At 71.9% G+C, this 55960-nt stretch carries 57 protein-coding genes (1 of these 57 only partly in view); 45 read left to right on the top strand and 12 right to left on the bottom strand.

Annotated elements, in window-relative coordinates; all coding sequences use genetic code 11:
- From metH to ACGFWJ_RS01170, 3 genes are all read left to right on the top strand, one after another.
- Positions 1–2369, top strand: partial view of a methionine synthase gene (metH, locus tag ACGFWJ_RS01180; protein WP_392943993.1) — the 3' portion only. Its footprint begins 1135 nt before the window's first position; 2369 of the gene's 3504 nt are visible here — the last part of the coding sequence; the start codon falls outside the window, past its left edge; it ends in the stop codon at positions 2367–2369.
- A 169-nt stretch (positions 2370–2538) separates the two neighbouring features.
- Positions 2539–3237 (top strand): HAD family hydrolase, encoded by a 699-nt coding sequence (locus ACGFWJ_RS01175; RefSeq protein ID WP_392943991.1) that lies wholly within the window; start codon positions 2539–2541, stop codon positions 3235–3237.
- Positions 3238–3582: 345 nt separating this feature from the next.
- Positions 3583–5184, top strand: a complete 1602-nt coding sequence (locus ACGFWJ_RS01170) for an ABC transporter substrate-binding protein (protein ID WP_392943989.1) — start codon at positions 3583–3585, stop codon at positions 5182–5184.
- 81 nt (positions 5185–5265) lie between these two features.
- On the opposite strand, the gene ACGFWJ_RS01165 is transcribed toward ACGFWJ_RS01170, so the two are convergent.
- Positions 5266–5937, bottom strand: a complete 672-nt coding sequence (locus ACGFWJ_RS01165) for a response regulator transcription factor (protein ID WP_073808639.1) — start codon at positions 5935–5937, stop codon at positions 5266–5268.
- Positions 5938–6804 (bottom strand): RecB family exonuclease, encoded by an 867-nt coding sequence (locus ACGFWJ_RS01160; protein ID WP_387864738.1) that lies wholly within the window; start codon positions 6802–6804, stop codon positions 5938–5940.
- A 192-nt stretch (positions 6805–6996) separates the two neighbouring features.
- On the opposite strand from ACGFWJ_RS01160, the gene ACGFWJ_RS01155 reads away from it, so the two are divergent.
- The 3 genes from ACGFWJ_RS01155 to ACGFWJ_RS01145 all read left to right on the top strand — a co-directional run bounded on the left by ACGFWJ_RS01155 (position 6997) and on the right by ACGFWJ_RS01145 (position 9957).
- The gene (locus ACGFWJ_RS01155) at positions 6997–8196 is read left to right on the top strand and encodes a site-2 protease family protein (RefSeq protein WP_392943986.1); all 1200 of its coding nucleotides are present in this window, start codon (positions 6997–6999) and stop codon (positions 8194–8196) included.
- Between the two features lie 49 nt (positions 8197–8245).
- Positions 8246–9208, top strand: coding sequence for a tRNA (adenine-N1)-methyltransferase (locus tag ACGFWJ_RS01150; RefSeq protein ID WP_387634022.1), 963 nt, complete (start codon positions 8246–8248; stop codon positions 9206–9208).
- A 200-nt stretch (positions 9209–9408) separates the two neighbouring features.
- Entirely contained in the window at positions 9409–9957 is a 549-nt protein-coding gene (locus ACGFWJ_RS01145) for a hypothetical protein (RefSeq protein ID WP_392943984.1), read from the top strand.
- Between the two features lie 7 nt (positions 9958–9964).
- Here ACGFWJ_RS01145 and ACGFWJ_RS01140 read toward each other — a convergent pair whose 3' ends face one another.
- Positions 9965–10252: a ferredoxin gene (locus ACGFWJ_RS01140; RefSeq protein ID WP_285737743.1), complete on the bottom strand. Its 288-nt coding sequence runs from the start codon at positions 10250–10252 to the stop codon at positions 9965–9967.
- Positions 10253–10479: 227 nt separating this feature from the next.
- Here ACGFWJ_RS01140 and arc point away from each other — a divergent pair, with 227 nt between their 5' ends.
- The 24 genes from arc (at position 10480) to ACGFWJ_RS01020 (ending at position 33866) form a co-directional block, all read left to right on the top strand.
- Positions 10480–12246, top strand: a complete 1767-nt coding sequence (gene arc, locus ACGFWJ_RS01135; protein WP_387864733.1) for a proteasome ATPase — start codon at positions 10480–10482, stop codon at positions 12244–12246.
- A 94-nt stretch (positions 12247–12340) separates the two neighbouring features.
- On the top strand, positions 12341–13852 hold the full coding sequence (gene dop / locus ACGFWJ_RS01130; protein ID WP_392943981.1) for a depupylase/deamidase Dop: 1512 nt from the start codon (positions 12341–12343) through the stop codon (positions 13850–13852).
- A gap of 97 nt (positions 13853–13949) precedes the next feature.
- Positions 13950–14168: a ubiquitin-like protein Pup gene (locus ACGFWJ_RS01125; protein WP_035868822.1), complete on the top strand. Its 219-nt coding sequence runs from the start codon at positions 13950–13952 to the stop codon at positions 14166–14168.
- A gap of 179 nt (positions 14169–14347) precedes the next feature.
- Positions 14348–15193: a proteasome subunit beta gene (prcB, locus tag ACGFWJ_RS01120; RefSeq protein WP_392943978.1), complete on the top strand. Its 846-nt coding sequence runs from the start codon at positions 14348–14350 to the stop codon at positions 15191–15193.
- Positions 15194–15225: 32 nt separating this feature from the next.
- Entirely contained in the window at positions 15226–15972 is a 747-nt protein-coding gene (gene prcA / locus ACGFWJ_RS01115) for a proteasome subunit alpha (protein ID WP_387634011.1), read from the top strand.
- 98 nt (positions 15973–16070) lie between these two features.
- On the top strand, positions 16071–17432 hold the full coding sequence (pafA, locus tag ACGFWJ_RS01110) for a Pup--protein ligase (RefSeq protein WP_043911520.1): 1362 nt from the start codon (positions 16071–16073) through the stop codon (positions 17430–17432).
- Between the two features lie 78 nt (positions 17433–17510).
- Positions 17511–18497 (top strand): FKBP-type peptidyl-prolyl cis-trans isomerase, encoded by a 987-nt coding sequence (locus ACGFWJ_RS01105; protein ID WP_387634008.1) that lies wholly within the window; start codon positions 17511–17513, stop codon positions 18495–18497.
- A 114-nt stretch (positions 18498–18611) separates the two neighbouring features.
- Positions 18612–19880 (top strand): FKBP-type peptidyl-prolyl cis-trans isomerase, encoded by a 1269-nt coding sequence (locus ACGFWJ_RS01100; protein ID WP_392943975.1) that lies wholly within the window; start codon positions 18612–18614, stop codon positions 19878–19880.
- Positions 19881–19940: 60 nt separating this feature from the next.
- Positions 19941–20312: an FKBP-type peptidyl-prolyl cis-trans isomerase gene (locus tag ACGFWJ_RS01095; RefSeq protein ID WP_387634004.1), complete on the top strand. Its 372-nt coding sequence runs from the start codon at positions 19941–19943 to the stop codon at positions 20310–20312.
- A gap of 116 nt (positions 20313–20428) precedes the next feature.
- The gene (locus tag ACGFWJ_RS01090; RefSeq protein WP_387634002.1) at positions 20429–21403 is read left to right on the top strand and encodes a helix-turn-helix transcriptional regulator; all 975 of its coding nucleotides are present in this window, start codon (positions 20429–20431) and stop codon (positions 21401–21403) included.
- Positions 21400–22356 carry a helix-turn-helix transcriptional regulator gene (locus ACGFWJ_RS01085; RefSeq protein ID WP_392943972.1) on the top strand — a complete coding sequence of 319 codons (957 nt, stop codon included), beginning with the start codon at positions 21400–21402 and terminating at the stop codon, positions 22354–22356. The genes ACGFWJ_RS01090 and ACGFWJ_RS01085 overlap by 4 nt, the downstream gene beginning before the upstream one ends.
- A gap of 5 nt (positions 22357–22361) precedes the next feature.
- Positions 22362–22592, top strand: coding sequence for a hypothetical protein (locus ACGFWJ_RS01080; RefSeq protein WP_380485904.1), 231 nt, complete (start codon positions 22362–22364; stop codon positions 22590–22592).
- Between the two features lie 16 nt (positions 22593–22608).
- Positions 22609–22764, top strand: a complete 156-nt coding sequence (locus tag ACGFWJ_RS01075; protein ID WP_387633998.1) for a hypothetical protein — start codon at positions 22609–22611, stop codon at positions 22762–22764.
- 139 nt (positions 22765–22903) lie between these two features.
- Positions 22904–23170: a Sec-independent protein translocase subunit TatA gene (tatA, locus tag ACGFWJ_RS01070; RefSeq protein ID WP_387864722.1), complete on the top strand. Its 267-nt coding sequence runs from the start codon at positions 22904–22906 to the stop codon at positions 23168–23170.
- A gap of 104 nt (positions 23171–23274) precedes the next feature.
- On the top strand, positions 23275–24150 hold the full coding sequence (gene tatC / locus ACGFWJ_RS01065; RefSeq protein ID WP_392945440.1) for a twin-arginine translocase subunit TatC: 876 nt from the start codon (positions 23275–23277) through the stop codon (positions 24148–24150).
- 166 nt (positions 24151–24316) lie between these two features.
- A complete protein-coding gene (locus ACGFWJ_RS01060) occupies positions 24317–25471 on the top strand; it encodes an NAD(P)/FAD-dependent oxidoreductase (RefSeq protein ID WP_387633994.1) in 1155 nt (384 codons plus the stop codon).
- An 88-nt stretch (positions 25472–25559) separates the two neighbouring features.
- Positions 25560–25868 carry a (2Fe-2S)-binding protein gene (locus ACGFWJ_RS01055; RefSeq protein ID WP_387636770.1) on the top strand — a complete coding sequence of 103 codons (309 nt, stop codon included), beginning with the start codon at positions 25560–25562 and terminating at the stop codon, positions 25866–25868.
- A complete protein-coding gene (locus ACGFWJ_RS01050) occupies positions 25852–27264 on the top strand; it encodes an NAD(P)/FAD-dependent oxidoreductase (protein ID WP_392943969.1) in 1413 nt (470 codons plus the stop codon). The genes ACGFWJ_RS01055 and ACGFWJ_RS01050 overlap by 17 nt, the downstream gene beginning before the upstream one ends.
- A 116-nt stretch (positions 27265–27380) precedes the next feature.
- Positions 27381–28244: a dihydrodipicolinate synthase family protein gene (locus ACGFWJ_RS01045; protein WP_387636768.1), complete on the top strand. Its 864-nt coding sequence runs from the start codon at positions 27381–27383 to the stop codon at positions 28242–28244.
- A 92-nt stretch (positions 28245–28336) separates the two neighbouring features.
- A complete protein-coding gene (locus tag ACGFWJ_RS01040; RefSeq protein WP_392943967.1) occupies positions 28337–29344 on the top strand; it encodes a proline racemase family protein in 1008 nt (335 codons plus the stop codon).
- A 34-nt stretch (positions 29345–29378) separates the two neighbouring features.
- On the top strand, positions 29379–30767 hold the full coding sequence (locus ACGFWJ_RS01035; protein WP_392943965.1) for an aldehyde dehydrogenase family protein: 1389 nt from the start codon (positions 29379–29381) through the stop codon (positions 30765–30767).
- A gap of 414 nt (positions 30768–31181) precedes the next feature.
- Positions 31182–32189: a proline racemase family protein gene (locus ACGFWJ_RS01030; protein ID WP_392943963.1), complete on the top strand. Its 1008-nt coding sequence runs from the start codon at positions 31182–31184 to the stop codon at positions 32187–32189.
- Positions 32186–33139, top strand: coding sequence for an ornithine cyclodeaminase family protein (locus ACGFWJ_RS01025; RefSeq protein WP_392943961.1), 954 nt, complete (start codon positions 32186–32188; stop codon positions 33137–33139). Before ACGFWJ_RS01030 ends, ACGFWJ_RS01025 begins: the two co-directional genes overlap by 4 nt.
- Before the next feature lie 49 nt (positions 33140–33188).
- Positions 33189–33866: a GntR family transcriptional regulator gene (locus ACGFWJ_RS01020; RefSeq protein WP_387633982.1), complete on the top strand. Its 678-nt coding sequence runs from the start codon at positions 33189–33191 to the stop codon at positions 33864–33866.
- A 147-nt stretch (positions 33867–34013) separates the two neighbouring features.
- Here ACGFWJ_RS01020 and ACGFWJ_RS01015 read toward each other — a convergent pair whose 3' ends face one another.
- Positions 34014–34664 (bottom strand): flavin reductase family protein, encoded by a 651-nt coding sequence (locus tag ACGFWJ_RS01015; protein ID WP_392943959.1) that lies wholly within the window; start codon positions 34662–34664, stop codon positions 34014–34016.
- Between the two features lie 65 nt (positions 34665–34729).
- Between ACGFWJ_RS01015 and ACGFWJ_RS01010 the strand changes: the two genes are divergently transcribed.
- On the top strand, positions 34730–35428 hold the full coding sequence (locus ACGFWJ_RS01010) for an ArsR/SmtB family transcription factor (RefSeq protein WP_392943957.1): 699 nt from the start codon (positions 34730–34732) through the stop codon (positions 35426–35428).
- Positions 35429–35502: 74 nt separating this feature from the next.
- On the opposite strand, the gene ACGFWJ_RS01005 is transcribed toward ACGFWJ_RS01010, so the two are convergent.
- Positions 35503–36198, bottom strand: a complete 696-nt coding sequence (locus tag ACGFWJ_RS01005; protein WP_380485878.1) for an ABC transporter ATP-binding protein — start codon at positions 36196–36198, stop codon at positions 35503–35505.
- Positions 36199–36230: 32 nt separating this feature from the next.
- Positions 36231–37286, bottom strand: a complete 1056-nt coding sequence (locus ACGFWJ_RS01000; protein ID WP_392943955.1) for an ABC transporter permease — start codon at positions 37284–37286, stop codon at positions 36231–36233.
- A gap of 177 nt (positions 37287–37463) precedes the next feature.
- On the opposite strand from ACGFWJ_RS01000, the gene ACGFWJ_RS00995 reads away from it, so the two are divergent.
- Genes ACGFWJ_RS00995 through ACGFWJ_RS00980 form a run of 4 tightly spaced genes read left to right on the top strand, consistent with a single transcriptional unit; the run spans position 37464 to position 41083 of the window.
- Positions 37464–38837 (top strand): sensor histidine kinase, encoded by a 1374-nt coding sequence (locus ACGFWJ_RS00995; RefSeq protein ID WP_392943953.1) that lies wholly within the window; start codon positions 37464–37466, stop codon positions 38835–38837.
- Positions 38834–39478, top strand: a complete 645-nt coding sequence (locus ACGFWJ_RS00990; RefSeq protein ID WP_392943951.1) for a response regulator — start codon at positions 38834–38836, stop codon at positions 39476–39478. Before ACGFWJ_RS00995 ends, ACGFWJ_RS00990 begins: the two co-directional genes overlap by 4 nt.
- A 55-nt stretch (positions 39479–39533) precedes the next feature.
- Positions 39534–40136 (top strand): TetR family transcriptional regulator, encoded by a 603-nt coding sequence (locus ACGFWJ_RS00985; protein ID WP_392943949.1) that lies wholly within the window; start codon positions 39534–39536, stop codon positions 40134–40136.
- A 2-nt stretch (positions 40137–40138) separates the two neighbouring features.
- On the top strand, positions 40139–41083 hold the full coding sequence (locus ACGFWJ_RS00980) for a hypothetical protein (RefSeq protein ID WP_392943947.1): 945 nt from the start codon (positions 40139–40141) through the stop codon (positions 41081–41083).
- A 33-nt stretch (positions 41084–41116) separates the two neighbouring features.
- On the opposite strand, the gene ACGFWJ_RS00975 is transcribed toward ACGFWJ_RS00980, so the two are convergent.
- Entirely contained in the window at positions 41117–41554 is a 438-nt protein-coding gene (locus tag ACGFWJ_RS00975; RefSeq protein WP_392943945.1) for a hypothetical protein, read from the bottom strand.
- 84 nt (positions 41555–41638) lie between these two features.
- On the opposite strand from ACGFWJ_RS00975, the gene ACGFWJ_RS00970 reads away from it, so the two are divergent.
- The 3 genes from ACGFWJ_RS00970 to ACGFWJ_RS00960 all read left to right on the top strand — a co-directional run bounded on the left by ACGFWJ_RS00970 (position 41639) and on the right by ACGFWJ_RS00960 (position 43149).
- Positions 41639–42028: a VOC family protein gene (locus ACGFWJ_RS00970; RefSeq protein WP_392943943.1), complete on the top strand. Its 390-nt coding sequence runs from the start codon at positions 41639–41641 to the stop codon at positions 42026–42028.
- A 64-nt stretch (positions 42029–42092) separates the two neighbouring features.
- The gene (locus tag ACGFWJ_RS00965; protein WP_392943941.1) at positions 42093–42578 is read left to right on the top strand and encodes a hypothetical protein; all 486 of its coding nucleotides are present in this window, start codon (positions 42093–42095) and stop codon (positions 42576–42578) included.
- A gap of 97 nt (positions 42579–42675) precedes the next feature.
- Positions 42676–43149 (top strand): hypothetical protein, encoded by a 474-nt coding sequence (locus tag ACGFWJ_RS00960; RefSeq protein ID WP_392943939.1) that lies wholly within the window; start codon positions 42676–42678, stop codon positions 43147–43149.
- Between the two features lie 50 nt (positions 43150–43199).
- Here ACGFWJ_RS00960 and ACGFWJ_RS00955 read toward each other — a convergent pair whose 3' ends face one another.
- The 3 genes from ACGFWJ_RS00955 to ACGFWJ_RS00945 all read right to left on the bottom strand — a co-directional run bounded on the left by ACGFWJ_RS00955 (position 43200) and on the right by ACGFWJ_RS00945 (position 44677).
- The gene (locus ACGFWJ_RS00955) at positions 43200–43673 is read right to left on the bottom strand and encodes a carboxymuconolactone decarboxylase family protein (RefSeq protein ID WP_392943937.1); all 474 of its coding nucleotides are present in this window, start codon (positions 43671–43673) and stop codon (positions 43200–43202) included.
- Between the two features lie 90 nt (positions 43674–43763).
- Complete coding sequence (locus tag ACGFWJ_RS00950; RefSeq protein ID WP_392943935.1) at positions 43764–44261, bottom strand: hypothetical protein; 498 nt, start codon at positions 44259–44261, stop codon at positions 43764–43766.
- Between the two features lie 65 nt (positions 44262–44326).
- Positions 44327–44677, bottom strand: a complete 351-nt coding sequence (locus ACGFWJ_RS00945) for a hypothetical protein (protein ID WP_392943933.1) — start codon at positions 44675–44677, stop codon at positions 44327–44329.
- A 143-nt stretch (positions 44678–44820) separates the two neighbouring features.
- Between ACGFWJ_RS00945 and ACGFWJ_RS00940 the strand changes: the two genes are divergently transcribed.
- Together ACGFWJ_RS00940 and ACGFWJ_RS00935 are read left to right on the top strand one after the other, a co-directional pair.
- Complete coding sequence (locus ACGFWJ_RS00940; protein WP_392943931.1) at positions 44821–45840, top strand: nitronate monooxygenase; 1020 nt, start codon at positions 44821–44823, stop codon at positions 45838–45840.
- A gap of 578 nt (positions 45841–46418) precedes the next feature.
- Complete coding sequence (locus tag ACGFWJ_RS00935; RefSeq protein WP_392943929.1) at positions 46419–47087, top strand: RibD family protein; 669 nt, start codon at positions 46419–46421, stop codon at positions 47085–47087.
- Between the two features lie 9 nt (positions 47088–47096).
- On the opposite strand, the gene ACGFWJ_RS00930 is transcribed toward ACGFWJ_RS00935, so the two are convergent.
- Complete coding sequence (locus ACGFWJ_RS00930) at positions 47097–48218, bottom strand: DUF6183 family protein (RefSeq protein WP_392943927.1); 1122 nt, start codon at positions 48216–48218, stop codon at positions 47097–47099.
- A 210-nt stretch (positions 48219–48428) separates the two neighbouring features.
- Positions 48429–49874 carry an aminopeptidase P family protein gene (locus ACGFWJ_RS00925; RefSeq protein WP_392943925.1) on the bottom strand — a complete coding sequence of 482 codons (1446 nt, stop codon included), beginning with the start codon at positions 49872–49874 and terminating at the stop codon, positions 48429–48431.
- A 256-nt stretch (positions 49875–50130) separates the two neighbouring features.
- Between ACGFWJ_RS00925 and ACGFWJ_RS00920 the strand changes: the two genes are divergently transcribed.
- Genes ACGFWJ_RS00920 through ACGFWJ_RS00900 form a run of 5 tightly spaced genes read left to right on the top strand, consistent with a single transcriptional unit; the run spans position 50131 to position 55832 of the window.
- Entirely contained in the window at positions 50131–51870 is a 1740-nt protein-coding gene (locus tag ACGFWJ_RS00920) for an ABC transporter substrate-binding protein (RefSeq protein ID WP_392943923.1), read from the top strand.
- A 17-nt stretch (positions 51871–51887) separates the two neighbouring features.
- Positions 51888–52850: an ABC transporter permease gene (locus tag ACGFWJ_RS00915; protein WP_392943921.1), complete on the top strand. Its 963-nt coding sequence runs from the start codon at positions 51888–51890 to the stop codon at positions 52848–52850.
- Positions 52847–53836, top strand: a complete 990-nt coding sequence (locus ACGFWJ_RS00910; protein ID WP_392943919.1) for an ABC transporter permease — start codon at positions 52847–52849, stop codon at positions 53834–53836. The genes ACGFWJ_RS00915 and ACGFWJ_RS00910 overlap by 4 nt, the downstream gene beginning before the upstream one ends.
- Positions 53833–54819 carry an ABC transporter ATP-binding protein gene (locus ACGFWJ_RS00905; RefSeq protein ID WP_392943917.1) on the top strand — a complete coding sequence of 329 codons (987 nt, stop codon included), beginning with the start codon at positions 53833–53835 and terminating at the stop codon, positions 54817–54819. Before ACGFWJ_RS00910 ends, ACGFWJ_RS00905 begins: the two co-directional genes overlap by 4 nt.
- Positions 54816–55832 carry an ABC transporter ATP-binding protein gene (locus ACGFWJ_RS00900; protein WP_392943915.1) on the top strand — a complete coding sequence of 339 codons (1017 nt, stop codon included), beginning with the start codon at positions 54816–54818 and terminating at the stop codon, positions 55830–55832. Before ACGFWJ_RS00905 ends, ACGFWJ_RS00900 begins: the two co-directional genes overlap by 4 nt.
- Positions 55833–55960 lie beyond the last annotated feature (128 nt).

Below are 55960 nucleotides of genomic sequence, written 5' to 3'. Positions count from 1 at the left end.
CCCGCGAGCAGATCCGCGAGGGCGCGCACCTGCTCGACCTGTGCGTGGACTACGTGGGCCGCGACGGCGTCGCCGACATGAAGGAGATCGCCGGCCGCCTCGCCACCGCCTCCACCCTGCCGATCGTGCTCGACTCCACCGAGCCGCCGGTGCTCCGGGCCGGCCTGGAGATGCTCGGCGGCCGGGCGGTGCTGAACTCCGTCAACTACGAGGACGGCGACGGCCCCGACACCCGCTTCGGCAAGATCGCCGCACTCGCCCGCGAGCACGGCGCCGGCCTGATCGCCCTCACCATCGACGAGGACGGCCAGGCCCGCACCGCCGACAAGAAGGTCGCCATCGCCGAGCGGCTGATCGAGCAGCTGGGCCGCGAGTACGGCATCCACGAGAGCTCGATCCTGGTCGACTGCCTGGCCTTCACCCTGGCCACCGGCCAGGAGGAGTCCCGCCGCGACGGCATCGAGACCATCGAGGCGATCCGCGAACTCAAGCGCCGCCACCCGGACGTGCAGACCACCCTCGGCCTGTCCAACATCTCCTTCGGCCTCAACCCGGCCGCCCGGCAGGTCGTCAACTCGGTCTTCCTGCACGAGTGCGTGGAGGCCGGCCTGGACTCCGCGATCGTGCACGCCGCGAAGATCCTCCCGATGAACCGCATCCCCGAGGACCGCCGGCAGACCGCCCTCGACCTCGTCTACGACCGCCGCAGCGAGGGCTACGACCCGCTGCAGAAGCTGCTCCAGCTGTTCGAGGGCGTCTCCGCCGCCTCCAGCGCCGCCTCCAAGGCCGAGGAGCTGGCCGCCCTCCCGCTGGAGGAGCGCCTGCAGCGCCGCATCATCGACGGCGAACGCAACGGCCTGGAGGCCGACCTGGACGCCGCGCTGACCGAGCGCCCGGCGCTGGAGATCATCAACGACACGCTGCTGTCCGGCATGAAGGTGGTCGGCGAACTGTTCGGCTCCGGCGAGATGCAGCTGCCGTTCGTGCTGCAGTCGGCCGAGGTGATGAAGGCCGCGGTGGCCCACCTGGAGCCGCACATGGAGAAGTCCGACAGCGAGGGCAAGGGCACCATCGTGCTGGCCACCGTCAAGGGCGACGTCCACGACATCGGCAAGAACCTGGTCGACATCATCCTGTCCAACAACGGCTACAACGTGGTCAACATCGGCATCAAGCAGCCGGTGTCGGCGATCGTCGAGGCCGCCCAGGAGCACAAGGCCGACGTGATCGGCATGTCCGGCCTGCTGGTCAAGTCCACGGTGATCATGAAGGAGAACCTGGAGGAGCTCAACCAGCGCGGCCTGGCCGCCGACTTCCCGGTGATCCTCGGCGGCGCCGCCCTCACCCGCGCCTACGTCGAGCAGGACCTGCACGAGGTCTACGACGGCGAGGTCCGCTACGCCCGCGACGCCTTCGAGGGCCTGCGGCTGATGGACGCCCTGATCGGCGTCAAGCGCGGCGTCCCCGGCGTCGTCCTGCCGGAGCTGCGCAAGCGCCGGCACGCCCGGGTCGAGGTCGAGGAGCCGGAGGAGGTCAACCTCGGCCAGATCCGCTCCGACGTGGCCGTCGACAACCGCGTCCCCACCCCGCCGTTCTGGGGCGACCGGATCATCAAGGGCATCCCGTTCCAGGACTACGCCTCCTGGCTCGACGAGGACGCCCTGTTCAAGGGCCAGTGGGGCCTCAAGGGCGGCCGCTCCGGAGGGCCGTCGTACGAGGAGCTGGTGGAGACCGAGGGCCGCCCGCGCCTGCGCGGCTGGCTGGACCGCCTGCAGACCGAGGGCTGGCTGGAGCCCGCCGTCGTCTACGGCTACTTCCCGGCCAACTCCAAGGGCGACGACCTGATCCTCTACCGCGAGGACGGCTCCGAACTGACCCGGTTCACCTTCCCCCGCCAGCGCCGCGGCCGCCGCCTGTGCCTGGCCGACTTCTTCCGCCCGGAGGAGAGCGGCGAGCGCGACGTGGTCGGCCTCCAGGTGGTCACCATGGGCAACCGGATCTCCGAGGCCGCGGGCGAGCTGTTCGCCGGCAACTCCTACCGCGACTACCTCGAATTGCACGGCCTGTCCGTGCAGTTGGCCGAGGCACTGGCCGAGTTCTGGCACGCCCGGGTCCGCTACGAGCTCGGCTTCGGCGACGAGGACCCGCAGGACGTCAAGGACATGTTCGCGCTCAAGTACCGCGGCGCGCGCTTCTCGCTCGGCTACGGCGCCTGCCCGAACCTGGAGGACCGCGCCAAGATCGCCGAACTGCTCAGGCCCGAACGGGTCGGCGTGATCCTCTCCGAGGAGTACCAGCTGCACCCCGAGCAGTCCACCGACGCCATCGTCCTGCACCACCCCGAGGCCAAGTACTTCAACGCCCGGTAGAACACTTCCACCACAGATCATCCGTTCGCCCCGCAGGCGCCCGGTGCAATCCGCCCCGGCGGGCGTATTCTTGATGATCCTGAACGGGCCGGTCCGCTCACCAGCGGGCCGGCCTGTGCCATCCCCGGACGCAGTGCGCTCCGGACGACCACCCGGAAGGACGGCGCGCATGACGACGGTCTCGACCCCGATCCGTGTCGGCGGAGACGGCAGCGGCTTGCAGGCCGTCCTGCTGGACATGGACGGCACCCTGGTCGACACCGAGGACTTCTGGTGGCAGGCCGAGGTCGACCTGTTCGCCGAACTCGGCCACCACCTCACCGCCGAGGACCGCACCCACGTGGTCGGCGGCCCGATGACCCGCGTCATCGACTACCTGCTCACCCGCACCGGCGCGGCCATCCGCCCCGCCGACCTCGGCGCCCAGATCAACCAGCGCTTCGTCGACCTGCTGCACGGCGGCGTTCCGCTGATGCCCGGCGCCGAGCGCCTGCTCAACACCCTCGCCGCGCACGGCATCCCGGCCGCCCTGGTGTCCGCCTCGCACCGGCACATCATCGACATCGTGCTGCGCAGCCTGGGCGCGCAGAACTTCGCCTTCACGGTGGCCGGGGACGAGGTCCCGCGCACCAAGCCCTTCCCGGACCCGTACCTGACCGCCGCGGCCCGCCTGGGCGCCGACCCGGCCCGCTGCGTGGTCGTCGAGGACACCCCCACCGGCGTCGCCGCCGCCGAGGCGGCGGGCTGCCCCGTCATCGCGGTACCCTCCATCGCCACCATCGAGCCCGGCCCCGGCCGGCTGGTGCTGTCCTCGCTGGAGCAGGTCGACCTCGACCTGCTGCGCACCCTGGCCGGCGCCCGGGTGTGACCTTCGTCTCCTTCATGCGGTTTTCCGGTTCCCCTCCGCGTCCGTGGGTACGCGGACCGTATCCGGCAGCAGGTGCGAAATCGGGCATTGGCTGACAACTCGTCGGTTCCCGGAGAGTAGCTTTCCGGGTCTCGCCGACCCATTGTTCGAACAGTCGGTGACCGACCCGGTGCGATGTGGCACGCTACATCCGATCAGTAGCCATCCCGCGCCGCCGCCCACCGCCGTCAGACCCCGGCCGGGGGCGCCCGCGCGTCGTACCAGACCTGCGCCGGCCACCCCACCCCGCGGCCGGCCGGTTCTCCGGCGTCGGCCGGCCGCACGCAGTAAGGAAGACCACCCCGCATGACTACGCCCAACCGCCTGGCCGTGCTCAGCTGCGCCGCGCTCGTCGCCACCACGGCGGCCGGCTGCGCGTCCGTGGAGAAGGCTGCCACCGGCGGCGACAACGGTGCTGCGATCACCCTGGGCACCACCAACGGGACCACCGTGCTGGACCCGGCCGGCGCCTACGAAATCGGCTCCTGGCTGGTGCTCAACAACTCCTTCCAGTCGCTGCTGGCCTTCCCGCCCGGCGCTACCCTGCCGCAGCCGGACGCCGCGGAGTCGTGCCAGTTCACCGGCAACGACACGATGACGTACACCTGCACGCTGAAGACCGGGCTGAAGTTCACCAACGGGCACCCGGTGACGGCCGAGGACGTCAAGTACTCGATCGACCGCACCAAGAAGATCAACGACCCGGCCGGTCCGCTCCCGCTGCTGTCCACCATCAAGTCGGTGGAGACCAACGGCGACCGCGAGGTCACCTTCCACCTGGAGACCCCGGACGCGGTTTTCCCGGCCAAGCTGGCCTCGCCGGCCGGCGCCATCGTGGACCACGCGGTCTTCCCGGCCGACAAGCTGCTCGAGAACGACAAGCTGGTCGGCTCCGGCGCGTACAAGATCGACGCGATCGAGAACCACGGCAAGAGCCCGGCCAAGGTCACGCTGTCGCCGAACCCGACCTACAAGGGCAGCGCCACCAAGCCCGAGAACAGCAAGTTCACCGTCCGCTTCTACGAGAAGGCGGACGAGCTGAAGGCCGCCCTCGACAAGGGCGAGGTCGACGTCGCGGACAACAGCCTCGAGCCCGCCACGGCCGCCCAGATCAAGAACGACGACCAGTCCGGCAAGGGCAACCTGCGGGTCGCCGAGGGCGACAGCGGCGAGACCTTCTACCTGGTGTTCAACACCAAGGACGACATCGGCGGCAAGCAGCCGGTCCGCCAGGCCGTCGCCCAGCTGCTCGACCGCAAGGCGCTCGCCCACGACGTGTACGCGGGCACCGTGCTGCCGCTGTACTCGGTCGTCCCGGCCGGCGTGGTCGGCCACAACACCGCCTTCTTCGACAAGTACGGCGAGCCGGACATCGCCAAGGCCAAGAAGATCCTGACCGACGCGCACATCAGCACCCCGGTCAAGCTCAACCTGACCTGGTCCCGCTCCCGGGCCGGCGCCGCCGAGCTGGAGAACGTCAAGAAGCAGCTGGACGCCAGCGGCCTGTTCCAGGTGACGGTCCAGCAGGAGCCGGACTGGAACACCTTCATCGCCAACTGGTCGAACAACAGCTACCAGGCCTACCTGATCGGCTGGACCCCCGACTACGTCGACGCGGACAACTACATCACCCCGCTGGTGGTCGGCGGCGGCGCGTTCCACAACAACTGGGACGACCCGCAGATCAGCACCAAGCTGGTGCCGGAATCGATCAAGCTCACCGACCGCACCGGCGGCGGCGCCTACGCCATAATCCAGAACCGGCTGGCCGACGCCGTGCCGATGGTCCCGCTGTACCAGAACAAGTCGTTCTACGTGTACCGGACCGGTGTCACCGGCGTCGACAGCACCGTGGACAACACCAGCCGCTTCCGCTTCTGGGAGATCGGCCGCACCGGCAAGAAGTAACGTTTCGCCCGGCCGTACGGCCACCAGAACGGCCCGCCACCCCCAAACCGGGGTGGCGGGCCGTCGGCCGTTCCAGAGGGCCTACAGGGCGCCGGGGCGCACCAGACCGCTCTCGTACGCGTACACCGCGGCCTGCACCCGGTCGCGCAGCTGGAGCTTGGTCAGCACGTGGCCGACATGGGTCTTCACCGTCGTCTCGGAGACGAACAGCTCGGCCGCGATTTCCGCGTTCGACAGCCCGCGGGCCACCAGCCGCAGCACCTCCACCTCGCGCTCCGTCAGCACGGTCAGCGCCTGCGGCGGGGCCTCGTCACCCGACGGCAGCTTGGTGGCGTACATGTCCAGCAGCCGGCGGGTCACCGACGGGGCCAGCATCGCCGCACCGTCCGCCACCACCCGGATCGCCTGCACCAGCTCCTCCGCCGGGACGTCCTTCAGCAGGAAGCCGCTGGCGCCCGCGCGCAACGCCTCCACCACGTACTCGTCCAGGTCGAAGGTGGTCAGCACCAGCACCTTCGCCGGGCCGCTGCGGTCCGGGCCGGCGATCCGGCGGGTGGCCTCCACGCCGTCCATCCGCGGCATCCGGATGTCCATCAGCACCACGTCCGGCTGCAGCGCGCGGACCTGGTCCAGCGCCTGCTGCCCGTCGCCCGCCTCGCCGACCACCACGAGATCGGACTCCGCCTCCAGAATCATCCGGAAACCGGTACGGAGCAGCGGCTGGTCGTCCACCAGCAGCACACGGATCGTCACCTACGACTCCTTGCGGGGATTGGTCAGAGTAGCCAGGGGCAGCGGATACGGCGGGGGAGTGCCGCCGAACTCCGGACAGCTGGACTTGTGGTCGCACCAGTCGCACAGCCGGTTGCGGGTCGCCGGGAACTCACCGGTGGCCACCGCCGCCGAGATCGCCTCCCACAGCGCCTCCAGCTTCCGCTCCACCGCCAGCAGATCGGCCTCGTCCGGGTCGTACGTCACCACGTCGCCGCCGCCGCCGAGATACACCAGCTGCAGCCGCTTGGGGAGCACGCCCTTCCACCGCCAGACCACCAGCGCGTAGAACTTCATCTGGAACATCGCCTTGCCCTCGAAGTCCCGCGAGGGCGCCCGGCCGGTCTTGTAGTCCACCAGCCGCACCTCGCCGGACGGCGCGACGTCCACCCGGTCGATGTAGCCGCGCAGCAGCAGGCCCGAGGCCAGCGCGGTCTGCACGTACAGCTCCCGCTCCACCGGGTGCAGCCGGGTCGGGTCCTCCAGCCGGAACCACTTCTCCACCAGCTTCTCGGCATCGCCCAGCCAGGCGGCCAGCTTCCCGGCGTCATCCGGGAACAGATCGGCCAGCTCCGGCCGTTCCCCGAGCAACCGCTCCCACTGCGGGGCCAGCAGCCCCCGGGCCCGCTCGGGGGTGCGCTCCACCGGCGGGTGGTCGAACAGCCGCTCCAGCACCGCGTGCACCAGCGTCCCCCGGGTCGCCGCCGCACTCGGCGGCTCCGGCAGCCGGTCGATCACCCGCAGCCGGTACAGCAGCGGGCAGGTCATGAAGTCACCCGCCCGGGACGGCGACAGCCCGGTCGGCGCGGCCGCCGGACGGGCAGTGGGCGTGGGGTCGGTCTGCTGCATGCCCCGACCCTATTGCACCGGACGGACAGCATGGGCGAACGGGTCGAGAAGCTGGGTATGGCACAAGGAGAGCGGGGTGCGCCGCCGCAGCGGGCCGGAGATCACGTAGCGTACGAGGAACCCACGTCGCGAACGCGAAATCCACGGAGCGTGCGGGGCACCAGAGGGTCGGCGGAGAGTGGAGGGAGCACGGTGAACGACACCAAGGGGCGGGCACCCGGGGCACCGGACTCGCCGCACAGGGGCGAACCGCCCCGCGGCGGCATCCTGATGGGCCGCCCGTTCGGCGTGCCCGTCTACGTCACCCCGTCCTGGTTCCTGGTCGCCGCGCTGATCACCTGGATCTTCGGCAGCCGGCTCGCCTACGTCCTGCCCGAGCTCGGCGCCACCCGCTACCTGCTCGCCTTCTCCTTCGCCGTCGCCTTCTACGGCTCGGTGCTGGTCCACGAACTCGCCCACACCCTGGTCGGCCTGCGCTACAAGCTCGGCGTGCGCCGCATCCAGCTCCAGTTCCTCGGCGGCATCTCCGAGATCGAGAAGGAGGCCGACCGCCCCTGGCGCGAGTTCTGGCTCGCCGTCGTCGGCCCGCTGCTCTCCCTGGTACTGGCCGGCATCTTCTGGGCCGGCCTGCGCGCCGTCGAACCCGCCACCGTCCCCGGCGTGCTGCTGGCCGGCCTGATGATCTCCAACCTGGTGGTCGCCGCCTTCAACCTGCTGCCCGGCCTCCCGCTCGACGGCGGACGGATGCTGCGCGCCGTCGTCTGGGCCGTCACCGGCAACCCCATGAAGGGCACCCTCGCCGCCGTCTGGACCGGCCGCGCGCTGGCCATCGCCGTCGTCCTCGGCCTGCCCGTCATCGGCGCCGCCCAGAACGCCCAACGCTCCACCGGCGAAGCCATGCTCGACGGCGTCCTCGCCGCCATCCTCGGCTTCATCATCTGGCAGGGCGCCGGCAACTCGCTGCGCAACGCCCGCCTCAAGGAGGTCCTGCCCGGGCTCAAGGTCCGCGACCTGGCCCGCCGCAGCATCGACGTCACCGCCGACACCCCCCTCGGCGAAGCCCTCCGCCGCGCCCACGAGGCACACGCCGGCGCCCTCGTGGTCGTCGACGGCCGCGGCGAACCCACCGGCCTGGTCAAGGAATCCGCGGTCCACAACGTCCCCGAACACCGCCGCCCCTGGGTCGCCGTCTCCGCCGTCTCCCGCGACCTCGAACCTGGCCACACCATCCCCGTCGACCTGGCCGGCGAACAGATCCTGGAAACCCTGCGCCGCGCCCCCGCCTCCGAATACCTGGTGGTCCGCGCCGACGGCACCGTCTACGGCGTGCTCTCCCTCACCGACCTCGAACGCCGCCTCACCGCCGCCGTACTCGGGCGGCCGGGCGCCTGAACCGATCATGTGGTCGGGACGGCCCTCCGGCTCCCGTAGGATGGCCCCCATGTCCGAACCGACCGGTGCCGCCCGCCGACGCGGGCCCTTCCAGGTCGGGGACCAGGTCCAGCTGACCGACCCCAAGGGCCGCCACTACACGTTCACGCTCCAGGCCGGGAACCAATTCCACACCCACAAGGGTGCGTTCCCGCACGACGAGCTGATCGGCGCTCCCGAGGGCACGGTCGTCCGCACCACGGGAAACGTCCCGTACCTCGCGCTGCGCCCCCTGCTCCCCGACTACGTCCTGTCCATGCCGCGCGGCGCTGCCGTGATCTACCCCAAGGACGCGGGGCAGATCCTGGCGATGGCCGACATCTTCGCCGGCGCGAGGGTGGTGGAGGCGGGCGTCGGATCCGGCGCCCTGTCCACCTACCTGCTGCGCGCCGTCGGCGACACCGGCATGCTCGCCTCCTACGAACGGCGTGAGGACTTCGCGGACATCGCCCGCAGCAACGTCGAACGCTACTTCGGCGGCCCGCACCCCGCGTGGAAGCTCACCGTCGGCGACCTCCAGGACAACCTGGTCGAGACCGACGTCGACCGCGTCATCCTCGACATGCTCGCTCCCTGGGAGTGCCTGGACGTCGCCTCCAAGGCGCTCGTCCCCGGCGGCCTCATCTGCTGCTACGTGGCCACCACCACGCAGATGTCCCGCACCGTCGAGGCGCTGCGCGAACACGGCACCTTCACCGAGCCGCAGGCCTGGGAGACCATGGTCCGCACCTGGCACCTCGAAGGCCTCGCCGTCCGGCCCGACCACCGCATGATCGGCCACACCGGCTTCCTGCTCACGGCTCGCCGCCTGGCCGACGGCGTCGAACCCCCGCTCCGCCGCCGCCGCCCCGCGAAGGGCGCCTACGGCGAGGACTACGACAACGCCGAGCCCGAGCTGACGCTCGCGGAGCGGGCTGCGGTGCGCAAGGCGCAGCGGGAAGCGGCCGCACATGATGGCCGCGACCTGAGCTGAGAGATTCGGCTACCAGGGGCGCGGGGAACTGCGCGAGCAAGGAACGCACGTCCGCAAGGTCGCGATCAACGGCAAGTCATTGCCCGCGTCGCGACCTTGCGGACGGGCGCCTTCCGATTCGCGCAGTTCCCCGCGCCCCTGTTTTCGCATCCACCCGCTTCCGCCCCTGGTTGTTCGCCCACACTTCCCACTGTGCGAAAATGCCCACACCGGAAGGGGAGTTCGTGGTGCATGCGCAGTCGGGGTTGAAGCACTGGGTGCTGGTTGCGGCGGGATGTGCCGCTGTTGTGGGTGGGGCGCTCGGGGCGAACTCGGCGACCGGGGCCGTGGTGACGGGTCATCAGGTCGAGGCGGTGGTGCCGGAGGTGGATCTGTCGAAGGTCCAACTGCCCATGGAGTGCGGGCCGTTCCCGGTCGCGGTGAGTCTGAAGGCGTCGGCGGTGGTGGACGGGAAGCCGCTCGGGGTGCTCGCGGCGCACTGCCAGGCCGACATGGGGACGCCGCCGGACCAGATGTTCGTGGTGGAAGGCGCCGGCAGGCCGGTCGAGTTGCTCTCGGACCGGGACGGCTACACGCTCACCGAGTTGGCGATCCGCTCCGACGGTTCGATCCGCGGCGCGGCTCGCGGCTACTCCTCCGACGACATACCGCGCTTCTCGCCGGACGTGGCCGTGGAGTTGGTGTGGACGAAGTCCACCGGCGGGGTGTGGGCGAAGACCGAGACCCGGACCGCCGCCCACACCGCCTGACGGTTCGTCAGTCCGCGTCCGGACCGTAGACCTCGACGCCGTCGGCGGCACGGCGGACGTGGATGCAGTCGCCCGGGCAGTCCTTCACCGAGTCGACGACGTCCTGAAGGAGCGTGAGCGGGACGGGCACCGTCTCGCCGGGCTGCTGCCGCAACTCGTCGTCCTCGCCCTTCACATAGGCGAGTCCGTCGATGTCGAGTTCGAAGACCTCGGGCGCGTACTGCGCGCAGATCCCGTCCCCGGTGCACAGATCCTGGTCGATCCAGACTTCGAGTGCCTCGCCCGTCCCCGCCATTGCCCCTGCCGTTTCTGCTCTGGTCGCCCCGCATTCGGGGACATTCCTGTCACGATACATCCGCGCTGCTTTGAACCGTTGAGGGGTGGGCATCTCCTCTGTCAGAGGGGAAGCGTGCAGGGCGAACATCGGACACGCCCGATCCATCTTTCTGATCTAGGGGTTTACATGACCCTGGTCCCAGGTAGGTTTGGGTCGTCCAGCTCCCCCAGGAGGAGGTGAGGACCGTGGCAGCCAACGATGACGACTACGACCGCAGCGCCGGCAGGCCCGCACGGGGGTCCGACGAGGCCGCGCAGGTCTCCTACCTCGAGCAGGAGATCGCCGTCCTTCGGCGCCGGCTCGCCGATTCTCCGCGCAGCTCAAGGGTGCTTGAGGAGCGGATCGTCGAGCTGCAGACCAACCTGGCCGGCGTGACCGCCCAGAACGAGAGGCTCGTCGCCACCCTGCGCGAGGCCCGCGACCAGATCGTGGCCCTCAAGGAGGAAGTGGACCGGCTCGCCCAGCCGCCCGCCGGATTCGGCGTCTTCCTCGAGCAGAACGAGGACGGCACGGCCGACATCTTCACCGGCGGCCGCAAGCTCCGGGTCAACGTCAGCCCCAGCGTGGAGCTGGACGAGCTGAGCCGCGGCCAGGAGGTGATGCTCAACGAGGCGCTGAACGTCGTCGAGGCGATGGCGTTCGAGCGGATCGGCGAGATCGTCACGCTCAAGGAGCTGCTGGAGGGCGGCGACCGCGCGCTGGTGGTCGGGCACACCGACGAGGAACGGGTGGTGCGCCTCGCGGAGCCGCTCCGCGAACTCACCCTGCGGGCGGGCGACGCGCTGCTGCTGGAGCCGCGCTCGGGTTACGTGTACGAGGTGGTGCCGAAGTCCGAGGTCGAGGAACTGGTCCTCGAGGAGGTCCCGGACATCGACTACCGGCAGATCGGTGGCCTGGCCAACCAGATCGAGCAGATCCGGGACGCGGTCGAGCTGCCCTACCTGCACGCCGACCTGTTCAAGGAGTTCGAGCTCCGCCCGCCCAAGGGCGTGCTGCTGTACGGCCCGCCCGGATGCGGCAAGACGCTGATCGCCAAGGCGGTCGCCAACTCGCTGGCCAAGAAGGTCGCCGAGGTGACGGGCCGGCCGCAGGGCAAGAGCTACTTCCTGAACATCAAGGGCCCCGAGCTGCTCAACAAGTACGTGGGCGAGACCGAGCGGCAGATCCGCCTGGTCTTCCAGCGGGCCCGGGAGAAGGCGGGCGAGGGCACGCCGGTCATCGTCTTCTTCGACGAGATGGAGTCGCTGTTCCGCACCCGCGGTTCCGGCGTCAGCTCGGACGTGGAGAACACCATCGTCCCGCAGCTGCTGGCGGAGATCGACGGCGTGGAGGGCCTGGAGAACGTCATCGTGATCGGCGCCTCCAACCGCGAGGACATGATCGACCCGGCGATCCTGCGGCCCGGCCGGCTGGACGTCAAGATCAAGATCGAGCGGCCGGACGCCGAGGCGGCCAAGGACATCTTCTCCAAGTACCTCAAGGACTCGCTGCCGTTCCACCCCGACGACGTCAAGGAGCACGAGGGCTCGGTGCCCGCCACCGTCGCCGCCATGATCCAGTCGGTGGTCGAGCGGATGTACTCCGAGACCGAGGAGAACCGCTTCCTGGAGGTCACCTACGCCAACGGTGACAAGGAGGTGCTGTTCTTCAAGGACTTCAACTCCGGGGCGATGATCCAGAACATCGTCGACCGCGCGAAGAAGATGGCCATCAAGGACTTCCTCGACCACGGCCAGCGCGGTCTGCGCGTCTCCCACCTGCTCGCCGCCTGCGTGGACGAGTTCAAGGAGAACGAGGACCTGCCCAACACCACCAACCCGGACGACTGGGCCCGCATCTCCGGCAAGAAGGGCGAGCGGATCGTGTTCATCCGCACCCTCGTCACCGGCAAGCAGGGCGCCGAGTCCGGTCGCTCCATCGACACTGTCGCCAACACGGGGCAGTACCTGTAGTACGCGAACCACCCGTCCGGCTGCGGCGCTCGCAGGGCTCCGCAGCCGGACGGCGCGTCTGCACCGGCAGTACCGACAGGGTCAGGAGGGCCGCATGACCGTACGGCGCGTGATGGGGATCGAGACCGAGTACGGCATCTCCGTGCCGGGCCACCCGAACGCCAACGCCATGCTCACCTCGTCCCAGATCGTCAACGCGTACGCGGCGGCGATGCACCGGGCGCGCCGCGCCCGCTGGGACTTCGAGGAGGAGAATCCGCTGCGCGACGCCCGGGGCTTCGACCTGGCCCGGGACGTGGCGGACGCCAGCCAGCTCACCGACGAGGACATCGGTCTGGCCAACGTCATCCTCACCAACGGCGCCCGGTTCTACGTCGACCACGCGCACCCCGAGTACTCGTCCCCCGAGGTCACCAACCCGCGCGACGCGGTGCTGTGGGACAAGGCCGGCGAGCGCATCATGGCCGAGGCCGCCGCCCGCGCGCTGGAGCTGCCGGGCGGGCAGCGGATCCTGCTCTACAAGAACAACACCGACAACAAGGGCGCCTCCTACGGCACCCACGAGAACTACCTGATGCAGCGGGCCACCCCGTTCGCCGACATCGTCCGCCACCTCACGCCGTTCTTCGTCTCCCGCCAGGTGGTGTGCGGGGCCGGCCGGGTCGGGCTCGGGCAGGAGGGTGGCGGGCACGGCTTTCAGATCAGCCAGCGCGCCGACTACTTCGAGGTCGAGGTCGGCCTGGAGACCACCCTCAAGCGCCCGATCATCAACACCCGCGACGAGCCGCACGCGGACTCCGAGAAGTACCGCCGGCTGCACGTCATCATCGGCGACGCCAACCTCTCCGAGATCTCCACCTACCTCAAGCTCGGCACCACCGCGCTGGTCCTGTCGATGATCGAGGACGGCTTCATCGCCGTCGACCTCGCCGTCGACCAGCCGGTGCGCACCCTGCACCGGGTCTCCCACGACCCGGAGCTGAAGCACCTGGTGTCGCTGCGCTCGGGCCGCAAGCTCACCGCCGTCCAGTTGCAGATGGAGTACTGCGAGCTGGCCCGCAAGTACGTCGAGGACCGGTTCGGGCAGGACGCCGACGACCAGACCATGGACGTGCTGGCCCGCTGGGAGGACGTGCTGGGCCGGCTGGAGCGCGACCCGATGAGCCTGTCCCGGCAGCTCGACTGGATCGCCAAGAAGGAGATCCTGGAGGGCTACCGCCAGCGCGACGCCCTGAACTGGGACAGCCCCCGGCTCCAGCTGGTCGATCTCCAGTACAGCGACGTACGCCCCGACAAGGGGCTGTACAACCGCCTGGAGGCGCGCGGCCGGATGGAGCGGCTGCTCACCGAGGACGAGGTGCGCCGCGCCGTCACCGAGCCGCCCGAGGACACCCGCGCCTACTTCCGCGGCCGCTGCCTGGAGCAGTACGCCGACCACGTGGCCGCCGCGTCCTGGGACTCGGTCATCTTCGACCTGCCCGGTCGCGACACCCTCCAGCGGGTGCCCACGATGGAGCCGCTGCGCGGCACCAAGGCACACGTCAAGGAGCTGCTCGACCGGTGCCGCACCGCGGAGGACCTGGTTCGGGTCCTGTCCGGCGGGTAACTTTTCGATCACCACGGGTGAACATTTCCCCGACGGGGAATCATTCAGGTGAGCAGCGAGCGTTGTACCGGAACACCGAGCGAGCGGGGTGAGGAAAATGGCGGAGAAGGACACCGGCGGCGGCCAGCAGCGGGCCAGCCGCTCCTCCGAGGAGGTCGAGGAGCAGGCCGCGGAAACTCAGGCCTCGGACGACCTCAAGGAGCGGCAGGAAAAGCTCAGCGACGACGTCGACGCGGTACTGGACGAAATCGACGAAGTGCTGGAATCCAACGCCGAGGATTTTGTGCGCGGATTCGTGCAGAAGGGCGGCGAGTGAGAGGGGGCAACCCCTTTCCACCGGAAAAGAGCACGGCGAGCGCCGCAGGCATGCCCAAAGCGCGCCTGCGGCCTCGCCTTCTCTACGGCCCGTCGTCCAAGGACGTGGATCAGGCCCCGGGAGCGGGTAGGGTCCGGGGCACAACTCCAACTTTGGATCTTCGATCTGGAAGGACACGTGTGGAAGCCAACCTCAGTGGCACCGGGCGTCTACCGGCTGCCTTCCTCACCCCCGGTTCCTCCTCGTTCCTCGACTTCCTCGACAGCCACGCGCCGCACCTCCTGCCGGGGCGGCGCACCCTCCCCGAGGGGGTGGTCGTCGAGGCCCCGCACGGCACCACCATCGTGTCCGCGGTCTTCGAGGGCGGCGTGGTGCTCGCCGGCGACCGCCGGGCCACCATGGGCAACGTCATCGCCCAGCGCGACATGGAGAAGGTCTTCCCGGCCGACGAGTACAGCGCGGTCGGCATCGCCGGCACCGCCGGCCTCGCCATCGAGATGGTGCGGCTGTTCCAGCTGGAACTCGAGCACTACGAGAAGATCGAGGGCACCGTGCTCTCCCTCGAGGGCAAGGCCAACCGGCTCACCACCATGATCCGGTCCAACCTGGCGATGGCCATGCAGGGCCTCGCCGTCGTCCCGGTCTTCGCCGGCTACGACCTCGACCTCGGCCGCGGCCGGATCTTCACCTACGACGTCACCGGCGGCCGCTCCGAGGAGCGCGCGGGCTTCGCCGCCACCGGCTCCGGCTCGGTGTTCGCCCGCGGCTCGATGAAGAAGCTCTACCGGCCGGGGATGACCGCCGAGCAGGCCGCCACCCTCACCGTCCAGGCGCTGTACGACGCCGCCGACGACGACTCGGCGACCGGTGGGCCCGACCTCGCGCGGAAGATCTTCCCGATCGTCACGCTGATCACCGAGGACGGCTTCCGCCGGCTCAGCGAGGAAGAGGTCACCGCGATCGCGGTGTCCATCACCGACCAGCGGCGCGAGCACCCCAACGGCCCGCAGGCCCCGCTGCTCTGAATCCGCCTCAACCACCCGAAGGGAGACCGGCGGTGTCCACCCCGTTCTACGTCTCGCCCCAGCAGGCCATGGCGGACCGCGCCGAGTACGCCCGCAAGGGCATCGCGCGCGGACGCAGCGTGGTCGTGCTGACCTACGCCGACGGCATCGTCTTCGTCGCGGAGAACACCTCCCGCGCCCTGCACAAGGTCTCCGAGATCTACGACAAGATCGCGTTCGCCGCGGTCGGCCGCTACAACGAGTTCGAGAACCTGCGGATCGGCGGCGTGCGCTACGCCGACCTGCGCGGCTACTCCTACGACCGGGCCGACGTCACCGCCCGCGGCCTGGCCAACGTGTACGCCCAGACCCTGGGCACCATCTTCTCCTCGGTCGGGGAGAAGCCCTACGAGGTCGAGCTGATCGTCGCCGAGGTCGGCCGCACCGACGCCGACGACCAGATCTACCGGCTCACCCCCGACGGCTCGGTGGTGGACGAGAAGAACGCCGTCGTGGTCGGCGGCAACGCCGACTCCATCGGCAACTACCTCGGCCAGCGCCACCGGGCCGGCCTGACCCTCGCCGAGGCGCTCAAGCTCGCCGTCGACGGCCTGGCCCGGGACCCCAACGGCGGCAGCCCGCGCACCATGACGCCCGAACAGCTGGAGGTCGCCGTCCTCGACCGCCAGCGGGTCCAGCAGCGCAAGTTCAAGCGCATCCTGGGCAGCCAGCTGTCCCGGCTGCTCAGCGGCGACGAGAGCGCCGCCACCGACGAGGACGAGGCGTCCGACACCGAATGACCGCGTCCGGCGGCCCGCCACCTGCCTGGTGGGCCGCCTGACGATCCATCACCGCACCGAAGGGTTTCACGGAGCTTCCCACAGAGAAGAGTCGCCATATGGACCGCCGAATTTTCGGGATCGAGAACGAGTACGGCGTCACCTGCACCTTCCGCGGCCAGCGCCGCCTGTCGCCGGACGAAGTCGCCCGCTACCTCTTCCGCCGTGTCGTCTCCTGGGGCCGCAGCAGCAACGTCTTCCTGAAGAACGGCGCCCGGCTCTACCTCGACGTCGGCTCCCACCCCGAGTACGCGACCCCCGAGTGCGACGACGTCGTCGAACTGGTCACCCACGACAAGTCCGGCGAGCGGATCCTCGAGGGCCTGCTGGTGGACGCCGAGCGGCGGCTGCACGAGGAAGGCATCGCCGGCGACGTCTACCTGTTCAAGAACAACACCGACTCCGCCGGGAACTCCTACGGCTGCCACGAGAACTACCTGGTCGCCCGGCACGGCGAGTTCTCCCGGCTGGCGGACGTGCTGATCCCGTTCCTGGTGACCCGCCAGCTGATCTGCGGCGCCGGCAAGGTGCTGCAGACCCCGCGCGGCGCCGTCTACTGCGTCAGCCAGCGCGCCGAGCACATCTGGGAGGGCGTCAGCTCCGCCACCACCCGCTCCCGCCCGATCATCAACACCCGCGACGAACCGCACGCCGACGCCGAGCGCTACCGCCGCCTGCACGTCATCGTCGGCGACTCCAACATGTCGGAGACCACCACCCTGCTCAAGGTCGGCGCCACCGACCTGGTGCTGCGGCTGATCGAGGCCGGCGTGGTGATGCGGGACCTGACGCTGGAGAACCCGATCCGGGCGATCCGCGAGGTCAGCCACGACCTGACGGGCACCCACCAGGTCCGGCTCGCCAACGGCCGGGAGGCCAGCGCCCTGGAGATCCAGGAGGAGTACTACACCAAGGCGCTGGAGTTCGCCGACCGCAAGGGCCTCAACGAGGGCACCGTGGCCCGCGTCCTGGACCTGTGGGGCCGCACCCTGGAGGCGGTGCGCACCGAGGACCTCGGCAAGGTCGGCACCGAGATCGACTGGATCATGAAGTACCAGCTGATCGAGAAGTACCGGGCCAAGCACCAGATGACCATGTCCAACCCGCGGGTCGCCCAGATCGACCTCGCGTACCACGACATCCACCGCCGCCGCGGCCTGTTCTACCTGCTGCAGAAGAACGGCCAGGCGCAGCGCGTCACCAACGACCTGCTGACCTTCCAGGGCAAGTCGGTGCCCCCGCAGACCACCCGGGCCCGGCTGCGCGGCGACTTCATCCGGCGCGCGCAGGAGCAGCGCCGCGACTTCACCGTCGACTGGGTGCACCTGAAGCTGAACGACCAGGCGCAGCGCACCGTGCTGTGCAAGGACCCGTTCCGGTCGGTGGACGAGCGGGTGGAGAAGCTGATCGCCGGAATGTGATCAAGTCGTCGACGGTCCGTCGGGGGCGCGCCCGAGTGCCTCCGACGGACCGGACGAATCGGGCCATACGCTGGCCTCATGCGTCGAATCGCCTGCCTGCTCTCCGTTCCCCTCGCCGCCGTGCTGCTGACCGCGTGCGGCAGCGGTTCCGGCAAGACCGCCGGGGCGACGCCCTCGGCGGCGGCCTCCCCGGTGGAGGTGCCGAGTCCGGTGGCGTCCGCCTCGCCGATGCCCACGATCAGTGGGGAGTTCGGCTCGAAGGCGACGATCACGCTGCCCGGCGGGCAGCCGAGCGGGCAGTTCGTGGTGAGCACCGAGACCGAGGGCACCGGGCCGGTCGTCAACAAGAACGACTGGGTGACCGTCAACTACACCGCCAAGGACTGGACCAGCGGCAAGGACCTGACCAGTTCCTACGACTCCGGCGGCAAGCCGCAGCTGTACCAGGCGGGCAGCGGGCAGCTGGTGCCGGCGTTCGACGTGAGCGTGGAGGGCAAGAAGGTCGGCAGCCGGCTGGTGGTGGTGGCCCCGCCGGCTGCCGGGTTCGGCTCCCAGGGATCGACGGCGCTCGGTGTCGGCAAGGACGACACCGTGGTGTTCGTGCTGGACATCATGCAGTCGGTGCCGCAGGACTCCACCGTCTCCGGGCAGGTCACCGAGCCGCCCGCGAACGCGCCGCAGGTCAAGGACAACGGCAAGGCCGCGCCCACCATCACCATCCCCTCGGGGGAGCAGCCGCCCGCCGACCTGCAGCAGTACGTGCTGATCAAGGGCACCGGCCCGGAGGTGAAGTCCGGTCAGACCCTGGTGGTCCAGTACACCGGCGTGACCTGGGCCGACGGCAAGCAGTTCGACTCCTCGTGGAGCCACGGCGGGGCGCAGGCGCTGCAGGTCGGCACCGGCAGCCTGATCAAGGGATGGGACCAGGGCCTGGTCGGCAAGACCGTCGGCAGCCGGGTGATGCTGGTCGTCCCGCCGTCGCTGGGCTACGGCGACAAGGCCAGCGGGTCGATTCCGGCGAACTCCACCCTGGTGTTCGTGATCGACATCCTGGAAGCTGTCTGATCGCCACCTGACAGCGGGGCCAGGGTCGGGCTGACCGGCTCTCATTCCGACCTGACATACTGCTGCCCCGCACCAGTGGTACACGCGTCGTCGGGCGAGATGAATTGGGGAGTCATGTCTGAGAAGCCGTCGAGCCCGGGCGGGGCCGACAACAACGGGCAGCAGCGTCCGGGAGACCGCGAGTCGATCGTGGTCCCCGCCGAAATGCTGACCCAGGCCGGCTGGGCTCCGCCGGCGCCCTCCGCGCCGGCCGCCGGGGCCGCCGAGGCCCCGCAGGTTTTCGCCTCCACCCAGCGCAAGGTCGACCCGTCCGAGGCGGGCTACGACGAGGATCCGGGCAGCTCCGGCCGCCTCGGCGCGATCCTCGGTACGGTGCTCGCGGTGCTGCTGATCGGCTCCGCGATCACGATGTACCAGGTCAACAAGGGCGACGACAAGCCCGCGAGCAAGTCCGACGCGGCGAAGCCCGCCGCCTCGGACACGCCCAGCCAGGAGCCGGTGCCGCCGATCAAGGACAGCGCCAAGGCATTGCCCACGGTGACCGGCGACTTCGGCTCCAAGGCGACCATCACCGTGCCGGAGGACAAGCCGGACGGCACCTTCGTGGTCAAGGAGCTGACCGCGGGCAGCGGCGCCAAGGTCGAAAAGGGCAACTGGGTGTCCGTCGACTACACCGCGATGGACTGGAACACCGGCAAGGAGATCCCCGGCTCGTACGGGGAGAAGGCCGGGAAGCCGCAGCTGTTCCAGGCCGACTCCGGCAAGCTGATCCCGGCCCTGGACAAGGCCGTCGCCGGGCACAAGGCCGGCAGCCGGGTGCTGGTGGTCGCGCCGCCCGCCGCCGCGTTCGGCGCCCAGGGCAACTCGCAGCTCGGCATCGGTGCCACCGACAGCCTGGTCTTCGTGCTCGACATCCGGCAGGCCACCGCGCCCGACGCGGTGCTCAGCGGCGAGATGACCCCGCCGCCGGCCGGCATGCCGCAGGTCAAGGACAACGGCAAGAAGCCGTTCGACATCACCCCGGTCCCCGGCGCCGCCGACCCGACCGAGCTGAAGTCGCACGTCCTGATCCAGGGCAAGGGCCGCAAGATCGAGAGCGGTGAGAAGGTCGTCGTCCAGTACACCGGCGCGCTGTACAAGGACGGCAAGAAGTTCGACTCCTCGCTCGACCGCGGCCAGGCATTCACCTTCGCCACCGGCGCCGGCAGCGTCATCGAGGGCTGGGACAAGGGCGTCGTCGGCCAGAACATCGGCAGCCGCATCGAACTGGTCATCCCCGCCTCGCTGGGGTACAAGGACCAGGCCAGCGGCTCGATCCCGGCGAACTCCACCCTGGTGTTCGTGATCGACATCCTGGACGCCGGCGTCGGCGGCGAGGACTGACCGGCCGCCGCTTTTGTCTAGGATGAGCAGCGTTCACGCAACCGAACGAGAAGAGCAACAGTGAGCCTGACCAAGCCGGAGATCGACTTCCCGGGCGGCGACGCCCCGACCGAGCTCCAGATCCGCGACATCAAGGTCGGCGAGGGTGCCGAGGCCAAGGCCGGCGCGAACGTCGAGGTCCACTACGTCGGTGTCACCTTCGCCTCCGGCGAGGAGTTCGACGCGTCCTGGAACCGTGGCCAGACCTTCCGCTTCCCGCTGGGCAAGGGCCGCGTCATCAAGGGCTGGGACCAGGGCGTCGAGGGCATGCGCGTCGGTGGCCGCCGCGAGCTGGTCATCCCGCCGCACCTGGCGTACGGCAACCAGTCCCCGAGCCCGCTGATCCCGGCCGGCTCCACCCTGATCTTCGTGGTGGACCTGCTGGGCGTCTGACCTCGGACGCATCACCGAACCCCCGGTTCCGCTCGGAGCCGGGGGTTCGGCTTTCGCGGAGCGTGTCCGTACCGGTACGGTCGGCGGGTCACCCCCGAACGGAGGAAAGGTCAGCGATGGCGATCGCCAAGGCAGAGCGGCTGATGAACCTCGCCCTGTGCCTGATGAACACCCGGCGTCCGCTCTCCAAGAAAGAGCTGCGCGAATCCGTCGAGGCGTACCGGGAAGCCTGGCAACAAGGCTCCGAGGACGCCTTCAACCGGATGTTCGAGCGCGACAAGGACGACCTGCGCGAACTCGGACTGATCATCGACGTGGACGAGAACGCGCTCGACGGCGAAGTGGGATACCTCGCCCGCCGAGACCGCAACCGCCTCCCCGAGATCGCCCTGGACGCCGAGGAAGCCGCCGCGCTCACCCTCGCCGCCCGGGTCTGGCAGCAGGCCAAGATGTCCGGCGCGGCCAGCGGCGCCCTGCAGAAGCTGCGGGCCGCCGGCGTGCCGTTCGCCGAGGAGCGGGAGCACGGTGCGCTGGAGCCGCGGATCCCCGGCCGGGAGGCCGCGTTCGAGCCGCTGCTCACCGCCGCGCGCGACCGGCGGCCCGTCACGTTCGAGTACCGCAAGGCCGGCGCCGCCGTCGCCGAGCCGCGGTCGGTCGAACCGTGGGCGCTGGAGTGCTGGCGCGGCCACTGGTACCTGGCCGGGTGGGACCGCGACCGCGGCTCCGCCCGGGTGTTCCGGCTCTCCCGGATCACCGGCAAGGTCCGCTCCCGGGCCGGCGCGTTCACCGGCGACGTCCCCGAGCACGTCGACGTGCGTGCCGTGGTCGCCCGGTTCGCGGGCGAGGGCGCGACCGCGGTCGCCGTGGTGCGGGTCCGCCGGGGCGCCGCGTACCCGCTGCGCCAGCGTGCGCTGGACACCCGGCCGGTGGACGCCGACTGGGACGAGCTGGACATCCCGTACGGCAACGGCCTGGGCGCCGACCTGGCCGAGTACGGCCCCGACGTCATCGTGATCGGCCCCGAGGACCTGCGGGCCGACGTCATCGACCGGCTGCGTGCCGTCGCCGGTCTCGCGGAGGTGCAGGCATGAGTAACGCGATCGATCAGACGCGGCGGATGCTGTCGCTGGTCACCTACCTGCGCGAACGCCCCGGGGCCGAGGTCGCGGAGGTGGCGCGGGCGTTCGGGATCACCGAGCGCGAACTGATCGGCGACCTGAACGTGCTGCCGATGTGCGGCACGTCCTTCCGCGGCGGCGACCTGCTCGACATCGACACCGACGGCGAGCGGATCTGGTGGCACAACGTGGACGACGTCGCCCAGCCGCTGCGGCTGGCCGCCGACGAGGCCACCGCGCTGCTGGTCGCCGCCCGCGCCGTGGCCGGGCTGCCCGGACTGCGGGAGCGGGACCGGCAGGCGCTCACCCGGGCCGTCGCCAAGATCGAGGACGCGGCCGGCGAGAGCGCCGAGTCCGCCGCCCGGATCGGCGTCACCTTCGAGGCCGAGGGCACCGTCTTCGCCGACATCGACCGGGCGCTCAGCGAGGGCCGGCTGATCTGGCTGCGCTACTGGTCGCACGGCCGCGGCGAGCTCACCGAGCGCGAGGTCGACCCGATCCGGCTGGTCACGGAGGGCCACACCTACCTGGAAGGCTGGTGCCGCACCTCCGAGGACCGGCGCACCTTCCGGCTCGACCGGATCGCCGAGATCAAGGTCCTCGACGAGCCCGCCAACCCGCCCCGGATGCAGCCCCGCGACCTGTCCGCCGGCCTGGTCGCGCCCGGCGCCGACGACCCGCAGGTGGTGGTCGAGGTCGGCCCCGGCGGCCGCTGGGTCGCCGAGTACTACACCCACGACAGCGCCGAGGAACTCCCCGACGGCGGCCTGCGGATCACCCTGCGCTCCGCCGAACCGTCCGGCCTGCGCACCCTCGCGCTGCGGCTCGGCCGGGACGGCCGGATCACCACCCCGCCGCAGCTCGCCGAACAGGCCCGCACCGCCGCGCTGGCCGCGCTGGAGCACTATCGGGACGGACGGGTCTGAACCACGTGACCGAGGGCACCAGATTCAAGGTGTACTGCTCGCAGTGCCGGGAGAAGGTCGAACTCCCGGCACCCGAGTTCCGGCTGGCGCTCGGAGCGAGCAAGGAACGCACCTTCTACAGCTTCACCTGCCCGGCCTGCGGAGCGTCCGTCCGCAAGATCGCCGGGGAGCGGATCGTCGCCGCGCTCACCGCCGCCGGCGTGCACACCATGCGGCTGCTGCCGGTGGACGGATAGGAAAGGCCGCAAGCGCATGAACTGGACCCTGGTCGGTGCCGTCCTGCTGTCCACCGCCGGTCTGCTGGTGCTCGGGGTGCTCGCCGTCCGGCTGTGGCTGGACGCGCGGGCGCTGACCCGCGAGGTGGACGGGGCGGTTGCCGCGTTGCGGCGGGCGGCCGAGAAGGACTGAGCGCGCGGGGGAGTGGGCCCGGTCACTGATGGTCGGGGACCGGGTTCCCGCTGCGACACCCCGAGCGGCTACCATCGCGCAGGGGGAGCCCTGCCTCCCTGACTTCCCGGACCTCCCGGACAAGGAAGGCGGAGCTCCGATGCGGATCCTGTCACCTGGCGTGCTGCTGATCGTCGTGGTGTTCGCCGTGCTGCTGTTCGGCGGCAAGCGGCTGCCCGACGTGGCGCGGGGGCTCGGGCGGTCCCTGCGAATCCTCAAGAGCGAGGGCAAGGCGCTGCGCGGCGAGTTCACGGCCGGTGCGCAGGGGTCTGCGGCGGCGCCTGCTGCCGCTGTTGCCGAGCCGGAGCGGGTGGTCAAGTCCGCCCCCGGCGCCTCCGGGGCCTCCCGTACTGACCGGGCCGCCTGAACCGTACGGCCCCGCACCACCACTCCGACCACCACCGACGAGCGCACGATTCGAGGACCGGGTTGAGCAAGACGACCAAAGCGCCCAAGGACCCTGAGGGGCGGATGGCGCTCGCCGACCATCTGCGCGAGCTGCGCAACCGGCTGGTCAAGTCACTGCTGGCGATCATCGTGTTCACGATCGCCGCGGCGTTCTTCCACAGGGAGCTGGTGGACTTTCTGATCAAGCCGCTGCCGGCGTGCAACCCCGACGGGTCGCTGCCGGCCGGGCTGAAGCAGTGCGTGGAGATCTCCAACATCGGTCTGACCACGCCGTTCACCGTCGCGCTGAAGGTCGCTCTGACCGCCGGCGTGGTGGCTGCCACCCCGGTCTGGCTCTACCAGCTGTGGAAGTTCGTGTCGCCCGGCCTGCACCGGCACGAGAAGCGCTACTCGGTGTCGTTCCTGGCGCTCGGCACCCCCCTGTTCCTGGCCGGCGCGGTGCTCGCCTACGTGATCATGCCGGTCACGGCGCAGATGCTGATCAGCTTCATCGCGGACGGCGTCAAGTCGATCGTGCCGGTGGAGACCTACCTCGACCTGATCACCCGCATGGTGCTGGTGTTCGGCCTGGGCTTCGAGCTGCCGCTGTTCCTGGCGATGCTGAACGTGGTCGGGGTGCTCTCCGGCAAGCGGCTGCTGGGCTGGTGGCGCGGTTTCGTGATGGGTATCACCGTGTTCGCGGCCTTCGCCACGCCGTCCGCCGATCCGCTGTCGATGCTGGCGCTGGCCGCGCCGATCTGGCTGCTGTACTTCCTGGCGGCCGGCTTCGCGCTGCTCAACGACAAGCGCAAGCTGGCACGCAACCCCGACGCGCTGCTGGACGACGAGGAGGCCTCCCACGTCGACCTGACGGTGGACGCCGTCGAGGACGCGGAGACGGTGGGCGGCGTCGAGCCGGTGCAGGCCGGGCGACGCGACCAGATCGACGACATCACCTGACAGACGGGGACTGCCCCGCTGACTGCCCCGCTGGCGGCCCTGGACCTGACGGTCCGGGGCCGTTCGGCGTTTTGGGGCCGTTCGGCGTTTTCGGTGAGTGCCCGGGGGTGGATTCGGGCTGGTGGGGGGCTTGTCGGTCATTCTGAACATGTGACATATTACTGGCGTGCTGAAGCAAACCTCCTACGACGTTGTGGTGGTCGGTGCCGGTGTGGTCGGTGCCGCGTGCGCCTACTACGCGGCCCGGGCCGGGCTGCGGGTCGCCGTGGTCGACCGCGGGCCGGTGGCCGGCGGGACCACCGGCGCAGGCGAGGGCAACCTGCTGGTCTCCGACAAGGAACCCGGCCCCGAGCTCGACCTGGCGATGCTGTCGGTGACGCTGTGGCGGGAGCTCGCGGAGGAGTTCGGCGACCGGGTCGAGTACGAGCCCAAGGGCGGCCTGGTGGTCGCCTCCGCGCCCGCCGGGCTGGATGCCCTGAACCGCTTCGCCGCCAAGCAGCGCGAGGCCGGGGTGGAGGCCGTTGCCGTTGCCGCGGAGTCGCTGCGCGAGCTGGAGCCGCACCTCGCCGAGGGGCTGCCCGGCGGGGTGCTGTACCCCCAGGACGCGCAGGTGCAGCCCGCGCTGGCGGCGGCCCACCTGCTGCGGGCCTCCGGTGCCGACAGCTATCTCGGGGAGGCCGTCACCGCGCTGCGGCGCGGGCCCGGCGGTGCGATCGCCGGGGTGGTCACCGAGCGCCGGGAGCTCGCTGCGCCCGCGGTCGTCAACGCGGCCGGTACCTGGGGCGGGGCGGTGGCCGAGCTGGCCGGGGTGCGGCTGCCGGTGCTGCCGCGGCGGGGCTTCGTGCTGGTCACCGAGCCGCTGCCGCGGATTGTCCGGCGGAAGGTGTACGCCGCGGACTACGTCGCGGACGTCGCCTCCGGGTCCGCGGACCTGCAGTCGTCCGCGGTGGTCGAGGGCACTCCCGCCGGTCCGGTGCTGATCGGCGCCAGCCGGGAGCGGGTCGGGTTCGACCGGACCCTCAGCCCCGAGGTGCTGCGGCGGCTGGCCGCGCAGGCGGTGGCGCTGTTTCCGGTGCTGGGGACGGTGGCCGTGCAGCGGGCGTACCGGGGCTTCCGTCCGTACCTGCCCGACCACCTGCCCGCGATCGGTCACGATGCGAGGGTGCCGGGGCTGTACCACGCGTGCGGGCACGAGGGGGCGGGGATCGGGCTGGCGCCGGCGACGGGGTTGCTGATCAGTCGCCAACTGGTGGGTGCCGACGCCGGGTTCGAGCTGGGGCCGTTCCGGCCGGAGCGGTTCGAGGGCGCGGGGGAGGAGTAGGTGGCCCGGTTGGGACCGCTGGTGGGTGGCCGGCGGGTTCCGGGTGCGGGGTGGTTGGGGAATTCGGTGTTGTTCGGGAGGTGTGAGCGTGGATCCGCTTGATCTGGTGGGTGCTGAGCCCGGGGCGGTGCGGGTGGTTTCGTTCGACGGTCGGGCGGTGGAGGCGCTGCCGGGGCAGACGTTGGCGGCGGCTTTGTGGGCGGACGGGGTGGTGGCGTGGCGGCGGACCCGGGTGGGTGGGCGGTTGCGCGGGGCGTTCTGTGGGATCGGTCAGTGCTTCGACTGTCTGGCGACCGTCAACGGGCGGCCCAATCAGCGGCTGTGCCTGGTGACTGCCGAGGACGGCGACGTCGTCAGCACGCAGGAGGGGCACGGGCGTGATGAACTCGCGGTCTGAGTACGACCTGGCGGTGATCGGTGCGGGTCCGGCGGGGCTGGCGGCTGCGGATGCCGCTGCCGGGTTCGGGCTGCGGGTGGCGCTGGTGGACGCGGGGGCGCGGCTCGGTGGGCAGTACTACCGGCATCCCGCGACCGAGTTGGGTGCGGCGCGTCCGGAGAAGCTGCACCACGGGTGGCGGACGTTCGCGGGGCTGCGGGAGCGGCTGGTGGCGTCGCCGTTGGTCGATCACCTGGCCGGCCATCACGTGTGGGCCGCCGAGCGGGGCGGGGACGGGTGGAGGCTGCATGCCACCCGGGGCCCGGAGGGCGGCGACCGGGTCACCGTCGAGGCGCGGCATCTGCTGCTGGCCACGGGTGCGTACGAGCGTCAACTGCCGTTCCCCGGTTGGACGTTGCCCGGGGTGGTGACGGCCGGCGGGGCGCAGGCGATGTTGAAGTCGGGGCTGGTGCTGCCGGGGCGGCGGGTCGTGGTGGCGGGCAGTGGGCCGTTGCTGCTGGCGGCCGCGTCCTCGCTGGCGGCGGCCGGGGCGCGGATTCCGGCGATCGTGGAGGCGACGGCGTATCTCGGCTATGCGCGCGGGCTGCCCGTGCTGGCGGGGAACCCGGCGAAGCTTGTCGAGGGTGCCGACCATGCGGCCCGGTTGCTGCGGCACGGGGTGCGGTTGCGCCGGCGGGCCGCCGTGGTCGAGGCGCACGGTGACGAGAGGGTCACCGGCGTCACCGTGGCGCGGCTGGACGCCCGTTGGAAGCCGGTGCCCGGCACCGAGCGGCGGATCGCGTGCGACGCGCTCGCGGTCGGGCACGGGCTGGTGCCGCAGATCGACCTGGCCGTCGAGCTCGGCGCGGCCACCGTCACCACCGCCGACCACACCGCCGCGCTGCGGGTGGACGCGCAGCAGCGCACCAGTGTGCCCGGGCTGTGGGCCGCGGGGGAGACCTGCGGTGTCGGCGGCGCGGACCTGGCGCTGGCCGAGGGGGTGCTCGCCGCTCACTCGGTGGCCGGAAAGCCTGCTCCTGCAAGGGAGTTGAGGGTCCGGCGGAGTCGGCGGGAGTTCGCTTCGCTGATGGCGGCCGCGCACGCGCCGGGCCCGGACTGGACGGGCTGGGTGACCGACGACACCGACGTCTGCCGGTGCGAGGAAGTCCCGGCGCGGGCCGTCCGGGAGGCCGTCACCGAACTCGGCGCCGCCGATGCGCGGACCGTCAAGTTGCTCACCCGGGCCGGCATGGGCTGGTGCCAGGGCCGGATGTGCGGGCCCGCGGTGGCCTGTCTGTCCGGCGGGCCGCTCGGCGGGCCCGACAGCCGGCCGCTGTCCTGCCCCGTTCCGCTGGCCCAACTGGCGCGGCAGGGCGGTTCGTCGGAGCCGCCGGAGTCGCCGGAGCTGTCGGAGTAGAGGTCGGCGGGGGTCTTGCGCCCTCGTCGAGGATTTGTAAAATGTCACACATCATATCGAGGGAGATCCCCGTGACTCGCACCGCCCACGACCCCGCCCGCCCCTGGCGCGGCATCATGGTCGCCACCACCCTGCCGTTCCGCGAGGACCGCAGCGTCGACTACGACGCCTACGCCGAGCACGTCCGCTGGCTGCTCGACAACGGCTGTGACGGCGTCGTCCCCAACGGGTCGCTCGGCGAGTACCAGACCCTCACCCCCGAAGAGCGCGCCAAGGTCGTCACCACCGCCGTCGAAGCCGCCGGGGACGGCTCGCGCGTGATGCCCGGCGTCGCCGCGTACGGCAGTGCCGAGTCCCGCCGCTGGGCCGAGCAGGCCGCCGAGGCCGGCGCCGGCTCCGTGCTGCTGCTCCCGCCGAACGCCTACCGCGCCGACCACGACGCCGTGCGCGCCCACTACGCCGAGGTCGCCGCCGCCGGCGTGCCGATCGTCGCCTACAACAACCCGATCGACACCAAGGTCGACCTCGTCCCCGCGCTGCTCGCCGACCTGCACGCCGCCGGGCACATCGTCGCCGTCAAGGAGTTCTCCGGCGACGTCCGCCGCGCCTACGAGATCGCCGAACTCGCCCCCGGGCTCGACCTGCTGATCGGCGCCGACGACGTCCTGCTGGAGCTGGCCGTCGCCGGTGCGGTCGGCTGGATCGCCGGCTACCCCAACGCGCTGCCCGCCACCAGCGCCGAGCTGTACCACGCCGCCGTCGCCGGCGACCTGGAGACCGCGCTGCCGCTCTACAAGTCGCTGCACTCGCTGCTGCGCTGGGACTCCAAGACCGAGTTCGTCCAGGCCATCAAGCTGTCCATGGACATCGCCGGCCGCACCGGCGGACCCACCCGCGCCCCGCGGCTGCCGCTGCGCCCCGAGATCGACGCCGCCGTGCGCGCCGCGACCGAGAAGGCGCTCGCCGAGGGCCACAAGTAGGCCAGGGCCGCAGGTAGTCGAAGCACCGGCCCGGACCGGGCGAGCTCGCCCGGTCCGGGCCGGACCACCAGCCGTCAGGAGGGAATCCCGCGATGCGGACCCGTCACGTCTTCCACGCCGTCGACTCGCACACCGAGGGCATGCCCACTCGGGTGATCACCGGCGGCTTCGGCACCATCCCCGGCGCCACCATGGCCGAGCGGCGCGCCCACTTCCAGCAGCACCTGGACCACTTCCGCACCCTGCTGATGTACGAGCCGCGCGGCCACGCCGCGATGAGCGGGGCGATCCTGCAGCCGCCGACCCGGCCGGACGCCGACTTCGGGGTGCTGTACATCGAGGTGTCGGGCCTGCTGCCGATGTGCGGTCACGGGACGATCGGTGTCGCCACCGTGCTGGTCGAGACCGGGATGGTTCCGGTGGTCGAGCCCGTGACGACTGTCCGTCTCGACACCCCCGCCGGGCTGGTGGTTGCCGAGGTTCAGGTCGAGGACGGCGCGGCCGTGGCTGTCACGATCCGCAATGTGGCGTCGTTCTCGGTGGCGCTCGACCGCAAGCTCGACGTGCCCGGGTACGGCACGGTGACGTACGACCTGGCGTACGGCGGCAACTACTACGCGATCCTGCCGCTGGAGCAGTTCGGGATTCCGTTCGCGCACGAGCGCAAGGGCGAGATCCTGACCGCCGGGCTCGCCATGATGGACGCGATCAACGCCTCCCCCGAGCACCGCCCCGTGCACCCCGAGGACCCGTCCATCCACAGCTGCCACCACGTCCAACTGCTCGCCCCCGGTTCGGACGCGGTGCACTCCCGGCACGCGATGGCCATCCACCCCGGCTGGTTCGACCGCTCCCCGTGCGGGACGGGCACCTCCGCGCGGATGGCGCAGCTGCACGCTCGGGGCGAGCTGGCGCTCGGGGCCGATTTCCGAAATGACTCCTTCCTGGGTACGACGTTCGTGGGCCGCCTGGTGGAGGAGACCACGGTGGCCGGGCAGCCCGCTGTCGTGCCGACCGTCACCGGCCGGGCCTGGGTGACCGGGACGGCGCAGTACTTCCTCGATCCGACGGATCCGTTTCCGGCCGGGTTCCTGCTGTAGCTGTATTTGGTATTGAAGCGAAAGGTATGTGCTTGTGAGCACCGTCGACTCGTACAACCCTGCCAACCCCGATGACTTGGTGGTTTCGGTAACTGCTGTGGGAGCGGAGGGAGTTGAGGAGGCGATCGCGCGGGCACGGGTCGCCCAGCGGGAGTGGTGGGCGCTCGGCGCGGCCGGGCGGTCGGCGGTGCTCGGGAAGGTCGCGGCGGCCGTGGAGGCGGCCACCGAGGAGCTGGCGGCGCTGACGGTGCGCGAGGTCGGCAAGCCGGTCGCCGAGGCGCGGGGCGAGGTCGCGCGGACGGTCGCGATCTGGCGGTACTACGCGCAGGCGCCGTTCGCCCCCTCCGGCGAGGTGCACGAACCCGCCGCCGGGCAGGGCCTGTTGCTGACCCGGCGCCGGCCGTACGGCGTCGCGGGCCTGGTGACGCCGTGGAACTTCCCGCTGGCGATCCCCACCTGGAAGGCCGCGCCCGCGCTGGCCGTCGGCAATGCGGTGGTGCTCAAGCCCGCCCCCGAAGCGACCGCGTGCGCGCTGCGCCTCGCCGAACTGGCCGGCCGGGCCGGACTTCCGGACGGGGTGCTGACGGTCGTTCCCGGCGGCGGGGAGGAGGGCGCGGCGCTGGTGGCGGGCACGGATGTGGTGTCGTTCACCGGTTCGACCGCCGTCGGGCGGCAGGTGGTTGCCGCTGCCGCCGGGCGCGGTGTCCCCGTGCAGGCCGAGATGGGCGGGCTGAACGCCGCGATCGTGCTGCCGGACGCGGACATTGCGCAGGCGGCCGCACACCTGGCGTCGGCGATCGCCGGGTACGCGGGGCAGAAGTGCACGGCGACCAGCCGGGTGATCGCCGTCGGCGACGCGTACGAGCCGCTGGCGGAGGCGCTGGCGAAGGCGCTGGGGGAGGCTGCGGCGGCCGACCCGGGAGCGGCGTCCACCGTGTGCGGGCCGGTGATCAACCGGCAGGCGCTGGACCGGCTCACCGACGCGATCGACAGTGCGAAGGCGGCCGGTGCGACGGCGCTGGCGGGCGGCGCGCGGGCGGAACGCGACGGGTGGTACCTGGAGCCGACGTTGCTGGAAGGCGTTCCTGCGGAACACCCGTTGGCCGGGGAGGAGTTCTTCGGGCCGGTGGCGGTGCTGGTGGCTGCTGAGGACCTGGACGAGGCGATCGCGCTGGCCAACGAGACGCGGCACAGCCTGTCGACGTCCGTTCACTCGCGGAGCCTGGACGTCGCGCTGGCTGCGGCGGACCGGCTGGACGCCGGGATGATTCGGATCAACGCGCCGTCGAGTGGCGTGGACTTCCACCTTCCGTTCGGCGGGGCGAAGGCGGCGTCGTACGGGGGGCGGGAGCAGGGGCGGGCGGCGCTGGACTTCTACACCGCTTCGCGGACGGTGAGTGTGCTGCCGGGGGGCGGGAGCTGAGACGGAGCGCCCGGCGGGGCGTGAGCGCTGGGTGCCCGAACGGGGGGCGGCGGCCGGGGAGTTGGTGACGGTCGGCCGGGCGGGCGGGCGGTCGGTCGGGCGGGCGGGCGTTCGGCTGGCCTGCCGGCGGTCGGGCTGCGCCGTTCGGGTCGGTGTTCGGATGCCGCGCGGCGGTCGGTGGTCGGCGGCCCCTGAGAGGGCGGCTGGTGCGGGCGTCGGCAGGTCGGGCGGGGGCGGGTTGTGTCAACTGCGTGCCCCCGGCGTCGGGTTGCCGAGGGTGCTGTCGCGCGGTGGTCGGCGCGAGCTTGTGGTCCAGTGGTCGGCTTCGCGTGGCGTGGGGTTGGCGTCTCGGGGCCGGGTTGGTCGTTTGTTGTTTTTGTCCGTTGTCAGCGTGCGTCTTGTCGTGGAGTACTGATGAACATCACCACCACCGACTATCACACCGCCGGTGAGCCGTTCCGGATCGTCACCGGTGGTCTCCCGCCCGTGCCCGGCGACAGCGTCGCCGAGCGGCGGGCGATTGCCATTGGGGCGGGTGGGACCGCGACTTCGCCGCGGCGGGGGGCGTTGGACGATGTGCGGCGCTTGTTGACGCGGGAGCCGCGCGGGCACGCGGGGATGTACGGCGGGTTCGTGGTTCCGGCCGATGACGACGAGGCGCACTTCGGAGTGCTGTTCTGGCACAAGGACGGGTACTCGACGGCGTGCGGGCACGGGACGATGGCGCTCGGTGCGTGGGCGGTGGACACCGGACGGGTGGCGGCGCCGGACGACGGGACGGCGCTGGTGCGGATCGATGTGCCGTCCGGGCGGGTGAGTGCGACCGTGCACCGGCGTGCTGGGCGGACGACTGCTGTGACGTTCCGCAATGTGCCGACCCGGGTGTTGGCGCGGAAGGTCGAACTGGCTGTCTCCGGTGGGTCGGTGGCGGTCGATCTGGCGCACTCCGGGGCGGTGTACGCCTCGCTGCCGGCCGCCGCGCTCGGGCTGTCCGTCGTTCCCGAGCGGTTGCCCGCGCTGACCGCCGCGGGGCGGGAGATCAGGGCCGCGCTGGAGGGGCATCCGGCGCTCGCGGAGGACCGGGACGGCGTCTACGGCGTCATCCTGTACGACGAGCTGGCCGACGCGCCCTCGGGGCCGAATCAGCGCAACGTCACGGTGTTCGCGGACGGGCAGATCGACCGTTCGCCGTGCGGCTCCGGTACGTCCGCGCGGCTGGCGCTGCTCGCGGACGAGGGGGCGCTGCGGTCGGGGCAGACGTTGCGGCACGAGTCGATCATCGGCACGGTGTTCACCGGCCGGGTTCGCGCGTACGGGCTGGAGGGCGCGGTCACCGAGGTGACGGGTGCCGCGCACCGGACCGGTGAGCACCGGTTCGTGCTGGACAGTGACGACATGCTCGGAGCGGGGTTCTTGCTGTGACCGAGACTGCTGTGACCGAGCCTGCTGTGATCGACCAGTTGGAGTTGACGCTCGATCATCGGGCGGCCGTCGAGGCGTTGGAGGGCATGCTGCTGGACGGGCTGGACGTCGAGCGGTGCCCGCAGCGGTCGGCGGTGCCGGTGCCGGCCGGGGAGTTGCTGCTGATGCCCGCCGCGACCGGCGCGTTCGCGGGGGTGAAGATCGCGGGGGTGGCGCCCGCGAACCCGGCGGCCGGGTTGCCCCGGATCACCGGCAGCTATCTGCTGCTGGACGGGCCGACGCTGCGGCCGGTGGCCCTGCTGGACGGTGCGGCGCTCACCGCGCTGCGCACGCCGGCCGTCACGGCGCTGGCGATGCGTGAGCTGGCCGGGCCGGACGTCGCGCACCTGGTGGTGTTCGGTGCGGGCCCGCAGGCGTTCGGGCATGTGGCGGCGTTGCGGGCGGTGCTGCCGCTGGAGCGGGTGACGGTGGTGGCGCGGCGGCCTGGTCCGGCGGATCAACTGGCGCGGTATGCAGCCGAGTTGGGGCTGAGTGCGGCGGTCGGTGGCCCGGAGGCGGTGGCGAAGGCGGACCTGGTGGTGTGCTGCACCACGGCGCGTACTCCGCTGTTCGACGGGCGGCTGGTGCCCGACGGGGCGGTGGTCGCGGCGGTGGGTTCGCACGAGCCGGACGCCCGTGAGGTGGATGCCCAACTGGTGGGTCGCGCCGACCTGTTCGTGGAGGCGCGCGCGGTGGCCCGGCGGGAGGCGGGGGACCTGCTGATGGCCGGGGCGGCGGAGGAAAGGCTGATCAATCTGTCGGAACTGGTGACCGGGACGGCGGTTGTCCGTCATGATCGGCCGAGGTTCTTCAAGAGCGTCGGCATGGCCTGGCAGGATCTGGCGGTGGCGGCGGCCCAGTACGAGCTCACGGGCCCGCCCGGCGAAAGCGGACCGAGGCGTTCACTCTGAGCAACGTGACATTGTACAATGGGGTTCTGCTGACACCGGAGGAACCGCCATGTCCGACCTGAAGCCCCGCAACCTCATCTCCGTCCAGGAGCGGCTGCGCGACCAGGTCGCCCACGCCCTGCGCGCCGCCCTGATCTCCGGCGAACTGCGCCCCGGCGTCGTCTACTCGGCGCCCGCGCTGGCCGCCGACTTCGGGGTCTCCGCCACCCCCGTCCGGGAAGCGATGCTCGACCTGGCCCGCGAAGGCCTGGTCGAGGCCGTCCGCAACAAGGGCTTCCGGGTCACCGAACTCAGCGAGCGCGACCTCGACGAGTTCACCGAGATCCGCGCCCTGATCGAGGTCCCGACGGTCGGCCGGGTCGCCCGCGCCGCCACCGCCGAGCAGCTGGAGGCGCTGCGCCCGCAGGCCGAGGCGATCGTCGCCGCCGCCCGCAAGCACGACCTGATCGGTTACCTGGAGGCCGACCGCAAGTTCCACCTCGACCTGCTGTCCCTCGCCGGCAACGCCCGCCTGGTGGAGACCGTCGGCGACCTGCGCAAGCGCTCGCGCCTGTACGGCCTCAACCGGCTCGACCAGCGCGGCGAGCTGGTCTCCTCCGCCGAGGAGCACCTCGAACTGCTCGACGTGCTGCTCACCGGCGACGCCAAGGCCGCCGAGGAGTGCATGACCCGGCACCTCGGCCACATCCGGCACCTGTGGGCGGCGGGCGAGCAGGGCCGCGGCTGATCGGCGTCAGGCGGGGGGCGTGCGGCTGATCGCCTGTCAGGCGCGGGGCGTGCGGCTGCGCGTGCGGCTGTGCGAGGAGTGGCCGAGTTCCGCGCCGAGGCCGAGAGTGTGCTGCGCCTGCCCCGCTGCTGACCGACGGCCCGTCTGTCAGGCGCGGGGCGTGCGGCTGTGCGAGGAGTGGCCGAGTTCCGCGCCCAGACCGAAGTAGTGCCGGAAGTTGTACACCAGCGGACTCCACGCGGCCGGCTCCACGTAGTCGGTGCCCGGCACGGTGATCGACTCGGCCGCGTGCACCCGCAGCACCTGCACCTCCGCGACCAGGAACTCCCCGGTGGCGTCCGCCCGCAGGTCCGCCACCTGGGCCTCCAGCTGAAGCGGGCACTCGGCGACCCGGGGCGGCGCCACCAGCTCCGCGGGCTGCGCCGTCAGGCCGGCGTGGGCGAACTTGTCGCGGACGAAGTGCGCCGCGTCCGCCCGGCCGGTGGTGCCGCCGAGCAGCTCCACCTGCCGCCACAGCCCCGGGCCGGGGACGTTGACCACCAGTTCGGGGCGGGCGGCGAGGTTACGGGAGGTCTGGCCGTCCGGGCCGAGGCCCAGGACCACCGTGCGGTCCAGCGCCCAGGCGGACGAGATCGGCGCCAGGTTGACCGCGCCGTCGGCGTCGAGCGTGCTCAGCAGCACCACCGGCGTGCCGAAGTACAGGATGTGCGGCTCGACCACGCGGTGCGTCAGGGAAGCGCGATCTGTCGGGGAGGTGCGGTGCGTCGGGGAAGTGCGGTGTGGCGGGGTTTTGTGCATGGCGCCGACCGTAGGCCGGGCACACTTCGGCCTGCGCCGAAGTGTCCGCGCGGCACCATGGACGGGTGGACACCCAGCTCAGCGCCCGCCGGCTCGCCGACACGGCGGCCCTGCTCGCCGACCCGACCAGGGCCGCGATCTGCCTCGCCCTGCTGGACGGGCGGGCCTGGACGGCCGGCGAACTCGCCCGGCACGCGAAGGTGGCCGCCCCCACCGCCACCGGCCACCTCAACCGGCTGGTCGCCGCCGGGCTGCTCGCCGAGGAACGCCAGGGCCGCCACCGCTACCTGCGGCTCGCCGGGCCCACCGCCGCCGAACTCGTCGAAGCGCTCGCCCAGTTCACCGGCGGGCCGCCACCCGCCGCGACCTCGCTGCGAGCCGCTCGGCAGGGCGGCGAACTCGCCCGCGCCCGCACCTGCTACGACCACCTGGCCGGGGCGCTCGGCGTCGCCGTCACCGACGCGATGACCGCCCGCGGCCTGCTGGACGACCGCCACGGCCTCGCCCTCACCCAGGCCGGTACCGACTGGCTCGCCGGGGCGGGCATCTCCGTCGCCCCCGGCCGCCGTGCCGCCGTCCGTGCCTGCCTGGACTACACCGAACGCCGCCCGCACCTGGCCGGCGCCGTCGGCGCCGCGCTGTGCGGGCACGCGCTGACGGCGGGCTGGGTGGAGCGGCGGCCCGACAGCCGGGCGGTGCGGGTGACGGCGGTGGGGGAGCGGGCGCTGGACGAGCTGCTGGGCGTGCGGTGGGCGGCGGCATAGCCCTGCGGGCAGTCCAATGCTCGCAGGGCTATGCCCATGCCCATGCCACCGCCGGCCCGGCGTCGCCGCCAGGCCTAGCGGGTCGTCAGGCGGCCGTCCTGCATCTCCAGGACCCGGTCGGTGCGGCTCAGCAGGTCGCGGTCGTGGGTGACCATGACGGTGGCCGTGTTGTGGGTGCGGGTGACCTCGGCGAGGAGGTCGACGACCTGGGCGCCGCGTTCGTGGTCGAGGGCGGAGGTGGGCTCGTCGACCAGGAGAACGGAGGGGTCGCCGAACAGGGCACGGGCGATGTTCACCCGCTGGCGCTCGCCGCCGGACAGCTGGTGCGGGCGGCGCTGTTGCTTCGGGCCCGCCAGGCCCACCGACTCCAGCAGGTCCTCGGCGCGCTGCCGGGCCGCGGCCGGGCGGCGGCCGCGGACGGATTCGAGGACCAGGAGCTGCTCCACGGCGGTCAGCGAGGCCAGCAGGTTCGACTGCTGGAAGACGATGCCCAGGCGCTCGCGGCGCAGCGACGTGCGTTCCTTGTCGCTGAGCGCGCCCGCGTCCACGCCATCGATCAGCACCTGCCCCGTGTCGGGGCGCTGGAGCGTCGCGGCGACTGCCAGCAGGCTGGACTTGCCGCAGCCCGACGGGCCCACGATGGCCGCGAACTCGCCCGGGGCGACGGACAGCTCGACGTTGTTCAGGGCCGTCAGCCGGCTCTCGCCGTCCGGGTAGGTGAGGGTGACGCCGCTCAGCGCGAGGCCGGTGCGGACGGCGGTGGTGGTCATGGCGAGGTCCTTCGGGAAGAGAGGTACGACGGTCATCGGTTGGCGCCCAGCGCGGCGAGCGGGTCCACGGCGGTGATCCGGCGCACTGCGAGGGCCGCGCCCAGCAGGCCGAGCACCACCATCGCGCCGACCGGCACCGCCACCGTGAGCACGCCCACGTCGAACGGCACCGCCGCCGAGGCGATCGCCCCGCCGATCGCGCCGATCGCCCCGCCGAGCAGCGAACCCGCCACCAGTACGGCCGCGGCCTGGGCGAGGGCGTCGCGCACCAGGTAGCCGCTGGAGGCGCCGACGGCCTTGAGCACCGCGATGTCGGGGCGGCGCTGCACCGTCCACACCGTGAAGAACGCGCCGATCACCAGGGCGCTGACCGCGAACAGGAAGCCCTGGATCATCAGCAGGCTGCCCCGCTCCGCCGAGTACCCGTTGATGCCCGCGAGTGCGTCGCTCCGGGAGACCGCCTTCAGGTCGGCGGGCAGGTCCTTCGGGGTGCCGTCCACCGCGATCGCGGTCGGCTGCTTCTGGCCGGAGACCTGCTGCCACGTCGTCGGGGTGGTCCACACGCTCGGCGCGTGCGACAGCGAACGCTCCGCGGTGACCGCGCTGACCGTCAGCCTCTCCGCGCCCAGGGTGACCTGGCTGCCGGGGGACAGGTGGTACTGCTTCGCGACGTCGGAGCCGACGGCGACCTCGCCGTCCTTGGGCGCCGCACCGGACGACACCGGCGGCAGCAGCGCCGCATCGGTGCCCAGCACGCTCACCGAGGCCGCGCCGTCGGGGGCCGTCAGCCGCGTCATCGCCACGCCCAGCGGGTGCGCGTCCCGGGTGCCCGGGGCCGCGGCGACCTTCGCCTGCTGGTCGGCCGTCACCGTGCTGGAGGCGAATGACACCTCCGGCTCCGCGCCGGCCGGCGCGCCGAACACCACGCCGTCCACGGGCAGTTCGGCGATCGTCGAGGACGCCGCCGAGGAGAGGCCGCCGGTAAGGCCGTAGAGGAACACCACCAGGGTCGTGATCAGAGTGACCACCGCACCCATCAGGGCGAACCGCCCCTTGGCGAAACGGATGTCACGCAATGCGACGAACACGGGAAACCTTCCGAAGGACACTGGACGAGACCACTCCACCTTCGCGTTTTTCGCCCGCCCTGCCATCGGCGAGATGGGCGGAGTACGCACCGTCCGAGCGGTGCACCCGAAAATCCATCGAAAGGTTGATGCCGTGCCGCGCCGACCGGCCGCCGACGCCCCGTACCCTCGGACAGCGTGCCCCGAACCGAACCATCACCGTCCTCGCCGCGCACCGAGCCGCGCACCGAGCCGCACCGCTCACCCGTCGGCCCGACGCCCGCGCTGCGGCTGGCCAACCTCGCCGTGCACGGCCTGTTCTTCGCGCTGCTCGCCGTACTGCTGATCCGCGCCGCAGCCGCCGGCGAACTCGGCCCGGCCGGCTGGGCCTGCGCCGGGGCACTCGCCGCCGCCTACGCCGCCGGTGGTCTGATGCGGCAGATCCGTGAGTCGCGCGCCCTCGGTGCCGTGTGGCTGCTCGTGGTTTCCCTGCTGTGGATCGAACTCACCCTGCACCACCCCGAGTTCAGCTACCTCGCGTTCCCGCTGTACTTCGTCTGCCTGCACGTCCTGCCACTGCGCTGGGCACTGCCCGCCGTCGCCACCCTGACCGGCGCCGTGATCGCCGCACAGGCCACCACCCCCGGCGGGCTCACCACCGCCAAGGTGCTCGGCCCGCTCGCCGGCGTCGTCGTCGCCCTGCTCACCGCCTACGGCTACGCCGCCCTCTACCGCGAGAGCAGGGCCCGCCAGCAACTCATCGACGACCTGGTCCGCACCCGTGGCGAACTCGCCGCCAGCCAGCGCGAAGCCGGCCGCCTCGCCGAACGCCAGCGCCTGGCCCGGGAGATCCACGACACCCTCGCCCAGGGCCTGTCCGGCATCGTGCTGCTGGCCCGGGAGAGCGCCGCCGCACTGCCGGACTCCCCGCCGGACGCCGCCGCGCTGCTCCGCGAAATCGAACAGACCGCCTCCGCGAACCTCGCCGAGGCCCGCCGCTTCGTCCACGCCCTCACCCCGCCCGCACTCGACGACACCACCCTCGCCGACGCGCTGCGCCGCCTCGCCGACGGCGCCGACGCCGCCTTCCACCTCGACGGCGAGCCCTACCCCCTGCCCGTCGAAGCCGAAGTCGCCCTGCTGCGCCTCACCCAGGAAGCCCTCGCCAACGCCGTCCGGCACGCCGCCGCCCAGCACATCGCCGTCACCCTCGGCTACCTCGACGACACCGTCACCCTCGACGTCTACGACGACGGCACCGGCTTCGACCCCGCCACCGCACCCGCCCCCGGCTCCTTCGGGCTGCACGGCATGCACGAACGCATCGCCGCGCTCGGCGGCACCCTCACCGTCGAATCCACGCCCGGCGAGGGCACCGCCGTCGCCGCGACCCTGCCGCTGCGCGCGATCGACCCGCCGGCCGGGACTGTCGAGGCGCCGCCGGGCCGTTCCCGTCCGTCGCCGCCCACCGGCACTGCGCTGCGCGTGGGACCGGCAAAGGTGCAGCCGGCAGGGGTGCGGCCGGCAGGGGTGCGGCCGGCAGGGGTGCGGCTCGCGGGGGTGCGGCGATGATCCGGGTGCTGGTGGTGGACGACCACCCCGTGGTGCGGCGCGGCCTGCGCGCGATGGTCGACGACCTGCCCGACGTCACCGCCGTCGGCGAGGCCGCCGACGGGGCCGCCGCGCTCGGCCTGCTCGCCGCGCTCCCGGCCGAGCAGCGCCCGCACGTCGTGCTGATGGACCTCCAGATGGGCACCGGCATGCACGGCGTCGAAGCCACCCGGCGGATCACCGCGCTGCCCGACCCGCCCGCCGTCCTGGTCCTCACCACCTACTCCACCGACGCCGACATCCTCGCCGCCGTCGAGGCCGGCGCCACCGGCTACCTGCTCAAGGACGCCCCGCCCGAGGACCTCGCCGCCGCCATCCACGCCACCGCCCGCGGCGAGACCGTCCTCGCCCCGCCCGTCGCCGCCCGCCTGCTGGGCCGGGTCCGGGCCGGGCGCCCCACGCTGTCACCGCGCGAGGCCGAGATCCTCCAGCTGCTCGCCGAGGGGCTGCCCAACCGGCAGATCTCCAAGCGGCTGTTCATCAGCGAAGCCACCGTGAAGACCCACCTGGTGCACGTGTACGAGAAGCTCGGCGTCGACTCCCGCACCTCGGCGGTCGCGGCGGGTCTGGCGGCGGGGCTGATCAGGCCCGTGGATCGCTGAGCCCTTATTTTCGGACTGGGTATGATTTTGCACTCGGTCTGGATATGCTGAGCGGATGGTCGGACTGCGGGAACTCAAGAAGGAACGGACCGGACGCCGGATCGCCGAACAAGCCCTGCGCCTGTTCGCCGAACGCGGCTTCGAGGACGTCACGATGGGCGAGATCGCCCTCGCCGCCGAGGTGGCGAGGGCGACCTTGTTCGCCTACTTCCCCACCAAGGAGTCACTGGTCCTCGGTGGCGTCGCCGGCGACGACCTGGCCACGATCGTCGCCGGCCGCCCCGACGGGCAGAACGCCCTCGACGCCCTGCGCGCCCACCACCGCACCCTGGCCGCCGGACCCGTCGCCGACCTGCCCGCGCTGCTCACCCGGGTCCGGGTGATCCAGGCCAGCCCCACCCTGCGGGCCGCCGCCGACAGCCTGCGCTACCGGCAGCGACAGGCACTCGCCGACGTCCTCGCCGAAGAACACGGCGAGACGGCAGGCGCGCTGATGGCCGCCCAGATCGCCGCCTCGCTCGCCGTCCTGCAGGAACGCCACTTCGCCCGCCTGGTCGCCGGAACCCCCGCCGACCAGGCCGGACAGACCCTCGCCGAAGACCTCGAACTCGCCTTCGACCTGCTGGAACACGGCCTCGACCGGACGGCGGAGCACTGACCGTGCGCACCCTCGGCATCACCTACGACACCGGCACCTTCACCGGCGAACGCCTCACCCGCCGCCACTTCGACCCCGCCCAGGTCCGCCACGACCTCACCGCGATCGCCGACGAACTGCACTGCGACGCCGTCCGGATCACCGGTAGCGACCCCGAACGCCTCGACCTGGCCGCGCAGTTGGCCGCCGACGCCGGACTCGAGGTGTGGTACTCGCCGTTCCCCGCCGACCTGCCGCCCGCCGCGCTGCTGCCGTACTTCGCGGACTGCGCCCGGCGCGCCGAGACGCTGCGCCGCACCGGCGCCCGGGTGGTGTTCGTCGCGGGCTGCGAACTCAGCGTGTTCGCCGAAGGGTTCCTGCCCGGCGCCACCCACCTCGACCGGCTGCACGCCATGACCACCGCCGACCTGGACTGGTGGCTCTCGCTCGGCCCCGTCCCGGAACGGCTCAACGCCTTCCTCGCCGAGACCGCGAGCGCCGTCCGCCGGGAGTTCGCCGGCCCCGTCGGCTACGCGTCCGGACCGTGGGAGCCCGTCGACTGGACCCCGTTCGACCTGGTCGGCCTCGACGCCTACCGCTCCGCGCAGAACGCCGCCGACTACCGCGAACAGCTCCGCGCCGCCCGCGCCCACGGCAAACCCGTCGCCGTCACCGAGTTCGGCACCTGCGCCTACCGGGGCGCCACCGACCTCGGCGGCATGGCCTGGCAGGTACCGCCCGGTGCCGTCCCCGACGAGACCGAACAGGTCCGCTGCTTCGGCGACCTGCTCGACGTCTTCGAGGAGGAGGGCGTCGGCGCCGCGTTCTGGTACACCTTCGCCTCCTACGACAAACCCGGCCTGCGCGACCTCGGTTCGTACGGGGTGGTGCGCACGCTGGACGGCGACGGACGCTGGGAACGCAAGCAGGTGTTCGACGCGATGGCGGGGCGGTACCGGCGGCGCTGATTCGCTTGAAGACGGCGAGCCGGCGCTCGGCCGTTACGCGACCCAGCAGTAGATGGCGTGGTTCTCGTTTCGGGCGCTGGTGGCGAGGGCGGCGAGGTCGTCCATGATCGCGCTCGCGATGTCCGCGCCGATGTGCTCGCCGTCCTCCGCGCGCAGGTGGGTCCAGGCGGTGGCGGCGCTGCGCAGGGTGGCGGGTTCGGCGGTGGCGAGAGCGGTGGACAGGCGGGGCGAGAGTGCGAAGACCAGGCATCCGCTGTCGTCGTCGTTCTGGTCGGCGACGGTCCGGGGCTCGTCGACGTCCAGGAGTTCCTCGGGGTCGGCGCCGGTCAGCAGGTGCTCCCACTCGACCGCGGCCTCCTCGGGGTCGAATCCACCGAACGACACCGACTCGAACGCCCGCCCCGGGCCGGTCGGGAGGGCGGCGGCTGACGTGTCGTCCGGGGCCGTGAAGAAGGTGATGAGGGTGCTCATCGGACGATGCTGTCATTGCGGTGGTGCTGTGCGGGCGCGGGGGCGGTGAGGTGACGGGGGGCGGGTGGGCGAGAATCGGGCGGCATGGTGACGGTCGGGTCGGTGGTGCTGGGCGCTTCGGACGTGGCGCGGGCGGCGGCGTTCTGGGGGGAGGCGCTCGGGTACGTGCCGCGGGAGGATGCGCAGGACGGCCGGGTGGTGCTGGTGCCGGGCGGTGGGGGCGGTGGGGGCGGTGGGGGCGGTGGGGTGCAGATCGCGCTCGGGTGCAGCGAGACGCCGGTGCAGGAGCGTCCGCGCGTTCATCTCGACCTGTACGCCGGGGATGCGGCGGAGCAGGCCGCCGAGATCGAGCGGCTGGTGGGCCTCGGGGCGCAGCGCGTCGAGTGGGACGGTTACCCCGAGGATCCGGACTTCGTGGTCCTCGCCGACACCGAGGGGAACCGCTTCTGTGTGATCGAAACCAGCCACGGCTGACCGGCCGGTTCCGCGCCGGGAAATCGCTGGTCAGGAGGGTGGCAGGGCTGGCATGGTGCGGGTCATGGAGTCTTTGCGGGTGATGGCGATGCGTCAGGTGGCCGGGCGGCTCTGGCCCGAGCACCTTCCGATGGCCGCTGCGGAGTTGCTGGCCGAGGGCCGCGACTCGCCGGCGCTGCGGGAGCTGGCCGGGTGGAGCGGGGGTGAGCGGAGTGCCGAGCTGGTGCAGCTGTGGTACCAGGTACTCGACGAACTGGGCGTGGAGCGCCTCGAGTTGGCGGAGGCCGAGCGGTGGGCGCTGCGGGACGCTGCCGCCCGGCTGGTCTCCGGCGAGATCGTGTCGCTCCCCGACCTGGTGGGGGAAGTCACCGGGTTGGACATCGACAACGCGGAGGAGGGGCCGGAGCTGCGGTTCTCCCTCGCGGTGCGGGAGGGCTGCTGTCAGTGGTGTGTCGAGGACCTGATCGCCGTCGGGGAGCCGGAGTTGCTTGCCGCGTGGGAGACGAAGGTGCGGGTCGCCGCGGCCGCGCTCGTGGCGGAGGAGCGGTGAGTCGGGTGCGGGTGGTCGCCCTGCGGTATGGGGCGAGTGTGTTGGCTGCCGGTGAACTTCCGATGGCCGCCGCGGCCGCGCTCGTGGCGGAGGCGTGGTGAGTCGGGTGCGGGCGGTCGCCCTGCGGTATCGGGCGGGTGAGTTGGCTGCCGGTGAACTTCCGATGGCCGCCGCCGAGTTGGTGGCCGACGGATACGAGTCGCCGGCGCTGTACGACCTGGCCGGGCGGGGGCGGCGGGAGGCGGCGTCCGAGTTGGAGCCGTTGCTGCGGGAGGCGTTGGACGAGCTCGGGGTGCCGTTCCCCAGCTGTGCGGACGGTGAGCGGTGGTGGCTGCGCGAGCTCGCCGGCCGGGTGGGGGAGGGCAGCCTGGCGCCGGGGGAGTTCGCCGAGGCGGTGATGTACCGGGAGTCGTTCGGCGCGAGCCAGGAGGACGAGGAGGCGCTGCTCGGGCTGCTGTCCGACTACTGCTCGTGTTGCGTCGGGCATTGGCCGCCCGAGGTGTTCGTCGCGTGGGAGGCGGAGGTGCGGGTTGCTGCCGCCGCGATGGCTGCGCGGACGCCCCTGCCGTGACGCCCGGGAGCGTCACGGCGGGGAGCGTCACGGCGGGGAGTGGCGGTGCGTCAGGCGTACTGGCCCGGGACGTAGTCGCCCGCGGGCTGGCGGATGATCACGTTGACCCGGTTGTAGGTGTTGATCAGCGCGATCAGACCGACCAGGGCGATCAGCTGCTCCTCGTCGTAGTGCTTGGCGGCCTCCGCCCAGGCCTCGTCGCTGACCCCGCCCGCCGCGTCCGCGATCCGGGTGCCCTGCTCGGTGAGTTCGAGCGCGGCGCGCTCGGCGTCGGTGAAGCAGGTCGCCTCCCGCCAGGCGGCGACCAGGTTCAGGCGCTGCTGGGTCTCGCCGGCGTGCGTGGCGTCCTTGGTGTGCATGTCGGTGCAGAAGCCGCAGCCGTTGATCTGGCTGGCGCGGATCTTCACCAACTCCTGGGTCGCCGCCGGCAGCGAGGAGCCGCCGATGGCGGCGCCGGCCGAGTTGATGTGCTTGATGATCTTCCCGGCGAGCGGGTTGCCGAAGTAGTTCAGACGTGCGTCCACGGTCGGGCTCCTTGTCGTGTGTGCTTCTGCAAGGACTGACCCCGCTGCTTCCCCGAATGTGACAGCCCCGCGAATGTGACGCCCGTCACGCTATCCGTCGACGTCCGTCCGGCCGTGCAGACAGGCCGCGCCGACGCTGCGCACCCACACCGGGAAGGGCGGGAACTCCGGGCCGGGCCCTGAGTCGTCGTCGACGACTTCGAGGTCCGTCCAGGGAGTCAGGCCCGGAGTGTCGTCGCGCAGATACCCTTCGACGACCGGCCGGAGGTCGCCGACCGGCCGAAACGCGCCGCCGAAGGGCAACTGCTCGGCGGGCACCGACCCGGTGGAGCACCGGAGCTGCCCGGCCTGCTCGTCATGCCACACGTAGAAGGTCGCCACCCCGGCGAAGTCGAGTTCGCGGATGCGCTCTCGGATACGGGAAGCGGTCCGCTCGAAGGCGGCGACCACCTCCGGCACGGACAGCGATCGCCGGTCCTCGTCGTCCGTGCTCAGCCACCAGGTGTTGGTCTCCCACTCCACCCGGCGGTCGGCCGGCTCCAGCACCAGCGGTTCGTCCGCCACCTCGGCGATCCAGGTCAACAGCATCCGGGGAGTATTCCGGAGTGGCCCTTGCTCCGGCAACCGATGAGCAACGGCCACGGGCTCCTGGTTCAGCGGCGGGTCGGCCCGGGCTCGAGGCGGGCGACGGTCAGGTTGGGGTCGGTGCCGGTGGAGTACGCGGCGTTGGCGATGTAGGCGGTGCGGCCGCGGACGCCGATGGAGGTCGGGTTCTGGAGGCCGTCCGCCGCGGTGAGGACGGTGGAGCGGGTGCCGTCGGGGTTGACCAGGACGACTTGGCTGGGGCCTTGGGCGAGGGCGGCGAGGATCTGGTCGCCCCGGCCGGTGAAGTCGAAGTCGTCGACGGGGCCGAGGCCGGTGGCCCGGGTCTCGACCGCGCCGGCCCGGCCGCCACGGCCGATGGGTATGCGGCGGCTGATGAAAGCAGAACTGCTGGACGGCACACCGTGACGACCGAGGTGCGGAACTGCGACTACCGGCCCTGAAGCACCGGCTGACCCCCCGCTGAATGGCCGCCGGCGCGATCCACCGCGGACGTAGGGTGGGGAGCGACCGCGGTCGGTGCGTACGGAGGCGAGGGAACGGCATGGCGTTCGACTGGGAGGTGCCGCTGATCGCGGCCCCCATGGCCGGCGGGCCGAGCACCCCCGAACTGGTCGCGGCCGTCAACGGCGCCGGCGGCCTCGGCTTCCTCGCCGCCGGGTACCGGACGGTCGACGGGACGATCGAACAGATCCGCCGCACCCGTGAGCTGACGGAACGCCCGTTCGGCGTCAACCTGTTCGTCCCCGCGCCGCCCTCCGACCCCGGGCCGGTCGCCGCCTACCGCGAGCGGCTGCGGCCGGAAGCCGAACAGTGGGGCGTCGAACTGCCCACCGAGATTCCCGCCGACCGGGACGGCTGGGACGCCAAACTCGAGGCGCTGCTGCGCGAGCCCGTCGCGTACGTCTCGTACACCTTCGGCCTCCCCCGCCGCGACGAGGCCGACGCGTTGCGGGCCGCCGGGATTCGCCAACTCGGCACCGTCACCAGCCCCGAGGAGGCGCGTGCCGCCGCCGCGCTCGGTCTCGACGCGCTGGTCGTTCAGGGGCCGGAGGCGGGCGGGCACCGTGGCACCCATCGTGCGGAGGACGTTCCCGGTACTGTTCCGCTGCTTCAACTCCTGGGTGCTGTGCGGGAAGTGACGTCGCTGCCGCTCATTGCTGCCGGCGGCCTCGGTGACGGCGCGGCGATCGCTGCCGCGCTGCGGGCCGGTGCGAGCGCCGCCCAACTCGGCACCGCGTACCTGCGCACCGACGAATCCGGCGCCACGGCCACACACCGGCGGGCGCTCGTCGAACTCCCCGACACCACCGTCACCCGCGCCTTCACCGGGCGCCCCGCGAGGGCGCTCCGCAACGCGTTCATCACCCGCTACGACGCGTACGCGCCGGCGGCGTACCCGGAGGTGCACTACCTGACCCAACCGCTCAGGGCTGCCGCCGCCCGGCGTGACGACGCTGCGGGGATGCATCTTTGGGCGGGGACGGCGCATGCGAGTGCGCGGGAGGGTGGTGCGGGGGAGGTGACGCGCGGGTTGTGGGGGGACGCGCTGCGCGTGGGGTAGGGGCAGGGGTGTTTGGGGTTGCTGCCGCTCGGCGTGACGATGCTGCGGGGACGCGTCTTCGGGCGGGGACGGCGCATGGGAGTGCGCGGGAGGGTGGTGCGGGGGAGGTGACGCGCGGGCTGTGGGGGGACGCGCTGCGCGCGGGGTAGGGGCGGGGGAGTTCGGCTGCTGCCGCCCGGCGTGACGATGCTGCGGGGACGCGTCTTTGGGCGGGGACGGTGTATGCGAGTGCGGCGGCGGTGACGCGCGGGCTGTGGGGGGACGCGCTGTGCGCGGGGTAGGGGCGGGGGAGTTCGGCTGCTGCCGCTCGGCGTGACGATGCCGTTGGGATGCGAGTGCCCGGGAGGGCGGTGCGGGGAGGCGGCGCGCGGGGTGGGGGTGGGGCGGGCGGCGGTGGTCATGTGACGTCGGCGTTGCCCTCGCGGATGTGTTCGCCGATGGCGGCGGTGGTGGAGTCGGTCATGGTCGTAGTGTGTCGTGATCGTTCCGTCCGGTGCGGGGGATTTCGGCGCCGTGTGCGACGGCGTGTGATCATGCCCGAGGACCGTCGGGGTCCATCCGCGGAGAACGGAGCCACCATGGCCGAGCGGCCCTACGTGCTGTTGAGCGTTGCGACTTCGATCGACGGGTACATCGACGACACCTCGGCGGAGCGGTTGTTGCTGTCGAACGCGGCGGACTTCGATCGGGTGGATCAGGTGCGGGCGGAGTCGGATGCGATTCTGGTCGGGGGGAACACGCTGCGGTCGGACAATCCGCGGTTGTTGGTCAACAGTGAGGCGCGGCGGGCTGCGCGGGTGGCGGCGGGGAAGCCGGAGTATCCGTTGAAGGTGACGGTGACGGCGGGGGGTGGGCTCGATCGGGGGCTCAAGTTCTGGCACTTCGGGGGCGAGAAGGTCGTCTACACCACGGATGCCGGTGCGTTGAAGCTGGGCGACAGCCTGGACGGGCTGGCCGATGTGGTGAGCACCGGCGGCGCCGTCGATTTCGGGGCGATGCTCGAGGATCTGGCGGCTCGTGGGGTGCGGCGGCTGATGGTGGAGGGCGGCGGTCGGGTTCACACGCAGTTCTTGTCGCTGGGCCTCGCCGACGAGATCCAGCTGGCGGTGGCGCCGTTGCTGGTCGGTGAGGCGGGTGCGCCGCGTTTTGTGTATCCGGCCGAGTTTCCGGGTGGCAGCACGCACCGGATGAGGTTGCTGGGGGCCGAGACGGTGGGGGACGTGGTGGTGCTGCGGTACGCGCCGTGAGGGTGGGTGTCAGTCGGTGTCGGTGGCGGCGAGGACGGCGAGGCGGCGGCCGTCGGGGGTGAGGGTGGCGAGGCCGAAGTCCCAGGCGATGTCGTGGAACCAGGGGGTGGGGGCGTCGAAGCCGAACCAGTGGCAGGCGGTGGCGCGGGCCTCGGCGGTGGGGAGGGTGGTGTCGGCCAGGGCGGCCGCGGACTGCCAGGCGGCGAGGCGGCCGTAGGCGCCGTGGGCGCCGGAGTTGTAGGCGCCGCCGGTGGAGGCTGCAGCGAACAGGACGCGCCAGGCGTCGGCCGGCGGGCAGGTGCTGACGGAGAGGGCGGAGGGTTTGGTGTCGGTGAGGCAGTCGAGGCCGAGGGTGAGGAGTGCGGCGGGGACGGACTCGACGGGCAGTGGGGTGGCGAACTCGAACACCCGGGCCTCGATGCGGCCGTTGGACTCCTCGGCCCAGTTCGCGACGGCCCGGCCGAGGGCTGCGGTCAGCTCCGGGGTGGTGGTCTCGGTGGCGGGCGGGAGCGCGGCGGCGGTGCGGCGGGTCGTCAACTGCTCACTGTCCAGGGACCCGTAGGGCAGGGCGTGGCAGCCGCCCTGCGCGCTGTAGCCGGGCAGGGCGGCGAAGGCTTCCAGCGGGGAGCGGGTCAGGGGCAGCGCGCCCAGCGGGTGGTGGGTGAAGTGCGGGGCGGTCGCCCAGGCGGAGATCCGGGGGATCGAGGAGAGGTCGACGCCGCGCAGGACCAACTCGTGGACCAGGCAGGCCCGCAGCTCGTCCGAAGCGGGCCCGGCGAACGCCGCCGCGAGGTCGGCCGGCCGGTGGCCGGACGCCAGCAGCGAGGCCGCCAGGCGGTCGCCGTTCCGGCCGTTGCGCGGTGCGGCGGCGAGCAGGCGGAGCGCCTGGCGGACGTTCTCGGCGCCCGGCGTGACGGCCAGCAGCCGGACCAGGCGGTCGAAGACGCTCCGGTACTGCCACGTTGCCCCGGGGGAATCGAGGCTCGCGGCGAGGACGAGGCCGAGGTCGGCGAGGAAGGCGGCGTCGCCCTGTGCGAGCCGTTCCTCGGCCATCGCCGAGACGCCGGTGACGTCCGTCAGGTCGGGGAGTCCGGCCAGGATTCGGGCGATGTGGGTGCGGCGATCGGTCACGGGAGCCGAGCCTACGCACCCAGCGATTGTCGGATCACCCGGGCCGGTGAGCTCCGTCCGTCAGGGCCCGACGCCCCCGACCGATCGCCGGAGCCGGGCCGACACCCGCGACCGTCGGATCACCGGGTGCCGGGCCGGGGGCCTCGACCTCGCGACGATCGGTCGGGGGCGCCGGGCCCCGGCACCCGGGGCCGTCCGGCCCTCCGCTGATCAGGCCAGCAACTCGCCCATCCAGGACTCGATGCCGTCCACCGTGCGCGGCAGGGCGCCGGACATCAGCTGGGCGCCGTCGGCGGTGATGACCAGGTCGTCCTCGATGCGGATGCCGATGCCGCGCAGGGCGGGCGGCAGGGTGAGGTCGTCGGGCTGGAGGTAGAGGCCGGGTTCGACGGTGAGGACCATGCCCTCCTCCAGGACGCCGTCCAGGTACGTCTCGGCGCGGGCCTTCGCGCAGTCGTGGACGTCCAGGCCGAGCATGTGGCCGCTGGCGCAGAGGGTGTAGCGGCGGTACAGGCCGGAGTCCTCGCGCAGCGCCTGCTCGGCGGGGACGGGCAGGACGCCCCAGTCGGAGAGGCCCTCGGCGATGACGCGCATCGCGGCGCGGTGGAAGTCGCGGAAGGACGCGCCGGGGCGCAGCGCGGCGATGCCGGCGTTCTGGGCGGCGAGGACGAGTTCGTAGGCGTCGCGCTGGGCGGAGGAGAAGGTGCCGGACAGCGGGAGGGTGCGGGTGATGTCGGCGGTGTAGAGGGTGTCGGACTCCACGCCGGCGTCGAGCAGCAGGAGTTGGGTGGGGTCGAGCGGGCCGTCGTTGCGGATCCAGTGCAGGACGCAGGCGTGCGCGCCGGAGGCGACGATGGTCTCGTAGCCGGTGCCGTTGCCCTCGGCGCGGGCGCGGGCGTTGAACGCGCCCTCGAGGACGCGTTCGCCGCGGTGGTGGCGCAGGGCGGCGGGCAGGGCGCGGACCACGTCGGCGAAGCCGGCGGCGGTGTGGTCGACGGAGAGCTGGAGCTGCTCGACCTCCCACGGGTCCTTGATCAGGCGCAACTCGGAGAGAGCGGCGGCGAGTTGGCCGTCGCGCCCGGCGTGGTCGGCGGACGGGCGGCCGAGCGCGGCGTCGAGGGCGGGGTCGACGCCGGCCAGGATGCGGGTGGGGGTGGAGCCGGTGAACAGCTTCGGCAGGTCGTCGAGGTGGGCGGTGCGCAGGCCGGTGAGGTTGGCGGCCTCGGTGAGGTCGGCGCGCCGGCCGACCCAGAACTCGCCGTAGCGGCGGTCGCGGAAGAACGCGCCGGAGCCGTCGGCCCGGTCGGAGCGGGGCCGCAGGTACAGCACGGCCTCGCCGTCGGGTTCGATCACCAGGACGTGGCCGACCTGCTCCTCGCCGGTCAGGCCGGTGAGGTGGGCGTAGGCGCTGTTCGGGCGGAAGCGGTAGTCGCAGTCGTTGCTGCGGACCTTCAACTGCCCGGCGGGGACGAGCAGTCGCTCGCCGGGGAAGGCGGCGGCGATCCGGGCCCGGCGGCCCGGGGTGTACGCGTGGCCGGGGACGCGCAGCTCGGCGGGCAGCGGCGTGGCGGCCCACCGGTCGGACATGTACTCCGCCAGGGCGGGGGAGACAGGGAGGTCGTGGCTGCCGGTGTTCAGTGCGGGCTGGTCGGCCATGGAAGGGGGTTCCTCCGAGCGGGGTCGATACCTGGACAACTGGGGTGAGGGATAAGGAAATTGCACTGCTGAGCGGCGGGCAATGACACGGCTCGGTAACGGTCCGGGCGCCTCATTGCGCAGTGCAATTTCACATTACTATGTTACAGGTCACACCTCAGGGCGGGCCAGACCCCGGCGGCACTGATCCCCGGCGGCACCGGTTCCTCGGTGATTCCCGATCCCCGTTGAGCGACCCCCAGTTCCGGAGATACACATGAACAGGCGTACCCACGCCGCCCTCGCGGCGGCCATCGCGGCATCCCTCACCCTCGCCCTCAGTGCGTGCGGCAGCAGCAGCAACGGCGGTGACGACGGCAGCGGGCAGCACGGCGTGACCACCGAGGGCAACGGCATCGTCGGCGGCACCCCGGTCAAGGGCGGCACCCTGACGATCCTGTCGAACCAGGACTTCGACCAGCTCGACCCCGCCCGCAACTGGACCATGCCGGTGATGGACGTCGGCGTGCGCATGCTCTACCGCACCCTGACCACCTTCAGGGCCGCCCCCGGCGCCGAGGGCCTGAAGGTCGAACCCGACCTGGCCACCGACCTCGGCACCCCCAGCGACGGCGCGAAGACCTGGACCTTCCACCTGAAGGACAACCTCCAGTACGAGGACGGCACCCCGATCACCGCCGACGACATCAAGTACAACGTCGAGCGGTCGTACTCGCCGGAACTGCCCGGCGGCCCCGACTACGCGGTGCGCTACCTGAACGCCCCGGCCGGCTACAAGGGCCCGCTGGGCGGCGAGCGGCTCGGCAACGAGGCCATCGAGGTCCCCGACGCCAAGACCATCGTCTTCCACCTCAAGCGCCCCGTCGCCGAGTTCGGCTACACCGTCACCCTGCCCACCTTCGCGCCCGTCCCCAAGGCCAAGGAGACCGGCGCCAACTACTCCAACCACCCGGTCTCCTCCGGCCCGTACAAGATCGAGAGCTACGACCGCGGCAAGCGCATGGTGCTGGTCCGCAACACCCACTGGGACCAGGCCACCGACCCGGTCCGCAAGGCGTACCCCGACAAGATCGTGGTCGAGCAGACCCTCAAGGGCAGCGGCATCGCCGACCGGCTGATCGCCGACCAGGGCGACGACAAGAACGCCGTCTCCTACGTCGACCTGCTGCCCTCGAAGATCTCCGAGGTGCTCACCAATCCCGAGGTGAAGAAGCGCCTGATCAGCGAGAACGCGGGCTGCACCACCAAGCTGGACATGAACACCACCAAGGCGCCGTTCGACAACGCCAAGGTCCGCCTGGCCATGCAGTACGCGGTGGACAAGGAGTCCTTCGCCGCCGCCACGGGCGGCCCCGCGTTCAACGACATCGCCACCACCTACCTGCCCCCCGTGATCACCGGCGGCACCCCCGTCGACCACTTCGGGATCAAGCCGGGCGGCGACCCGGACAAGGCCAAGCAGCTGCTCGCCGAGGCGGGCTTCCCGAACGGCTTCTCCACCGACTTCGTCACCTCCACCGGCGGCAAGCCGCAGGCCGAGGCGATCCAGGCCGCACTCAAGCGCGCGGGCGTGAACGTCACCATCACCACCGTCGACCCCACCGCCGTCAACTCGATCGTCGGCGACAAGGAGAAGCAGCCCGGACTCACCAGCCTCGGCTGGTGCCCCGACTACCCGTCCGCCGCCACCTTCCTGCCGATGATCTTCGACGGCCGGGCCATCAAGGACAAGGGCAACAACGGCAACATGACCCGGTTCAACGACCCGGCCGTCAACGCCGAACTCGACCGGATCGCCGGCCTGGACGACCTGCAGAAGGCCAACGCGGCCTGGCTCGCCCTGGACGCCAAGATCATGGACGCCTCGCCCGCCGTCCCGCTGATCTGGCAGAAGAAGCCCGTCCTGGTCGGCTCCAACATCGCCGGCGCGTACGCCCACCCGGTCTGGGCAGGCCAGCTCGACTACGCCGTCATCGGCCTCAAGTCCGTGAACTAGAGCGGGAGTCCACCACCATGACGACGACCCCGCTCGCCCCGGCGCCGGCCGGGGGAGCGGGGGCCTCGGACACCGCCGAGACCCCCGCCTCCCCCTGGAAGCTCGCCCTGCACCGCCTGCGCCAGCAGAAGACCGCCCTCGTCGGCGCCGGCATCATCGCCTTCTTCGTGCTCGCCGCGCTGCTCGCCCCGCTGCTCACCGCGATCAGCGGCACCCGCCCCGACACCGTCGACAAGAAGGCCGTCGACCCCTACCTCGGCGGCCTGCCCCGCGGCGCCCTCGGCGGCATCAGCCCCCAGCACTGGCTGGGCGTCGAACCGCTGCTCGGCCGCGACATCTTCGCCCGGCTGCTCTACGGCGCCCAGATCAGCCTGCTGGTCGCCTTCAGCGCCGCCGTCCTGATCACCCTGATCGGCACCGTCCTCGGCATCACCGCCGGCTACTTCGGCGGCCGCGTCGACGCCCTGATCAGCCGGTTCATGGACGTCATGATGTCCTTCCCCAGCCTGATCTTCATGATCGCGCTGCTCTCCGTCGCCCGGGACGTCAACCGCGTCCTGCTGCTGGTCGGCGTCATGTCGCTGTTCTCCTGGCCGTACATCGCCCGCGTGGTCCGCGGCCAGACCCTCTCGCTCAAGCACCGCGAATACGTCGAGGCCGCCCGGGCCAGCGGCACGAGCAGCGCCCGCATCCTGTTCGGCGAGATCCTGCCCAACCTCACCGGCACGATCATCGTCTACGTCACCCTCGCCGTCCCCGGCCTGATCGGCACCGAGGCCGCGCTCAGCTTCCTCGGCGTCGGCATCCGCCCGCCCACGCCCTCGTGGGGCCAGATGATCTCCGACGCGGTGCTCTACTACAAGGTCGACCCGATGTTCTTCATCCTGCCCAGCGCCTGCCTGTTCCTGGTGGTCCTGGCCTTCACCCTGGTCGGCGACGCCCTGCGGGACGCCCTCGACCCGAAGGGCAGCCGGGCATGATCGGATACGTGTTCCGCCGGCTCGCCGCGATGGCGGCCACCCTGTTGATCGTCTGCGCGCTCACCTTCGCCGTCTTCTACCTGCTCCCCAGCGACCCCGCCGCCCAGTTCTGCGGCAAGGACTGCTCCACCGAGCGCATCGAACTCGTCCGGCAGCAACTCGGACTGGCCGACCCCCTGATCGTCCAGTTCTGGCACTACGTCACCGGCATCTTCACCGGGCAGACCCTCGGCACCGGCCCCTACGCCGTGCAGTGCGGCTTCCCCTGCTTCGGCTACTCCTTCCAATCCGCCCAGCCCGTCTGGGCGTTGATGATGGACAGGCTCCCCACCAGCGTCTCGCTCGCGGTCGGTGCGGCCGCGCTCTGGCTGATCCTCGGCGTCGGCGCCGGCGTGATCTCCGCCCTGCGCCGCGGCACCTGGATCGACCGCACCCTGATGGTCGGCACCATCGGCATCGCCGCCCTGCCGGTCTACTTCACCGTGATGATCCTGCTCTACGCGGTCGTCACCGTGGCGGGCATCCTCCCGTACCCCCGGTACATCGCCTTCGGTGAGAACCCCGGCCAGTGGGTCACCAACCTGATCCTCCCGTGGATCACCCTCGCCCTGCTGAACGCGGCCATCTACGCCCGGATGACCCGCAACTCCGTCATCGAGACGATGGCCGAACCGTACGTCCGCACCGCCCGCGCCAAGGGCATGCCGGAACGCCGAGTGGTCGGCAAACACGGTCTGCGCCCCGCCCTCACCCCCGTCGCCACCATGCTCGGCATGGACCTCGGCGGACTGCTGGCCGGCGCCCTGATCACCGAATCGCTGTTCGGCCTCCCCGGCATCGGCAAACTCTTCGCCGACTCCCTCAACAAGTCCGACCAGCCGGTGATCATGGGCGTGACGCTGCTCGCCTCCTTCTTCATCGTCACCTCCAACCTGGTCGTGGACCTCGTCTACGCCTGGATCGACCCGAGGGCGAGGATGTCATGACCCCCCACCCGCTGCTCGACGTACGCGACCTGACCGTCGAATTCCCCACCCCGGAAGGCACCGTCCGCGCCGTCAAAGGCATCGACTTCACCGTCGAACGCGGACGCACCCTCGGCATCGTCGGCGAATCCGGCTCCGGAAAGTCCGTCACCTCCCTCGCCGTCATGGGACTGCACCGCGGGGCCACCGTCACCGGCTCCGCGAAACTCGACGGCGTCGAACTGATCGGCACCCCCGACGAACAACTCCGCGCCCTGCGCGGCCGGAAGATGGCGATGGTGTTCCAGGACGCCCTCACCGCTCTGCACCCCTACTTCACCGTCGGCGACCAGATCGCCGAGGCCTACCGCCAGCACTTCGGCGGCACCCGCAGGGCCGCCCACGCCCACGCCGTCGACGTGCTCGGCGACGTCGGCATCCCCGAACCCGCCCGCCGGGCCCGCGAACACCCGCACCAGTTCTCCGGCGGCATGCGCCAACGCGCCATGATCGCCCTCGCGCTGTCCTGCGAACCCGACCTGATCATCGCGGACGAACCCACCACCGCCCTCGACGTCACCGTCCAGGCCCAGGTCCTCGACCTGCTCACCCGCCTCCAGCGGGAACGCGGCCTCGGCCTCGTCCTGATCACCCACGACCTCGGCGTGATCGCCCGCGCCGCCGACGACGTCCTCGTCATGTACGGCGGCTCCGCCGTCGAACAGGCCCCCGTCGAAACGCTGTTCACCACGCCCCGGCACCCGTACACGCGCGGGCTGCTCGACTCCCTGCCCCGCCTCGACGCCGAGGACGGTGCCGACCTGCGCTCCATCCCCGGCGCCCCGCCCTCGCTGCTCGCCCCGCCCGCCGGCTGCGCCTTCCACCCCCGCTGCCCCGTCTACGCCGCCGCGCCCGACGCCCGCTGCACCGGCGACCGGCCGCCGCTGCGCGCTGTCGCCGACGGCCACCGCAGCGCCTGCGTCCTCGATGAGGTGACCGCATGACCACCGAGACCGCCCACCTCGCCGCCCGCGCCGAACCAGCCGCCCCCGACGCCCTGCTGAGCGTCCGGAACCTCGGCATGACCTTCCCCGGCGCACGCGGCGTCCTGCGCCGCCTCCCCGGCGTCCGCGCCGTGGACGGCGTCAGCTTCGACGTCCGCCCCGGCGAAACCCTCGGCCTGGTCGGCGAATCCGGCTGCGGCAAATCCACCACCGGACGGATGCTGGTCCGTCTGCTCGATCCGACGGCCGGGCAGGTCAGCTACCGCGGACAGGACATCACCCGCGCCCCGCAACGCCAACTGCGGCCGCTGCGCAGCAAGTTCCAGATGATCTTCCAGGACCCGTTCGCCTCGCTCAACCCGCGAAAGACCGTCCAGCAGATCATCGCGGCTCCGCTGCGGGCCCAGGGCGCGTCCGCCGCGACGATCCGCGAGGAAGTCCGGGACCTGATCCGGCTGGTCGGACTCGCACCCGAACACCTGGAGCGCTACCCCCACCAGTTCTCCGGCGGCCAGGCCCAGCGCATCGGCATCGCCCGGGCCCTCGCCACCCGCCCGGAGCTCGTCGTCGCGGACGAACCGGTCTCCGCCCTCGACGTCTCCATCCAGGCACAGATCGTCGGCCTGCTGGAACGCCTCCAGTCCGAACTCGGCGTCGCCTACGTCTTCATCGCGCACGACCTCGCCGTGGTCAAACACCTCAGCCACCGGGTCGCCGTCATGTACCTCGGCCGGATCGTCGAACTCGGCGACAAGGCGGACGTGTACGAGAGACCCGCCCACCCCTACACCAAGGCGCTGCTCTCCGCCGTCCCGCTGCCCGACCCCGTCGCCGAGCGCACCCGCGAACGCATCGTCCTGCTCGGCGACCCGCCCAGCCCCGCCAGCCCCCCGCCCGGCTGCACCTTCCACCCGCGCTGCCCCAAGGCGCAGGCCATCTGCCGGACCGAGGCGCCGGTGCTCACCCACGACACCCCCACCCGGCAGGTCGCCTGCCACTTCCCCGAGGAATAGCGCACCAGGGGCGGGGGGGGGGGGGGGGGCCCCCCCCCCGCGGGGGGCGGCCCCCCCCCCCCCCCCCGCCCCCCGGCCGGGGGGGGGGGGCGGCGCCCCCCCCCGGGGGGGGGCCGGGCGCAGGGGGG

Source organism: Kitasatospora sp. NPDC048407, from assembly GCF_043200475.1.
Taxonomy (GTDB): domain Bacteria; phylum Actinomycetota; class Actinomycetes; order Streptomycetales; family Streptomycetaceae; genus Kitasatospora.
This window is presented reverse-complemented; position numbering and strand designations above follow the sequence as displayed.

Coding starts and splice junctions, on each gene's coding strand:
- ACGFWJ_RS01175 (WP_392943991.1), top strand. CDS start 2,539: ATGACGACGGTCTCGACCCCGATCCGTGTCGGCGGAGACGGCAGCGGC.
- ACGFWJ_RS01170 (WP_392943989.1), top strand. CDS start 3,583: ATGACTACGCCCAACCGCCTGGCCGTGCTCAGCTGCGCCGCGCTCGTC.
- ACGFWJ_RS01160 (WP_387864738.1), bottom strand. CDS start 6,804: ATGCAGCAGACCGACCCCACGCCCACTGCCCGTCCGGCGGCCGCGCCG.
- ACGFWJ_RS01150 (WP_387634022.1), top strand. CDS start 8,246: ATGTCCGAACCGACCGGTGCCGCCCGCCGACGCGGGCCCTTCCAGGTC.
- ACGFWJ_RS01145 (WP_392943984.1), top strand. CDS start 9,409: ATGCCCACACCGGAAGGGGAGTTCGTGGTGCATGCGCAGTCGGGGTTG.
- ACGFWJ_RS01140 (WP_285737743.1), bottom strand. CDS start 10,252: ATGGCGGGGACGGGCGAGGCACTCGAAGTCTGGATCGACCAGGATCTG.
- dop (WP_392943981.1), top strand. CDS start 12,341: ATGACCGTACGGCGCGTGATGGGGATCGAGACCGAGTACGGCATCTCC.
- ACGFWJ_RS01125 (WP_035868822.1), top strand. CDS start 13,950: ATGGCGGAGAAGGACACCGGCGGCGGCCAGCAGCGGGCCAGCCGCTCC.
- pafA (WP_043911520.1), top strand. CDS start 16,071: ATGGACCGCCGAATTTTCGGGATCGAGAACGAGTACGGCGTCACCTGC.
- ACGFWJ_RS01105 (WP_387634008.1), top strand. CDS start 17,511: ATGCGTCGAATCGCCTGCCTGCTCTCCGTTCCCCTCGCCGCCGTGCTG.
- ACGFWJ_RS01100 (WP_392943975.1), top strand. CDS start 18,612: ATGTCTGAGAAGCCGTCGAGCCCGGGCGGGGCCGACAACAACGGGCAG.
- ACGFWJ_RS01090 (WP_387634002.1), top strand. CDS start 20,429: ATGGCGATCGCCAAGGCAGAGCGGCTGATGAACCTCGCCCTGTGCCTG.
- ACGFWJ_RS01085 (WP_392943972.1), top strand. CDS start 21,400: ATGAGTAACGCGATCGATCAGACGCGGCGGATGCTGTCGCTGGTCACC.
- ACGFWJ_RS01075 (WP_387633998.1), top strand. CDS start 22,609: ATGAACTGGACCCTGGTCGGTGCCGTCCTGCTGTCCACCGCCGGTCTG.
- tatA (WP_387864722.1), top strand. CDS start 22,904: ATGCGGATCCTGTCACCTGGCGTGCTGCTGATCGTCGTGGTGTTCGCC.
- tatC (WP_392945440.1), top strand. CDS start 23,275: ATGGCGCTCGCCGACCATCTGCGCGAGCTGCGCAACCGGCTGGTCAAG.
- ACGFWJ_RS01050 (WP_392943969.1), top strand. CDS start 25,852: ATGAACTCGCGGTCTGAGTACGACCTGGCGGTGATCGGTGCGGGTCCG.
- ACGFWJ_RS01045 (WP_387636768.1), top strand. CDS start 27,381: ATGGTCGCCACCACCCTGCCGTTCCGCGAGGACCGCAGCGTCGACTAC.
- ACGFWJ_RS01040 (WP_392943967.1), top strand. CDS start 28,337: ATGCGGACCCGTCACGTCTTCCACGCCGTCGACTCGCACACCGAGGGC.
- ACGFWJ_RS01030 (WP_392943963.1), top strand. CDS start 31,182: ATGAACATCACCACCACCGACTATCACACCGCCGGTGAGCCGTTCCGG.
- ACGFWJ_RS01020 (WP_387633982.1), top strand. CDS start 33,189: ATGTCCGACCTGAAGCCCCGCAACCTCATCTCCGTCCAGGAGCGGCTG.
- ACGFWJ_RS01015 (WP_392943959.1), bottom strand. CDS start 34,664: ATGCACAAAACCCCGCCACACCGCACTTCCCCGACGCACCGCACCTCC.
- ACGFWJ_RS01005 (WP_380485878.1), bottom strand. CDS start 36,198: ATGACCACCACCGCCGTCCGCACCGGCCTCGCGCTGAGCGGCGTCACC.
- ACGFWJ_RS00990 (WP_392943951.1), top strand. CDS start 38,834: ATGATCCGGGTGCTGGTGGTGGACGACCACCCCGTGGTGCGGCGCGGC.
- ACGFWJ_RS00985 (WP_392943949.1), top strand. CDS start 39,534: ATGGTCGGACTGCGGGAACTCAAGAAGGAACGGACCGGACGCCGGATC.
- ACGFWJ_RS00975 (WP_392943945.1), bottom strand. CDS start 41,554: ATGAGCACCCTCATCACCTTCTTCACGGCCCCGGACGACACGTCAGCC.
- ACGFWJ_RS00970 (WP_392943943.1), top strand. CDS start 41,639: ATGGTGACGGTCGGGTCGGTGGTGCTGGGCGCTTCGGACGTGGCGCGG.
- ACGFWJ_RS00965 (WP_392943941.1), top strand. CDS start 42,093: ATGGAGTCTTTGCGGGTGATGGCGATGCGTCAGGTGGCCGGGCGGCTC.
- ACGFWJ_RS00950 (WP_392943935.1), bottom strand. CDS start 44,261: ATGCTGTTGACCTGGATCGCCGAGGTGGCGGACGAACCGCTGGTGCTG.
- ACGFWJ_RS00940 (WP_392943931.1), top strand. CDS start 44,821: ATGGCGTTCGACTGGGAGGTGCCGCTGATCGCGGCCCCCATGGCCGGC.
- ACGFWJ_RS00935 (WP_392943929.1), top strand. CDS start 46,419: ATGGCCGAGCGGCCCTACGTGCTGTTGAGCGTTGCGACTTCGATCGAC.
- ACGFWJ_RS00925 (WP_392943925.1), bottom strand. CDS start 49,874: ATGGCCGACCAGCCCGCACTGAACACCGGCAGCCACGACCTCCCTGTC.
- ACGFWJ_RS00920 (WP_392943923.1), top strand. CDS start 50,131: ATGAACAGGCGTACCCACGCCGCCCTCGCGGCGGCCATCGCGGCATCC.
- ACGFWJ_RS00915 (WP_392943921.1), top strand. CDS start 51,888: ATGACGACGACCCCGCTCGCCCCGGCGCCGGCCGGGGGAGCGGGGGCC.
- ACGFWJ_RS00910 (WP_392943919.1), top strand. CDS start 52,847: ATGATCGGATACGTGTTCCGCCGGCTCGCCGCGATGGCGGCCACCCTG.
- ACGFWJ_RS00905 (WP_392943917.1), top strand. CDS start 53,833: ATGACCCCCCACCCGCTGCTCGACGTACGCGACCTGACCGTCGAATTC.
- ACGFWJ_RS00900 (WP_392943915.1), top strand. CDS start 54,816: ATGACCACCGAGACCGCCCACCTCGCCGCCCGCGCCGAACCAGCCGCC.